Consider the following 55,101-nt stretch of genomic DNA (forward strand, 5'->3'; position numbering starts at 1 on the left):
ACGGTGTTCGAGAACGGGCGCATCGTGGAGAGCACCACGTTCGATGCCGTTCGCGAGCGGGCTGCTGCGGGGGTGAATCAGTTCATCACTTCGCGGGCGCCGCTCTGAGGGTTGGAGCCCAGGGGCATTCAGGGCATGTGCACAGGCCACCGGGTACTCCCCTCCGCGAATGTCCCCCGCCCTTCGGGCTCCTCCTTTATTTCGCTGCGGGGAGCACCCGATGCCCTGTGCACCACGAGCGCTGCCGTTGTGCTGGCCGATCAACAAGTGCTCTGAACGATCACGCCGATGGGGTGCCTTGCGCAGCGAAATAGAGGAGGAGGGGCGAAGCCCCGGGGGACATTCGCGGAGCAAGGTACCCCGTCGGCGTGATCGCGCCCCGAACCACAACCACGAACCACGGCCCCAAAGTCACTGCCACATGCCATCGCCATAATCCGCCGCGCAAACCCCGGATTCCATGACCAAACTCCTGATCCTCAGCGTGAGTGCCGGCAACGGCCACGTGCGTGCAGCACAGGCGCTTGCCGCCACCGCCCAGTCTCTCGCCCCGCCCTGCACGGCGGTCCACATCGACGCGATGGCCCATGTGGCCGCGGGGTTCCGCAAGGTCTACACCGACTGGTACATCCAGCTCGTGAATCGCGCGCCCGAGCTGTGGTCGTACCTGCATCAGCGCACCGACGTCACGCCGCACCACGCACCCTCGCAACGCCTGCGCCGCGGCATCGAGCGGCTGAGCACCGGCGCGCTGGTGCGCGAGATCCGCCGCGAGAAGCCCGACGCGGTGGTCTGTACCCACTTCCTGCCGGCCGAGCTGCTGATGCGCGAGCGCAACCGCGGCCGCATCGACTACCCCGTGTGGCTGCAGATCACCGACTACGACCTGCACAACATGTGGCTGGTGCCGGGGATGGCGGGCTACCTCGCGGCGACGGAAGAAGTGGCCTTCCGCCTGCGGGCGCGCGGTATTCCGGCCGAGCGCATCCACGTCACCGGCATTCCGGTGATGCCGGCTTTCTCCGAACCCGATGCGCCCTCGCTGGCGCGAGATGCCTGCGTGGCCCGGCTCGGCCTCGATCCTTCGCGGCCGGTGCTGCTGATGGCTTCGGGCGGCGCGGGCGTGGGCGATCTGCCGAGCATGGTCGAGCGCGTGCTCGGCCTCGGCGGCGAAGGCGACTTCCAGGTCATTGCCGTGGCGGGCCGCAACGTGGAGGCGCACGGCAAGCTCGAGGCGCTGGCCAGGCGCTATCCGGGGCGCGTGGTGGCCATCGGCTTCACCAACGAAATGCACAGGATGATGGCCGCGGCCGACCTGGTGGTGACCAAGCCCGGCGGCCTCACGGTGTCGGAGTGCCTCGCGCTGGGCAAGCCGATGCTGCTGATCTCGCCCATTCCGGGTCAGGAAGAACACAACGCCGGCTTCCTGATGGAAGAAGGCGCAGCCTGGCTGGCCTACGACGCCATCGGCCTCGACTACAAGGTGGCGCGCCTCATGGCCGATCCAGCCAAGCTCGCGAGCATGGCGACGCGCAGCCGCGCATTGGGCAAGCCGCAGGCGGCGCGATCGGTGCTGAGCCACGTGCTGGGAACGCCCGCATGAGCTCCGTCGTCGAAAAGACGAGCGTGGCCCGCACGCTCGGTTACCTGGCCTGGGTCATCGTCATGGCCTTCTTCTTCGCCAACGCCGAGATCCAGATCGAAGGCGGCGCCGGCTGGGCCACGTCGCTTCCCACATGGCGCATCGAGAACAGCATCTGGCTCGACCTCTTCTGGGGCGGCCGCGCGATGACGGGCTACCACGCCTGGGTCTTCACCTTCATGGCGCTGGTGTTCTTCTCGCCGTTGGCCTTCAGCGGACGCTGGACGTGGCGCGACGTGGGACTGGCGGCGGCGGGCCTGATCGTGTTCTGGGTCTGCGAGGACTTCACCTGGTTCCTCATCAACCCGGCCTTCGGCTGGGAGCGCTTCAACCCGGCGGATGCGTTCTGGCACAAGCACTGGCTGTGGGGCGCGCCCGTGGACTACTGGGGTGGCCTCGCGGTGGCGGCGATCATCCTGGCGACGCGGCACTGGCCGCGCAAGGGCGGGGGCGGCCGATGAGCAGCAGCAACAGCAGAAGAAGACGCAAGGAACGCGGGCAGGAGCCCGTCGCCGAAGCACCGCGCCCCGGCCACTGGGCCGATCCGCTGGACGCGCTGGGCGTGGAGAACCTGCACCGCATCACGCCCACGCTGTATCGCAGCGCGCAGCCGAAGCGCTCGAACCTTGCCGCGCTGCAGTCGCTGGGCATCCGCACGGTGGTGAGCCTGCGTTCGTTCAACGACGACCGGAAAGTGTTCGCAGGCAGCGGCATCCGGCTGGTGCGCGTGCCGATCAACACCTGGTCCATCGACGACGCCAAGGTGCTGCGCGCGCTGCAGGCCATCCGCGCGGCCGAGAAGCAGGGCCCGGTGCTCATCCACTGCATGCACGGAGCCGATCGCACCGGCGTGGTGGCGGCGGTCTACCGCATGGCACTACAGGACTGGGACAAGGACAGCGCCCGCCAGGAGATGCTGCGCGGCGGCTACGGCTACCACACGCTGTGGCGCAACATCCCGCGCTACATCGAGCGGCTCGACCCGGCCGCCATGCGCGACGCGCTGGCCCAGGCGCCTGCGATTCCGTTGGTGTCCTGAAGGCGCCAGCAGGCCGCGAAAGCCGCTCCTATACTGGCCGCCCCGTGGCCGAAGGCCATCCGCGAACCTGACCAGAAGGGCTCTTCCATGGCACTCCAAATCCGCTCCCTCATCCGCTCCAGCGGCGAACTCGAACTCTCGCTGCACGACGACCCCATCCCCGAGCCGCAGGCCCACGAAGTGGTGATCCGCGTCGAGGCATCGCCATTGAACCCGTCGGACCTGGGCCTGCTGTTCGGCGCTGCCGACATGAGCACCGCCAAGGCCTCCGGCACTGCCGATCGCCCCGTCGTCACCGCCACCGTGCCCGAGCGCGTGCTGCCCGCCATGAAGGCGCGGCTCGACGAATCGATGCCGGTGGGCAACGAAGGCGCGGGCGTAGTGGTGAAGGCCGGCTCCTCGCCGCAGGCGCAGGCACTGCTCGGCAAGACCGTGGCCGCCATCGGCGGCGCGATGTACTCGCAGTACCGCTGCCTCGCCGCCGCACAGTGCCTGGAACTGCCGGCAGGCACCACGCCGGCCGAAGGCGCCTCGTGCTTCGTCAACCCCCTCACCTCGCTGAGCATGGTCGAGACCATGCGCATGGAAGGCCACAAGGCGCTGGTGCACACGGCCGCAGCGTCCAACCTCGGCCAGATGCTCAACAAGATCTGCCAGAAGGACGGCATCGCCCTCGTCAACATCGTGCGCAAGCAGGACCAGGAAGACCTGCTGCGCGGCCTCGGCGCCAAGTACGTGTGCAATTCGAGCTCGCCCACCTTCATCGAGGACCTGACCCAGGCCCTCGCCGAGACCGGCGCCACCCTGGCCTTCGACGCCATCGGCGGCGGCAAGCTCGCCGGCCAGATCCTCGGCTGCATGGAAGCGGCCATCAACCGCACCGCCAAGGAATACAGCCGCTACGGCTCCAACACGCACAAGCAGGTCTACATCTACGGCGGCCTCGACCGCAGCCCGACCGAGGTGGTGCGCAACTTCGGCATGACCTGGGGCATGGGCGGCTGGCTGCTGTTCCCCTTCCTGCAGCGCCTTGGCGACGCCGGCACGCAGCGCCTGAAGGCCCGCGTGGTCGCCGAACTGAAGACCACGTTCGCGAGCCACTACACGCGCGAGGTGTCGCTGGTGGAGATGCTGCAGCTCGATGCGATTGGCGTGTATGGCAAGCAGGCGACGGGGGAGAAGTTCCTGCTGAATCCGAACAAGGGCGTCGCGGCCTGAAGAAAAAAGGGCGGCCCCGAGGGACCGCCCTTCCAAGGCCATCAGCTCTTCACGAGCATGGCCATCTCGTTCGCAGGTGCCACTGCGTAGTGGTCGAACTGCATCGTGTACTGCGCACGGCCCGAAGACAGCGCGCGCAGGTTGCCGATGTAGCCGAACATCTCCTTCAGCGGCACATGCGCCTCGACGACCGCGGCATTGCCGCGCATCGACTGGCCGCGAACCATGCCGCGCCGCCGGTTCAGGTCGCCGATGCAATCGCCCAGATAGTCGGGCGGCGTGATGACCTCCACGGCCATCACGGGCTCCAGCACCAGCGGTCCGGCTTTGGCCGCCGCCTCCCGGAAGGCCGCAGCGGCAGCCAGCTCGAAGGCCATCGCCGACGAGTCGCGCTCGTGATGACTGCCGTCCACCAGCGTGGCCATGAAGTCCACGCAGGGGAACCCGGCAACCACGCTCGATTGCGCGGCCCGGCGGATGCCGGCCTCGACCGCGGGGATGAACTCGCGCGGAATGGCGCCGCCCACCACCTGGCTCTCGAACACGATGCCCGCGCCTCGCGCCAGCGGCGCAATACGCAGCTTCAGTTCAGCGAACTGACCGGGGCCGCCGGTCTGTTTCCTGTGCACATGGTGCACCTCCATTTCTCTCGATACCGTTTCGCGGTAGGCAACCTGCGGACGCCCCACCGACACTTCGACGCCGTGCTTCGCGCGCAGCTTCTCGATGGAGACATCGAGCTGCAACTCGCCCATGCCCGACAGGATCGTCTGGCCCGATTCGGCGTCCTGCCGCAGCTGCAGGCTCGGATCTTCCCGCAGCATGACCTGCAGCGCCTTCGACAGCGACTGCTGGTCGGCCTGCGCCTTGGGCTCGATCGCGACATGGATCACGGGCTCGGGGACGCTGATTTCCTCCAGGTGCACCGGATGATCCCGGTCGCACAGCGTGTGACCGGTCAGCGTGTCCTTCAGCCCGACGATGGCGGCAATGTCGCCGGCCACGAGCTCGTCGCGTTCGATGCGGTCGTCCGCATGCACTTCATACAGCCGCGCCGCGCGTTCCATGCGGCCCGTCGCGGCATTCAGCACCGTGTCGCCACGCCTGAGCCTGCCGCTGTAGACCCGCACGAACACCATCGAACCGTGGTCGTCGCTGGCGATCTTGAACGCGAGCGCCGAGAACGGCGCCTGTGGATCGCTGGCCGAGACCACTTCGCCCGGCTTCGGCAGCCAGTCGACGACGGCATCGAGCAGCGGCTCGACGCCGCGATTGCGGAACGCCGAACCGGCAAGCACGGGCACGAACGCACTGGACAGCACAGCCTTGCGGATGCAAGCGCGCAGCACCTCGGCCGACGGCTCTTCGCCGTTCAGGTAGGCGCTCATGGCTGCTTCGTCCTGTTCGACAGCGAGCTCCACGAGCCGCTCCCGATGGTGCCTGGCCGCCGCGAGGAAGTCAGTAGGCACGTCGGCCACACGGTATGGTCGGCTCGCATCGTCCTTGTCCCAGACGAGTGCACGCATGCCGACGAGGTCGATCACGCCACGGAAGTCGCCTTCCGCGCCGAGGGGCAGTTGCACGGGCACCGCCTTCACGCCCAGCCGTTCTTCCATCATTGCGACGACGCGCAGGAAGTCGGCGCCGAGGCGATCGAGCTTGTTGACGAAGGCGATGCGCGGCACGCGATACCTGTCCGCGAGGCGCCAGTTCGTCTCGGTCTGCGGCTCCACGCCGGCCACGCCGTCGAACACGACGACCGCACCGTCGAGCACGCGCAGCGAACGATTCACCTCGATGTTGAAGTCGATGTGGCCGGGCGTGTCGATCAGGTTGATCTGCGCCGCGTTCCAGTGGACCGTGATGGCCGCGCTGCTGATGGTGATGCCGCGTCTCTGCTCCTGCGGATCGAAGTCCATGCGCGCGGTGCCACGGCTCACGTCGCCGATGCGATGGCTTTCGCCCGCGTAGTACAGGATGCGCTCGGTGGTCGTGGTCTTGCCCGCGTCGACGTGGGCAATGATGCCGATGTTGCGGAGATTTCTGGGTTTCGGGTTCATGACGAATCTTTCTTTTTCATTGGATCGAAGCACGCGTTGCGGCGCTGCGCTTCGAAAGCCTGGTTGGCACGCGCCAGCCCCAGGCAAGAAAAATTCGCCTGAAGGGCTAGCGACGAACGGTGTCGTGCGGGTCAGCGATGCGGCGGCCGGAGCCCGGGCGCACGGGGTCCACGCTCCGGCGGAGGCGAATCGTGGCGATCAGCTTGTCGTAGGTACGCATGGCGGTCTGAGGATGAGGACGCAGAAAAAACAAAACCCCGGAGGGACGAACCTGCCGGGGTCTTCAACACCGGAAGGCGCACCGCCTTCCGAACGCGATCGAGGGCGATGTCAGTTGGCGATGAACGCCTCGATGGCTTGAGTGAATTTCATGGTGGGCGGGATTGTGGGGATCTCTGTTAACAAAGGCAAGCACCACGGTGTGCGGTGTTGGCCGGAAGTCACGGTAGCGAATATGCGGCCTGCATCGAGCCTTGCAAGCCCTAGACGACCAGCCTGTACCCCACCGCCGTCTCCGTCAGCAGATGCTTCGGCTGCGCCGGATCGGCCTCCAGCTTCTGCCGCAGATGCCCCATGTAGATCCGCAGGTAGTGGCTCTGGTCGGTGTACGACGGGCCCCAGACCTCGCGCAGCAGCTGGCGCTGCGTCAGCACGCGGCCCGCGTTGGCGACGAGCACCGACAGCAGGCGGTATTCGGTCGGCGTGAGGTGCACCTCGGCGCCGGCGCGGCGCACCAGGCGTGCGGAACGGTCGAGTTCGATCTCGCCGAAGCGGAACAGCGCCTCGGGTGCCGCTTCCTCCGTGCTGCTGGCGGCGCGCGGGCGCCGCAGGTTGGCGCGCACGCGGGCCAGGAGCTCGCCGGTGCCGAAGGGCTTGGTGAGGTAGTCGTCGGCTCCGGCGTCGAGGGCGGCGATCTTGTCGGCCTCGTCGGTGCGTGCCGAGAGCACGATGATCGGCACCGCAGACCAGCCGCGCACGTCGCGGATCAGCGAAACGCCGTCGCCGTCGGGCAGGCCCAGGTCGAGCACGAGCAGGTCGGGCTGGCGGGTGCCGGCCGCGGCGAGCCCGTCGCGCAGGGTGCCGGCCTCATGAACCACCCAGCCCTCGGCCTCGAGCGCGCCGCGAACGAACCGGCGGATCTGCGGCTCGTCTTCGATCACGATGGCGGTGGGAGAAGGCATGGGGTCAGATTTGGGCTTCGGCAGGCTCCGGCGGCTCGCGGCGCGGGAGGGTGACCGTGAATTCTGCACCGCCATCGCGCGCATTCTCGGCAGTGATCTCGCCGCCGTGTGCGCTCACCACGGCCTTGCAGATCGCCAGGCCCAGGCCAACACCCGGCGTCGCCGACTCGGCCTCGCCGCGCGTGAACTTGTCGAAGAGCTTCTGCTCGTGGCCCAGCAGTGCGGCCGGCAGGCCGGGGCCGTGGTCGCGCACGGTCAGCACCAGCGCGCCGGGCTCCGCGCGCGCGCCGACCACGATGGGCGGCGCGCCGTACTTGGTGGCGTTCTCCAGCAGGTTGACCAGCACGCGCTCGATGAGCACGGCGTCGAACTCGACCAGCGGCAGGTCGGGGTCGAGCGCGGTCTGCACCACGGTGCCGCCGAGCGAGGTGCGCGCCGCGCGAATGGCCGAGCCCACCACCTCCTCCACCGACTGCCAGTCACGCCGCAGGTTCACCGCGCCGCCTGCGATGCCGCTTTCGAGCCGTGCCATGTCGAGCAGGTTGCTCACCAGCGCATGCAGCTCGTGCGCCTGCGCGACGATGGCGCGCGCGGCCTCGGCATGTTCCTCGGGCGGCAATGTCTGCAGCGACTCGGCCAGTGCGATGAGCGCGGTGAGCGGCGTGCGCACGTCGTGCGAGATGGCGCCCAACAGCGCGTTGCGCAGGCGCTCCGATTCCATCTCGACCACGGCCTGCTGCGCCACCTCGACATAGTGCACGCGCTCCAGCGCGATGGCGATCTGCCGCGCCAGCGTGTCGAGCTGCTGCGCCTGTTCGGGAATGAGCAGCCAGCGCGGCTGTGCGGGCGAGAGCGCGAGCACGCCGCGCACGCGCATCGGCGCGCGCAGCGGCACGTAGTGCCAGGGCTGCGCGGCGAGCGTGGCGGTGGCCAGGCCGGCGCTCTGGCCATGGCGGAAGGCCCAGTCGGCCACCTGCGGGTCGAAGCCTTCGGGTGCATCGGCGGGCATGACGAGCTGGTCGGCCGCGTCGGTCACGAGCACCAGCGCATCGCCGCCGAAGTGACCCCGCACGGCGGCGGTGCCGAGCGAGACCACCTGCGAGGCCTCCAGCGCGGCCGACAGCTCGCGGGTGAGTTCGAACAGCGATCGCGCGCGCCGCTCGCGGCTGGTCGACACGCCCGCCGCGAAGCGCAGCCCGGCCGTGAGCTGCCCCACCAGCAGGCCGACGCCGAGCATGATCGCGAAGGTCAGCACGTACTGCACGTCGCTCACCGCGAACGACAGGCGCGGCGGCACGAAGAAATAGTCGAAGGCCGCGACGTTGAGCAGGGCCGCCAGCGCCGAGGGCCCGCGCCCGAAGCGCATCGCCACGCCCACCACGCCGAGCAGGAACAGCATGACGATGTTCGACAGCTCCAGCACGCTGGCCAGCGGCGTGCACAGCAGCGTGAGCGCGATGCTGGTGGCCGCTGCCCACGCGTAGCCGGGCCAATGGATGGGGGCCTTCTCATGGTCGTCGCTGTCGACGAGCGCGCCCTGCAGCGAGGTGCGCGGCAGGCGGCGTGCACTGTCGGCGGGCGCGACTTCCATGATGTCGAGCGCCGGCGCGCGTAGCGCCAATGCGCGCGCGAGCGGCACCGCCCTCGCGGGCCACCAGCGCCGCCAGCCTGTCTCGGGCTGCGAGCGCCCCAGCACCAGCGTCGCGCAGTTCAGGCGCCTCGCCTGTTCGGCCAGCTGCTCGGCGACGTCGGACCCGGTGAGCACGGCCGTGGCCGCGCCCAGTTCTTCGGCGAGCTTGAGCACCGCGAGGATGCGGTCGCGCTCGGCGGCGGCCAGCCGCTGCAGCCGCGGCGTCTCGACGTAGACCGCATGCCAGCGCACGTTGAGCTGACCTGCGAGCCGCGCCGCCGTACGCACGGTCTGCGCCGCACCTTCATGCGGGCCGACGCAGGCGAGGATCGCGCCCGATGTGTTCCAGGCCTGCAGGTCGCGCCCGCTTCCGACCGCGCCCGATTGCTCCACGCGCCAGCCGCGCACGTCGTCTTCCACGTGTTCGGCGGTGCGCCGCAGCGCGATCTCGCGCAGCGCGATGAGGTTGCCCTTGCGGAAGAAATTCTGCGCCGCACGCTCGGCCTGCTGCGGCAGGTAGACCTTGCCGGCCGCCAGCCGCGCGGTGAGCTCGTCGGGCGTGACGTCGACCAGCACGACCTCGTCGGCCTCGTCGAGCACGGTGTCGGGCACGGTCTCGTGCACGCGCACGCCGGTGATGGCGCCGACCGTGCCGTTGAGGCTTTCGAGATGCTGCACGTTGAGCGCCGACCAAACCTCGATGCCGGCGGCCAGCAGCTCCTGCACGTCCTGCCAGCGCTTGGCGTGGCGCGAGCCCGGGGCGTTGGTGTGGGCGAGCTCGTCGACCAGCAGCACGGCCGGCTTGCGCGCGAGCGCGGTGTCGAGGTCGAACTCGGCCAGCGTGCGGCCGCGGTACGCGATCTCGCGCAGCGGCAGCGCGTCGAGCCCCGCGAGCAGCGCGGCGGTCTCGCTGCGGCCATGGGTCTCGACCACGCCGATCAGCACGTCGCGCCCGGCGGCGCGCTCGCGCTGCGCAGCACTGAGCATCGCCCATGTCTTGCCGACGCCCGCGCTGGCGCCGAAGTAGATGCGCAGCTTGCCGCGCTGGGCGCGCGCCTCGTCGCTGCGCAACTGCGCGAGCAGCGCGTCGGGGTCGGGGCGGAGCACTTCGTTCATCGGCGGCAAAGGTTAGCGCATCGGGCCGTCCTTGCGGCGGCCTGCATGGCGCCGCGCGGTGCGCGACAGCGCCCACCACGCGAAGCCCAGCGGAACGAAGAGCGCTGCCATGGCCAGCAGCGCCATCAGCAGGTCAGTGACCATGGCGCAGGCCGCAGCGTGCGAGGTGCTCGCGCCAGCTCACGAGCCGGCCGATCTCGCCCGAGGGCACGCATTCGACCAGCCGGTGCAGCACGTCGGCGTAGCGGGCAAGAGGCAGGCGGATCATCAGGCGCACGCAGGGCGCGTCGCTCTCCTGCGAGCTGCAGGCATGCAGCAGCGGCTCGCAGCGCACCACGCCGGCCTCGGGGCAGCCGGCGATGCTGCGGCGCACGCGCAGGGCGTCGGCGCAGCAGACCGTGACGTCGAGCACGTGGAACGGGCTGTCGTTGCCCTTGCCGGTGTTCATGGAAGCGCGCGTTCTCGGCACGCCGGGGTGTTCTCGATAGGCGGCATAGGCCATGGCTTTTTTCTCCTCAACGCGGTGTCGAAGGACTGAATGAACCGGAGGCCGCGTCCAGCGCGATGTTCAGCGCCAGCACATTGACGCGCGATTCGCCCAGGAAGCCCAGCAGCGGCTTCTGCGTGTTCCTGTCGATCAGCGACTGCACCTGCGACAGCGGCATGCCGCGCACGCGCGCCACGCGCGCCGCCTGGTACTGCGCGGCGGCGGGGCTGATGTCGGGGTCGAGCCCGCTGGCCGAAGCCGTGACCAGGTCGACCGGCACCGGCGCCGTGTTGTCCGGATCGGCCGCGCGCAGCGCTTCCACGCGCGCCTTCACCGCATCGGTGAGCGCCGGGTTGAGCGGACCCTGGTTCGAGCCGCCCGAGGCGCTCGCGTTGTAGGGCTGCGGCGCGGTGGCCGAGGGCCGGCCCCAGAAGTGCTTCGGATCGCTGAAGTTCTGGCCGATGAGCTTCGAGCCCACCGTGGTGCCGTCGATCACGATCAGGCTGCCGGCCGCCTGCGCGGGAAACGCAGCCTTCGCGACGCCGGTGACGGCCATCGGGTAGATCAGGCCGGTGAGCGCGCTCAGCAGCACGAAGAGCACGAGCGCGGGGCGGACGATGCCGCCTTCGCTGCCATTGCCTTGGACATTGACGGTGTTGTTGTTTTTCATGACTGAATACTCCTCAGACGAGATGCACGGCGACCAGCAGCCAGTCGATCAGCTTGATGCCGATGAAGGGCACCAGCAGGCCGCCCAGGCCGTAGATGGCGAGGTTGCGGCGCAGCAGCGCGGCCGCGCCCACGGGCCGGTAGCGCACGCCCTTGAGCGCCAGCGGGATCAGGAACACGATCACCAGCGCATTGAAGATCACCGCGCTCAGGATCGCCGACGACGGGCTCGCCAGCCGCATCACGTTGAGCGCGCCCAGCTGCGGGTAGGTCGAGATGAAGATCGCCGGGATGATGGCGAAGTACTTCGCCACGTCGTTCGCGATCGAGAAAGTGGTGAGCGAGCCGCGCGTCATCAGGAGCGCCTTGCCGGTCTCCACCACCTCCAGCAGCTTGGTCGGGTTGGAGTCGAGGTCGACCATGTTGCCGGCCTCCTTGGCGGCCTGCGTGCCGCTGCCCATGGCCACGGCCACGTCGGCCTGCGCGAGCGCGGGGGCGTCGTTGGTGCCGTCGCCGGTCATCGCCACCAGGCGGCCTTCGGACTGGTACTGGCGGATCAGCGCGAGCTTGTCCTCGGGCGTGGCTTCGGCCAGGAAGTCGTCCACGCCGGCCTCGGCGGCGATGGCTGCCGCGGTGAGCTTGTTGTCGCCGGTGATCATCACCGTCTTGATGCCCATGCGGCGCAGCTCGGCGAAGCGCTCCTTGATGTCGGTCTTGACGATGTCCTTGAGCTCGACGATGCCCAGCACGCGGTTGCCCTCGGCCACGGCCAGCGGCGTGCTGCCGCGGCGCGCCGCTTCCTCGGAGGCGCGCAGCACCTCTGGCGCCGCCGTGCCGCCAATGGCCTCGACGTGTCGGCGCACCGCGTCGACCGCGCCCTTGCGCAGCAGCACGAGGTCGGTGTCCAGGCTGTTGGGGGCGGCTGGCAGATCGGCGCCGCTCATGCGTGTCTGCGCGGTGAAGGCGACGAAGCGGGCGCCCTCCACCGGCGTCAGCTCCAGGCCTTCGCGGCGCGCGAGCTCGACGATGCTGCGGCCCTCGGGCGTCTCGTCGGCCAGCGAAGAGATCATCGCGGCGCGTGCGAGGCGCGCCTTGGTCACGCCCGGCGCGGGCAGGAAGGCGCTGGCCTGGCGGTTGCCGTGCGTGATGGTGCCGGTCTTGTCGAGCAGCAGCACGTCGACGTCGCCGGCGGCCTCGACCGCGCGGCCCGAGGTGGCGATCACGTTGGCCTGCATCATGCGGCTCATGCCGGCCACGCCCACGGCCGACAGCAGGCCGCCGATGGTGGTCGGAATCAGGCACACCAGCAGCGCGACCAGCGCGGTGAGCGACACCACCGTGCCCGCACCCGCGGCCTCCACGCTGAAGATGGAGAACGGCAGCAGCGTGACCGTGACCACCAGGAACACGATGGTCAGCGCCACCAGCAGGATGGTCAGCGCGATCTCATTGGGCGTCTTTTGGCGCTTGGCGGCCTCGACCATGCCGATCATGCGGTCGAGGAACGATTCGCCCGGGTTCACCGAGATGCGCACCACCAGCCAGTCGGACAGCACGCGGGTGCCGCCGGTCACGGCCGAGAAGTCGCCGCCCGACTCGCGCACCACGGGTGCCGATTCACCGGTGATGGCGCTCTCGTCGACCGAGGCCACGCCTTCGATGACTTCGCCGTCGAGCGGGATCACGTCGCCGGTTTCCACGAGCACCACGTCGCCCTTGCGCAGGTTCGGTGCCTGCTCGGGAAGCCACTGGGCGCCGTGGTGCGGCTCCTGCAGCTTCTTGGCCCAGGTGTCCTTGCGCAGGCCGCGCAGCGAAGCGGCCTGCGCCTTGCTGCGGCCTTCGGCCAGCGCCTCGGCGAAGTTGGCGAAGAGCACCGTGAACCACAGCCAGACGGTCACGGCCAGCACGAAGGCGGGCTTCATGCCGGTGTCGCCCGGGAAGCTCAGCGCATGCACCCAGAGCACCGTCGTGAGGATGCTCCCGATGTAGACGATGAACATCACCGGGTTGCGCCACTGGGTGCGCGGGTTGAGCTTGGCGAAGGCGGCCCACAGCGCGGGCCTGACCAGCGCCGCATCGAAGAGCGAGAGAGAGGTTTTTGTATTGGCGGTCATGGTGCGCTCCTTCTCATTTCCAGAGCACGAGGTGCTCGACGATCGGGCCCAGGGCCAGCGCCGGCACGTAGTTGAGCAGGCCGACCAGCAGCACCGTGCCGATCAGCAACGAGACGAAGAGCGGGCCGTGCGTGGGCAGCGTTCCGCTGGTCACGGGCAGGCGCTTCTTGGCGGCCAGCGCGCCGGCCACGGCCAGCACCGGCACGATCATCGCGAAGCGGCCGAGCCACATCGCGAGCGCGAGCAGGCCGTTGTAGAAGGTCGTGTTGGCCGACAGGCCAGCGAAGGCGCTGCCGTTGTTGTTGGCGGCCGAGGTCAGCGCGTACAGGATCTCCGAGAAGCCGTGCGCGCCGGGGTTGGCAATGCCGGCCTTGCCCGCACCCGCGATCACCGCCACCGCGGTGCCGGCCAGCACCAGGATCGGCGTCACCAGGATGGCGATGGAGATCAGCTTCATCTCGCGCACCTCGATCTTCTTGCCGAGGTACTCCGGCGTGCGGCCGATCATCAGGCCGGCGATGAACACCGCGAGCATCGCGAAGATCAGCATGCCGTACAGGCCCGAGCCCACGCCGCCGAACACCACCTCGCCGAGCTGCATCAGCACCAGCGGCACCATGCCGCCGATCGGGGTGAGCGAGTCGTGCATGCCGTTGACCGCACCGCACGAGGCGGCCGTGGTGATGGCGGCGAAGAGCGAGGAGGCGTCGATGCCGAAGCGCACCTCCTTGCCCTCCATGTTGCCGCCGGCCTGAAGCACGCCGTGGATCTGGTCGACGCCCAGCGGAGTCAGCAGCGGGTTGCCGGCCTGCTCGGCGGGCGTGATGACGATGACCGCGACGACGAACATCACCGTCATCGCCGCGAGCACCGCCCAGCCCTGGCGCATGTCGCCCACCACGTGGCCGAAGGTGAAGCACAGCGCGGCCGGGATCAGGAAGATCGCGATCATCTGCAGCAGGTTCACCAGTGCCGTCGGGTTCTCGTACGGATGCGCCGAGTTGGCGTTGAAGAAGCCGCCGCCGTTGGTGCCCACCATCTTGATGGCTTCCTGCGAGGCGACCGGGCCCATGGCGAGCGTCTGCGTCTTGGTGGTGGCGTCTTCCATCACCGGCTGGCCCTTCTCGTCCTTCAGCGGCTGGCCGTCGGCGCCGTTCTTCGGCTGCTGGAAGGCGGTGGTCTCCAGCGTGTTCGCTTCCTTGTAGGCGTCGAAGTTCTGGATCACGCCCTGGCCCGCGAAGACCACGGCCAGCACGAACGAGATCGGCACCAGCACCCACAGCGTGACGCGCGTGATGTCGGCCCAGAAGTTGCCCACCAGCCCCTTGCCGTCGCCGCGCCGGGCGAAGCCCCGCACCAGCGCGAAGGCCACCGCGATGCCGGTGGCGGCGGAGAAGAAGTTCTGCACCGTGAGACCCAGCATCTGCGTGAGATAGCTCATGGTCGACTCACCCGCATAGCCCTGCCAGTTGGTGTTGGAGACGAAGCTCACCGCGGTGTTGAAGGCCGAGTCGGGCGACACGGCCGCCATGCCCGCGGGGTTGAGCGGCAGCCAGGCCTGCAGGCGCTGCAGTGCATAGACGAAGATCGCGCCGATGGCATTGAAGGCCAGCAGCGCGAAGGCATAGCGCAGCCAGTGCATCGACTGCTCGGGCCTGGTTCCCGAGAGCCTGTAGAGCGGCGCCTCGACGCGCTGCATCCAGCGCGGCACGCGCTCGTTGCACAGCGCGGCAAGGAACTTGCCCACCGGCCATGCGAGCAGGCCCAGCAGCACCAGGAAAAGGGCCAGCAGGCCCCAGGTGGAGGAGGTCATTTCAGAATTCCTCCGCGCAGATCAGCGCGAACACCAGGTACGCGAAGAGAACCACGGCGATCAACGCGCCGAAGCCATAGAGAACTTCGAGGCTGATCACGACGCGGCTCCATCGGCGGCGGCGTTCGGCGCCTTCTTGTTCGACGGGTTCTTCGGCGCATCGAGCCTGTCCAGCCCGACCACCATGGCCCCCACCACGGCCCACAGCGCCAGCAAGGCGCCCACCCAGACGATGTCCATGCATCACTCCTGCATACGAGAAAAGATGGGAGTCAGTCTCGGCAGACGGGCGTCAAAACGGGGGAAAGAGTAAGGGGGTGGGCGTAAAGAAAGCGTAAAAACGCGAATGCCCTGCGCAAATAGCCCCTGCCTGCGAGGGCCATTGCCCAGCCCCATCGACAGTCGATCTCCGCCGTCAAATAATCAAAGCACTTTGCTTGATTAATAATGAACCTGCGATGAACAAGCAATCCAAAGGCCTGCCCCCGGATGCCGCCAGGCCCGCCTGGATGCCGCACCAGCCGGCAGACCGCATCCTCTCGACGCTCAAGACGCGTGGAGCGCTCGGCATTCCCGACATCGCCAAGGTGCTCAACGTCACGGTGGAGGCCGTGCGCCAGCAGATGGCCAAGCTGGAGGCCGAGGGGCTGGTCGATTCGGAAAGCCGCTCCAGCGGCCGGGGCCGGCCCACGCAGATCTGGCGGCTCACCGGGGAGGGCCACAAGCGCTTTCCCGACACGCACGCCGAGATGACGGTGCAGATGATCAGCGCCGTCATCAGCGTGTTCGGGCAGAAGGGCATGGACCAGCTCATCGGGGCGCGCGAGGCGACGATGCGTGCCAACTACACCGAGGCCATGCGCGGCGCGCGCAGCCTGAAGACACGGCTGGAGCGGCTGGCCGAGATCCGCAGCCGCGAGGGCTACATGGCCGAGTTCCGGTCCGATGAGGAAGGCGATGGCTTTCTCTTCATCGAGAACCACTGCCCCATCTGCACCGCCGCGCAGGCCTGCACCGGCTTCTGCCGCAGCGAGCTGCAGCTGTTCGACGAAGTGCTGGGCCCCGACGTGAACGTGAGCCGCGTCGAGCACATGCTCGCGGGCGCGCGGCGCTGCGCCTACCGGATCGAACCCAAGGCCAGGGCGAACGCCTGAGCCCCTTTTTTCTTTTTTCAACCACCACGAGGAAATCACGATGGAACACAAGCTACCACCCCTGCCCTACGCGCTCGACGCACTGGCCCCTGAGTACTCGCAGGAAACCCTCGAGTACCACTATGGCAAGCACCACAACGCCTACGTGGTGAACCTCAACAACCTGCAGAAGGGCACCGAGTTCGAATCGCTGACGCTCGAAGAGATCGTCAAGAAGTCCAGCGGCGGCATCTACAACAACGCCGCGCAGATCTGGAACCACACCTTCTTCTGGAACTGCATGAAGCCCCAAGGCGGCGGCGCTCCCACCGGCGCGCTGGCCAAGGCCATCGAAGCGAAGTGGGGCAGCTACGACGCCTTCAAGGAAGCCTTCGTGAAGTCGGCCGTGGGCAACTTCGGCTCGGGCTGGACCTGGCTGGTGAAGAAGCCTGATGGCACCGTGGACATCGTGAACACGGGCGCAGCCGGCACGCCGCTGACGACTGCAGACACCGCGCTGCTGACCGTGGACGTCTGGGAGCACGCCTACTACATCGACTACCGCAACCTGCGCCCGAAGTTCGTCGAGACCTTCCTGGCCAAGCTGGTCAACTGGGACTTCGCCGCCAAGAACTTCGGCTGATCGATCTCTCGATCAGTCGTTGATCAGGTTCAGGATGTTCCCGTCCGGGTCCTTGAACCACGCGACCTTCATGTCGCCCATGACGTGGAGGTCGCCCACCAGCTTCGCATGAGGCATGTCGTAGTGCTCGAAGCGCACGCCCCGCGACTTCAGCGCATCCACGATGCGCTCGATGTCGCCGCCGACCGACCATGTCACGGCCGTCGCCTGGTTGGTGCCCGCGAACTGCGAACGGTACACGTTGATGCGCGTATTGCCGCTGCGATAGACGATGACTTCGTCGCCTTCCGCATCGACCTGCGACAGGCCCAGCGTGTCCTCGTAGAAACGGCGGGCCGTGGCGAGGTCTTTCACCGCCAGGTTGGCCACCGCGTTGATGTTTCCGAGCATGCGAGTCTCCTGTAGGGCCCGGCGGACCATCGAGCGGCGCCAGGCGAGCCAAAAATACTCAACCATCCGGTGCAGTATTCAGTGCTCGCCGAGACCCTGTCAAGTCAGGTTCCCGACAAAAGGTTTCAGCGCTTCGAGGCCACGTTGCGCGCCAGCAGGCACAGGAGTTCGTACATCAGCGTGGCGCCCAGCAGCGCGGTGTTGCCCGACGGGTCGTAGGGCGGCGACACCTCGACCACGTCTGCGCCGACGAAATCCAGGCCGTCGAGGCCGCGCAGCAGGCCCAGCGTTTCGCGCGTGGTCATGCCACCGATCTCGGGCGTGCCGGTGCCCGGCGCGAATACCGGGTCCAGGCCATCGACATCCAGCGACAGGTAGGTGGGGCCGTTGCCGACGATGCGCCGAGCCTCCTGCACGATCGCCTCGACGCCCCTGGCCTCGAACTCCTCGATGAAGACCACGCGCATGCCACTGTCCAGCGAATAGCGCCAGCCTTCGTCGGAGTTCTGCGCGCCGCGGATGCCGATCTGGATAGTGCGCTTCGGGTCGAGCAGCCCGGCCTCGACCGCGCGGCGAAACGGCGAGCCATGGCTGAACTTGGAGCCGAGGAAGTCGTCCCAGGTGTCGGTGTGCGCGTCGATGTGCACCATGCCCAGCGGCTGGCGAGGCGCCATCGCCTGGAACACGGGAAAGGTGATCGAGTGGTCGCCGCCCGCGGCCAGCACCGTCTTGCCGGCGGCGAACAGCGGCTCGAAGAAGCGGCGGATGTCCTCGTGCGAACGCTCCAGGTGGTACACGTCGGTGAAAGGCACGTCGCCCACGTCGGCCACGCGGCACGCCTCGAAGGGGTTGAAGCCGCTCACGTGGTGGATGGCGCGCGTCATCGACGACATGTTTCGAATCTCGCGCGGGCCGTAGCGTGCGCCGGGGCGCGCCGTCACGCCGCCGTCGAACGGCACGCCGGCCAGGGCGATGTCGAAGTCTTCGAGGCGCTGTGCGAAGGGCACGCGCATGAAGGTCGGGATGCCGCTGTAGCGCGGCAGCGTCTGCATGGCGGTGTCTGTGTGCATGGAGAAAGCAGCTTCAGAACGTGGCGGGGGTATTGGTCCACAGCACCCGGGTCTGGGTCTTGCCGGGATTGCGGTAGCTGTGCGGCACGTCGCTCGAAAAATAGAACGAGTCGCCGGCCGACAGCAGGTAGACCTCGTCGCGCAGGCGCAGCTCGAACTCGCCCTCGATCACGTAGCCCATTTCCTCGCCGGCGTGTGCGATCTGCTCCAGGCTCTCGGCCTTGGGCTCGAGCACGTGGATGTCCGCCTGCAGCAGCTGGCCGCGAATCGGCACGATCACCCTCTCGAGCTTCACGCCGCGCTTCTTGCCCCGCAGGCCGGTGAACTCGATCACCGGGCGTTCGGACGCCCGGGTCACCGGCGACGTGGGCGGCGCGAAGGAAGCCGTGAGCTCGGCGACGTTGGTGTCCAGCGCGCGCGCCAGGCGGTGCAGGTTGGCCAGCGACGGCATGACCTGGCCACGCTCCACGCGCGACAGCAGGCTTTCGGAGCAGCCGGCCGCGTCCGCGAGCGCCTTCAGCGTCAGGCTCCGCACCATGCGCGCATGCTTGAGCCGCGGCCCCAGCGCCGACAGCGCGAGGTCCGCGTCCGCACCAGCCGCCGGGGGAGAAGAGGCCACGGGCAGGGGGGTCGTCTTCTTGGAAGTGCGCATGTCGAATCGTCGGTGAGCCGGCGGCGGGCCGGGGAAGGTCAGGCAGTTGCCAGCACGGTGAAATGCACTTCGACCGGGCGGTTGTCGTTGATCGGGACAATATCCTGCGGACAGGCCGACATGACCACCACGCAGTCCATCTCGGCGCGCAGATCCACATGGTCGCCGGCCTTGGATACGGGCGGCAGCCAGTCTACGCCGCCCGATGGGCCCACCGGAATGTTCATCCACAGATTGAGCGGCTGCGGCACCTCGCGTGCGCGCAGGCCGATGGCCTTGAGCGCCATGCGCATGTTGTCGGCGCAGTTGTCGTGGTACTCGGTCACGCCGAGGTTCTGGTAGCGGTAGGCGTCGCAGGCGGCCATGAGCGTGTCGTGCACGCCGGGCGAGGTGTCTGCCAGCAGCGTCATGATGGGTCGGCGGCGGTTGGTGGCCAGCGGATCGCCGGCCTTGGGAATGATGCGGTCGATGACGGCGCGCGCGTGCTCCATCGACATGAATTCGCTCAGGTCGTCGGCCTTGAACGCCCAGAAGTCGCACACCTGGCTGCCGTGCGTGTTGATGACGCGGATCACCTGGCCCTTGGCGAGCCGCACGGCACGGCCGTTGCGCGCGGGGACCTCGTAGCGCCTGCCGAGCTCGGGCGTGCCGTCGGCCGACACGGGCTCGCGCAGCGTGTTGTTGGCACCGACGGGTTCGCCGTTGTCGGCGACGTGGGTGTGCGCATGGGAATGGGAGATGGCTTGGTCGTCCATGGTCTGGCTAGTCCTTTGAAGGTTCGTTGGGGATGGAGGAAGCGAGCGGCCCGGCCAGCCGCGCGAGGCACCAGGCCAGGGCACGCGTGCAGGCTGCGAGATCGTCGATGCGGGTGTCTTCGTCGGGGTGGTGGCTCACGCCGGCGCGGCTGGGCGCGAACAGCATCGCGGTGGGACAGAAGCCGGCCAGCGGCATGGCATCGTGGAAGGCGCCCGAGAGCATCTCGCGATGGCTCAGCTGCAGGGCGGCACAGGCCTCGCGTGCGAGGCTTGCGAGCGCGGCGTCGAAGCGCACCGTGGGTTTGTCCTGCAGCACCTCGACCTGGCCTCCGGCCGGCAGCGCCGCATGGATGAGCTGGCGCACCGCATCGAGCGCGGCAGACTCGGGATGGCGGGCATCGACGGTGAAGACGACGCGATCGGCGATCGTGTTGATCGACCCAGGGCTGCACTCCCATCGCCCGATGGTCAGGCGCAGCCGGTCGTCGCCGTACTGCGCCGCGTGGTCGAGCAACGCATGGGCCATGCGCACGGCCTTGGCCTGGGCATCGTCGCGCGAGGCCGGCGGCGTGGTGCCCGCGTGCGCACTGCGCCCAGGCACGGTGATGCGGAACCACCGCACACCCTGGATCGCCGTCACGCAGCCGACCTGCAGGCCCTCGGCCTCCAGCACCGGCCCCTGCTCGATGTGTGCTTCGACGAAACAGTGCACCGGGCGCGCCAGCGGGGTGTCGTCCATCCAGGCCCAGCCTTGGCGCTGCGCCTCGCCGCGCAGGTCGTCCACGGCGGCATCGCGCGCTGCCTCGAAGCACAGGCCTTCGCCGTCGCGCACGCCGAGGAACGCATCCAGACACTGCGGCGCGGTGAAGGCCACCGAGCCCATCAGCCCGGGTGCGAAGCGCGAGCCTTCCTCGTTGGTCCACATCGCCACTTCGATCGGCCGGCGTGTCTGCAGGCCGAGACGGTCGAGCGCGTCGAACACCTCCAGGCCCGCCGCGACGCCGAAGGCGCCGTCGAGCCAGCCGCCCAGGGGCTGGGTGTCGATGTGGCTGCCGGTCACGACCGGCGACAGCTTCGATTCCTGTCCATCGCGCCGCACGAACACGTTGGCGGCGGCATCGATGCCGATGCGGTAGCCGGGCCGCTGCGCGAACGGCTGCACCAGCCATCGCCGCGCGGCCAGTTCGTGCGCGCTCAGCGCCTGCCGAGCCACACCGCCGCTGGTGCCCGTACCGACGGCGCCATGCGCCGCCAGTCCGCGCAGTCGCGCCTCGAGGCGCGCGGCGTCGACCGCGTGCGCCACCTCGTGGGCCACGGTCGCATCCCCCACTTCGTCGAGCAGGTTCATGCGGCCGCTCCTGCCGCGGCATTGCCCAGGCTGCGGCGAATCCACGGCTGCAGGAACGCCCGGATGCGCGGGTGTTCCGGCTGGTGGATCACCTCGCGCGGCGTGCCGATCGTCACGATGCGGCTCTTCTCCATGAACACGATCCGGTCCGACACCTCGGCCGCGAAGCTCATCTCGTGCGTGACCATGATCATGGTCATGCCGCCGCGCGAGAGCGACTTGATCACCTCCAGCACCTCGTCGACGAGCTCCGGGTCGAGCGCGGAGGTCGGCTCGTCGAGCAGCATCACCTCGGGGCCGACCGCGAGCGCCCGGGCGATGCCCACGCGCTGCTGCTGCCCGCCGCTGAGCTGGGGCGGACGCGCGTCGGCCTTGGCCGACATGCCCACGCGCTCCAGCGCCTCCCCGGCAACGCTGCGGGCCTGGTCTTCGCGCAGCCCCTTGGCCAGGGTGAGCGGCGCCATCACGTTGGCCAGCACCGTCATGTGCGGCCACAGGTTGAACTGCTGGAACACCATGGCGACCGGCGAGCGCACCTCGGCGATCACGCGCTCGCTCTCGCGGACCAGTGCGCCGGCTGCGTTGCGGCGATAGCCGAGCAGAGCGCCGCGGATGCGGACCTCGCCCTCGTCGTAGGCCTCGAGAAAAGTTCATGCAGCGCAGCAGCGTGGTCTTGCCCGAGCCCGAGGGGCCGATCAACGACACGACTTCGCCCTTGCGGATGTCCAGGTCGATGCCGGACAGCACGCACTGCGTGCCGAACGATTTGCCGACGCCGCGCATGGAGACGATGGGAACGGTCACGGAAGCATTCATGGGCGGGGTGTTTCTCGAAGGGCCGACCACGCGCGCAGCGTGCCGGCCGCGCGGTTGACGAGCAGCGACAGGCCCCAGTAGCTCAGCGCCAGCAGCAGGTAGGGCTCGACGTAGACGAACTGCTCCGACACGACCTTGCCGGCGGTCATCGTCAGTTCGGGATAGGTGATGACCGAGGCCAGCGCGGACTCCTTCATCAGCAGGATGGTCTGGCTCGCGATCAGGGGCAGGCTGGCGCGCAGCGCCTGCGGGCATTCGATGGTGGCGAAGATCTGGCGGGAGGACAGGCCCATGCACCGGGCCGCCTCGATCTGGCCGCGCGGAATGCTCTGCCAGCAGGCGCGAAAGATCTCCGCGAAGTACGCGCCGCCGTACACGGCGAGCGTGAGGCCCGCGGCGGCGAACGGATCGAGCGAGAGGCCCGCGCTCGGCAGGCCGAAGTACACGATGAAAAGGTGGATCAGGAACGGCACGCCGCGCCACACCCCGGTGTAGGCGACATAGAGCCAGCGCGCCGCGCGCCAGCCGGTTTCGCGCAGCGCGTGAAAACCGAAGCCCACGACCAGCCCGCCCGCCAGTCCCACCAGCGTGAGCAGCACGGTACGCAGCGCGGCCGAGCCGAACTCGGGCAGCAACTGGCCCAGGAGCGCGGCGTCGATCATGGCCGCTCCATCCGGGTGCGCAGCCAGTGGCCGAGCCACAGCACCGCACCGGTCATCAGCAGGTAGCACAGGCCCACGCAGACGTACACCTCCAGCGGCCTGAAATTGGCCGCCACGATCTGCCGGCCGCTGCGCCCGAGGTCGGCCACCGCGATCACCGAGACGATGGCCGAGCTCTTCACCACGTCGATGGCTTCGGACACCACGGCTGGCCACACGGCCCGCGCAAGCTGCGGCAGCTGCACGTGGCGGAAGATGCGCGCGGGCGGCATGCCGAACGAGGCGGCCGCCTCGATCTGCCCCGCCGGCACCGCCACCAGCCCGGCGCGCAGGATCTCGCACTGGAACGCGGCGGAGTTCAGGCCCAGCGCGACGATGGCCACCAGCAGCGGCGGCAGATCGACGCCGTAGGCACTGGGCAGGTAGAAGAGCATGAGCAGCTGCACCAGCAGCGGCGTGCCGCGAAAGAAGCTCAGGTAGGTGCGCACCGCGGCGGGCAGCACGCCCCGGCCGCCGCGCCGCAGCGACAGGCCCAGCAGCACCGCACCCCAGGCAAAGCCCAGCAGGATGGCCGCCACCGCCACGCTCAGCGTGGTGGCGAGGCCCTGCAGCAGTACCGGCAGGTAGGCGGCCAGGCGCTCGAAAAGGGTTGCCGCGTTCATCGGACGGTGCGTGGTGCTCAGGAAGCGTCGTTTCTTGCGGGCCCGCTCACATCTGGGGCGCCGGCACCGCGTCGGTGGGCACGTCCATCGTGAAGCCGAACCACTTCATCTGCAGCTCCTTGAGCTTGCCGCTCTTCTGGGCGCGCGCGATGCCGTCGCTGAAGAACTTGACCAGCGGCGCGCTGTCCGCATCCTTGCGGCCGACCCAGCCGAAGTAGGTCTTGGGGCCGATGGGCGCCGGCATCACCGCGTAGATGTCGCCGCGCGTCTTGACCAGCGTCGCCAGATTGGAGAGCGACTGCGCCACCGCCGCGAGCCGGCCAGCGGCCAGGTCGGCATAGGCTTCGTCGAAGCTCACGTATTCGCGGATGGTGACCGCCGGCTTGCCTTCGGCCTGCAGCTTCTTCGCGTAGTCTTGCAGCGCTTTCAGCTGGGCCGAGCCCGCCTGCGAGCCGACCGTCTTGCCGGCGATGCCTGCGGGGTCGGCGAGCGCGCTGTCCTCCTTGCGCTTGACCAGCGCCGTCGTGGCGTCGGCGATGGGCACGGTGAAGGCGAACTTGTCGGCGCGCTCCTTCGTGAGCGTCACCGAGGTCACGACGAAGTCGAAGCGCTTGGTCGCCAGGCCCGGCAGGATGCCCTGGAACGGCACGTCGAGCTGCTTGACCCGGACCTCGGGCAGGTCCGCCAGGATCAGGCGCATGAGGTCGGGGCCGTAGCCCACGATTTTGCCGTCCTGCAGGAACTCGAAGGGCGCGAACTGCGCCTCGGTGCCGACGACGATTTCCTTCTTGCTCTTCACCGTTTCCAGCATGTCGGCGCTGTGCGCGGCACCAAGCAGAAACAGGGAAAGAACGCCAGCGATTGCGCGATGTAACAGCATGACCAGGCCCTCGGGTGTGGATTGAAACAGGTGTTAACGGGATCAGCAAGCTACTTGCATTTATGCAAGTTACTTGCACAACGCGCACACAAGTTTCATGCCAGCCGAAACCGGGCTGGCGGCACAGTCGTGGTGCGAACGGCAGCACAAAAGGAAGAATGGGCCTCTTCCGGCGCGCACCGGGCGCACTGCAGGCGTGCCAAACCGTCGCGAGCTGCCACATCTGGAGAAGACGGCCATCGCGAACCGCGAAATCCCGGCCTGGCCGGTTGCGGCACACTGCACCGCTGGTGCAGTGAGGCGAAGCGAAGCCTTCAGGCTGCAACCCGATCAGCGATCAGTCCAGAGACAAAGAGAACCCATGATCCGAAAACTCATCCGCCCGCTGGCCATTGCGCTGGCAATCCCCATGGCGTTCGCCGGCATTGCGGCGCACGCACAGTCCACCGCCTATCCCGCCAAGCCCATCCGCATGGTCGTGCCCTTCCCGCCCGGTGGCGGCACCGACATCCTCGCGCGCCTGGTGGCCCAGAAGCTCACCGAGGCCAAACACTGGACCGTGGTGCCCGACAACCGCGCGGGCGCAGGCGGCACCATCGGCATCGCCGAGGCCGCGCGCGCGACGCCCACCGGCTACGACATCGTGATGGGCCAGAAGGACAACATGGTCGTCGCGCCCTGGCTCTACAAGAACCTGAGCTACAACCCGGTGAAGGACTTCACTGCCGTGGCCCACGTGGCCTACACGCCGGTGGTGATCGTCACGCAGGCCAACTCCAAGTTCAAGACGCTCGACGACGTGGTGAAGGCCGCGCGCGCCGCGCCCGACACCGTCACCTACGGCTCGCCCGGCAACGGCACCACCATCCACCTGGCCGGCGAGATCTTCAACGGCGCCGCCAAGATCAAGATGCGCCACGTGCCCTACAAGGGCTCCAACGCAGCCATGATGGACGTGCTCGCGGGCAACGTCGACCTGATGGTGTCGTCGGTGCCTTCGGCCATGGCGCAGATCAAGGCCGGCAAGCTGCGCCCGCTGGCCGTCACCTCGGCCAAGCGAAGCACCTCGCTGCCCGAGACGCCCACCGTGGCCGAGCTCGGCTACAAGGACTTCGACGTGAGCACCTGGTACGGCCTCTTCGTGCCCGCCGGCACGCCGAAGGACGTGGTGGCCACGCTGAATGCCGAGGTCAACAAGCTGCTGGCCACGCCCGAGATGAAGGCGGCCATCATCGCCCAGGGCGCCGAGCCGCAGAGCATGACGCCCGAGCAGTTCGGCGCGCTGCTGAAGACCGACTACGAGAAGTGGAAGGGCATCGTGCAAGCCTCGGGCGCGACAATCGAATAAGCCTTCGCGTCGCAGAATGGTGTCTCCAGAACAGGCCGCAACGACGGCATGGAGACACCGATGGTTCCTTCGCTTCCATTGAAGACGGCTGCCCTCGCGGCGGCCGTCGTCCTCTTCCAGGGCTGCGCGCAAACACCACCTGCCGCGCAGAAGCCTTCAGACGCCACCGTCGCCGCGCACGTCGCCGCAGCCACCAAGGCCGCGGGCACCGACCTCGGGCCGCTGCTGTCGCTGTGCAAGCCCGCTCCGGCCACACGCCCGCCGCAGGAAGAGCTCGACAAGGGCCTGCCCCTGCTCATCAACAAGCCCGCACCGCCGCCGGCCAGGGCCTTCGACAACCTCTACTTCGTGGGCGCCGACTGGGTCAGCGCCTGGGCCATCAAGACCTCGGACGGCATCATCCTCATCGATGCGCTCAACAACCAGGTGGAGGCGGCCGCGCTCATCGAAGGCGGCATGCGAAAGCTGGGCCTCGACCCGGCGCAGATCAAGTACGTGATCGTCACGCACGGCCACGGCGACCACTACGGCGGCGCCCCCTACCTCGCGCAGAAATACCGCGCGCGCGTGGTGATGAGCGATGCCGACTGGACGATGACCGAGACCAAGCTGGAATTCGCCACGCCGATCTGGGGCGCGCCGCCCAAGCGCGACATCTCGGTGAAGGACAGTGACCGCGTCACGCTGGGCGACACCACCGTCACCCTCTACCTCACGCCGGGCCACACCATGGGCACGCTGTCGCCGGTGTTCGACGTGAGCGAGAACGGCAGGAAGCACCGCGCCATGCTCTGGGGCGGCACGGGCTTCAACTTCGGCAAGGACGTGCCGCGGCTGGACAACTACATCGCGTCCACGAAGCGCATGGATTCGATCGTGAAGGCGCAGAACATCGACGTGATGCTGTCGAACCACTCGAACGTCGACAGCTCGCAGGCCAAGATGGCCGCGCTGCGCCAGCAGCCCGCGGGCGCAGCGAACCCGTTCGTGATGGGCACGCCGACGGTGGAGCGTGCGCTGGGCGTGATGGGGGAATGCGCGCAGGCGCAGCGGGACAGGTTTGCGATGCAGTGAAGCGGGGCCTGCTCCTTCCCCCTCTGGGGGAAGGTCGGGATGGGGGCAGTCGGCGCTTGAAAAGGCCGCTGGCGGCGCATGGGCCGCGTGCCCCCACCCCTGCCCTCCCCCAGCGGGGGAGGGAGAAATACCGGACTCAGTCCGGTACGAACTTGCGATTGAAGACGTCCACGTCCCCTACGTCCTCGAACGTCACCACCTGCCCCATCTTCCCGTCCTTCATGCGGCAGGCCGAGAACAGGCTGTAGCGCCCCTTGAAGCCGAACTCGTTCATCACGATCAGCGCGTAGGGATGGGGCACGAACACCTGGTGTTCGAACACGATGCGGTGCACGTTGCGCGGCGAGGGAAAGAGCTTGTACTCGCCGGTGTCGATGGCCTGGGCCGTTGCCATGGGGTCGCTCGCCTTCCGCTCAATCGGGGTCGCGCACGTCGGCCACCGGCTTCGCGCCGAAGTCCGCGCGCGCCAGGTACTTGAGCACCTTGGCAGCAGCGCTGGCGGGGCTGTCGAGCATGCCTTCGTTCTTCATCTTCTCGAAGCGCGTGCGGTCCGGAAACTTCTCGGCCGACGCACCGCGCAGTTGAACCTGCATGTCGGTGTCGATCACGCCCGGCGCCAGCGAGACGATGCGCGCGCCGTTCGGCGCATTGGCCTCTTCCAGCGCCACGGCGCGCGAGAAGTGGTCCATGCCGGCCTTGGCCGCGCAGTAGGGCGCCTGGCTGCCCATGGCGTTGCGGCCCAGGCCCGAGGAGATGTTCAGCACCTTGCGCACACCGTGCCATTCGCGCGTGGCGCCCAGGAACGCCGCCGTCAGCAGCATCGGCGCTTCCAGGCCGATGCGCAGCGCCTGCGACAGCTCGGACCCCACCGCGCGCGACAGCGGCGCCGGGTTGCCGACCGTGCCGGCGTTGTTGATGAGCGTGACGCTGTCGAAGCGCTGCGCGTCGACAGTCTTGAGCCAGGCAGAGAGGCGCTCGGCGGCGGCAACGGGGTCGGACAGGTCCTGCTCCCATTGCGTGATCTCGGCGCCGGCGGCCTTGGCCGCTTCGGCCAGCGCGGGCGACTGCTTGCGCGAAATGCCGATCACCGTATGGCCGGCCTGCAGCAACTGCTCGGCCATGGCCTGGCCCAGGCCGCGCGAGGCGCCGGTGATGAGGGTGAGGTGGGAGGTGGACATCTGGAAAAGTCTTTGTTGATGGAACGAAGGCCGGAAGGTTAAAGCGAATCGCTTGTCCCTACTTGAACTGCTTCCTCAGGAAGTTGCGATGCCGCGCAATGTGCTGCATCTGTGCCGGCGCGATGGTGCCGCCCAGGTCGACCTCGTCCGCGCCGTTGAGCACCGCGTTGGCATTGGCCATCGCGCGCGCCACCACCTCTTCCTCGCTCACGCCCAGTTGCGCCGCGAGATCGAGCGCCACGCGGCGCATCGCGCGCTGCGAGAGCATCCACATCGCGCCGAAGCGATCCCACGCGAGAGCGGCTTCCTCGGCCTTCTCGCGGTCGGCGAGGATCTCGCTGAGCGGCTTGGCGAGCACGGCGTCCAGCGCCTCGATCTTCTCGGTGAGCGCCTCGTTGCGCGCGAGCGCTTCCTCGAGCGTGGGGCCGGTGTCTTCCGCCTTCGCTCTCGCCTTCGCAGGAACTTCGGGCTGCGGCGGGATGAAGGCGGCCTCCGCGTTCGCGGGCACCACCAGGAGCTGGTCCTTGAGAGTCATGTTCTTTCCTTTTCCGCCATAGCGTTCTTCTTGTTGTTCGACATCGCGGTCGCGCGCAGGCCCGGCAGGTCGAGCACGCGCAGCCCGCCGTATTCCACGCGGATCAGCCCCTGCGCCGACAGGCCGTTGAGCGCCTCGTTCACGCGCTGGCGCGAGAGGCCGACGAGGTAGGCCAGCTCCTGCTGCGTGATCCGCAGCACTTCGCCCACGCCGGGGTACAGCACCGGGTTGAAGAGCGACACCAGGTTGCGCGCCACGCGCGCGTCGGGGTTGTTGAGCCGGTCGATCTCGAGCGCCGCGATGAACTGGCCCAGCCGTTCGTTGAGCTGGTTCATCACGAAGCGGTTGAAGCCGATGGAGTGGTCGAGCAGCCAGTGGAAGCTCTCGATCGGCAGGCCGGCGATCAGGCTGCGCCGCAGCGCCTGGATGTTGTAGCGGTAGGGCTCGCGCTTCATCACCGTGCCTTCGCCGAACCAGCCGCCGGGCGGCACGCCGGTATAGGTGACGGAGCCGCCATCGGCGTTGTCGTTGCTCATCTTCAAGAGGCCCTCGACCACGCCGAACCAGTAGGTGGGCGAGCGCCCGACGCGGCACACCAGGTCGCCGGGCTCGGCCTCGCCGACCACCAGCGCGGCCTCGGCGCGACGGCGCTCGGCAGGAGTGAGCTTCGACAGCCACGGAATGCCTTCGAGCTCCGCGGCATCGGCGGGACGCACCCGGTCCCTGATGGTCGAACCGCCGAGCGCGCCGTTGTGGTTGGAATTGCCGTGAGGCATCGGGAAACTCCGGGGAGTAGTGTCCCTAGGATTGTCGTTGGAACGACAACCGGGCGTCAAAGTGAGTCCTACGATCCGCCCACTGTGCAAACAACCGCCCCCACCTTTCCCCGTCTGCTGCTCGCGCACGCCGAGGCCCGGCCCGAAGCCCCCGCCATGCGCGAGAAGGACCTCGGCATCTGGCAAACCTGGAGCTGGAGCGCCGTGGCGCAGGAAGTTCGCGAGATCGCCTGCGGCCTCGCGAGCCTGGGCTTCAGGCCTTTCGACAACCTCGCGATCGTCGGCGCCAACCGGCCGCACCTGTACATGTCGGCGGTCGCGGCGCAGAGCCTGCGCGGCGTGCCCGTGCCGCTGTACCAGGACGCGGTGGCCGGCGAGATGGTCTTCATGCTGCAGGACGCCGGCATCGAATTCGTGATCGTCGAGGACCAGGAGCAGGTCGACAAGCTGCTCGAGTGCCGCGAACTGCAGCAGGGCGGGCAGCCGGGCATCCGCTACATCATCTACGACGACCCCAAGGGCCTGCGCCACTACGACCAGCCCGGGCTCATGAGCTACGAGCAACTGCGCGCACTGGGCCGCGAGTTCGACAAGTCCAACGTGGGCCACTACGACCGCGCGGTGGCCAGCGGCGAAGCTACCGACGTCGGCGTGATCCTCTACACCTCCGGCACCACCGGCCGCCCCAAGGGCGTGTGCCAGACGCATGCGAGCTTCATCGCGGCGGGACGCGGGGGCGTGGAGACCGACAGGCTCGGCCCCGGCGACAACATCATGAGCTACCTGCCGATGGCGTGGGTGGGCGACCACCTGTTCTCGGTGGCGCAGTGGCTGGTGGGCGGCTTCACGCTCAACTGCCCCGAGTCGAGCGAGACGGTGATGAACGACATGCGCGAGATCGGCCCGAGCTACTACTTCGGCCCGCCGCGCACCTTCGAGGGGCTGCTCACCGCCGTGTCGATCCGCATGGAGGACGCGGCCGCGCCCAAGCGCTGGCTGTATGCGAAGTTCATGGCGCTGGCGCAGCGCGTGGGCGCCGACATCCTCAACGGCGCGCCGGTGAGCCTGCGCGATCGCCTGATGTACCGCCTGGGCGACCTGCTGATCTACGGCCCGCTGCGCAACGTGCTGGGCATGAGCCGCATCCGCGTGGCCTACACGGCGGGCGCGGCCATCGGCCCCGACCTGTTCCGCTTCTATCGCTCCATCGGCGTGAACCTGAAGCAGTTCTACGGCCAGACCGAGACCTGCGCCTACGTGTGCCTGCAGCAGGACGGCAAGGTCAAGCTGCAGACCGTGGGCACGGCCGCGCCAGGCATCGAACTCAAGATCGCCGACGACGGCGAGGTGCTGGTGCGCGGCGTGTCGGTGCTCAAGGAGTACTACAAGCGCCCCGACGCCACCGCCGAGGTGCTGGACGCGAACGGCTACTTCCACACCGGCGACGCCGGCGTGCTCGACAGCGAGGGCCACCTGCGCATCATCGATCGCGCCAAGGACGTGGGCCGGCTCGTGGGCGGCGCGATCTTCGCGCCCAACTACATCGAGAACAAGCTCAAGTTCTTCCCGCAGATCAAGGAGGCCGTGTGCTTCGGCAACGGCCGCAGCGAGGTCTGCGCCGCCATCAACATCGACTACGAAGCGGTGGGCAACTGGGCCGAGCGCCGCGGCCTGGCATACGGCGGCTACGTCGATCTGGCCGGCAAGCCCGACGTGCTCGCGCTGGTGGCCGAGTGCATCGCCAAGGTGAACGCCGACCTGGCGGCCGAGGACGGCATGGGCGAGACGCAGATCGCGCGCTTCCTGGTGCTGCACAAGGAGCTCGACCCCGACGACGACGAGCTGACCCGCACGCGCAAGGTGCGCCGCGGCTTCATCGCCCACAAGTACGCGGTGCTGGTCGACGCGCTCTACGGTGGCAGGAAAGAGCAGTTCATCGAGACCCAGGTCAAGTTCGAGGACGGCCGCACGGGCTCGGTGAGCGCCACGCTGAAGATCGTCGACGCGAAGCGCTTTCCGTTGATCAAGGTGGCCGCATGAACGCGCACAACCTCACCGAGGCATCCATGCTTGCAACAACGACACGAGGCGGCCGCAAGGATGGCGACGTCATCCTCGACGTGCAGAACATCTCCCTGAGCTTCGGCGGCGTGAAGGCGCTCACCGACATCAGCTTCAACGTGCGCGAGCACGAGGTGCGGGCCATCATCGGGCCGAACGGCGCGGGCAAGAGCTCGATGCTGAACTGCATCAACGGCGTCTACTGGCCGCAGCAGGGCTCCATCACCTTCCGCGGCAAGACCTTCAAGCACATGAACTCGCGCCAGGTGGCCGAGATGGGCGTGGCGCGCACCTTCCAGAACCTGGCCCTCTTCAAGGGCATGAGCGTGCTCGACAACATCATGACGGGGCGCAACCTCAAGATGAAGAGCGGCCTGTTCGCGCAGGCGCTGCGCTGGGGCCCGGCCGAGCGCGAGGAGCTCGCGCACCGCGAGTTCGTCGAGCACATCATCGACTTCCTCGAGATCCAGGCGCACCGCAAGACCCCCGTGGGCCGCCTGCCCTACGGCCTGCAGAAGCGCGTCGACCTGGGCCGCGCGCTCGCGATGGAGCCGCAGGTGCTGCTGCTGGACGAGCCCATGGCGGGCATGAACGTCGAAGAGAAGCAGGACATGAGCCGCTTCATCCTCGACGTGAACGACGAGTTCGGCGCCACCATCGTGCTGATCGAGCACGACATGGGCGTGGTGATGGACATCTCCGACCGGGTGGTGGTGCTGGACTACGGCAAGAAGATCGGGGACGGCACGCCGGATGAAGTCCGGAACAACGAAGACGTGATCCGGGCATACCTCGGCGTGGAGCATTGAGCATGGGCTTTTTCCTCGAAACCCTCTTCGGCGGTCTCATGGTCGGCATGCTCTATTCGCTGATCGCCATCGGCTTCGTGCTGATCTACAAGGCCTCCGGCGTCTTCAACTTCGCGCAGGGCGCGATGGTGCTGTTCGCGGCGCTGGCGATGGCGCGGTTCGCCGAGTGGTTCCCGCAGTGGTTCGGCTTCCAGAGCCAGATCCTCGCGAACATCCTGGCCTTCGTCGCGGCCATGGCGGTGATGATCGTCGTGGCCTGGCTCATCGAGCGGCTCGCGCTCAGCAAGCTGGTGAACCAGGAAGGCATCACGCTGCTGATGGCCACGCTGGGCATCGCCTACTTCCTCGACGGCATGGGCCAGACGATCTTCGGCAACGACATCTACAAGATCGACGTGGGCATGCCCAAGGAGCCGCTGATGGTGCTGGAGAACACCTTCCAGGGCGGGCTGCTGCTGAGCCAGGAAGACCTGATCGCCGCGCTGGTGGCGGCGGGCCTGGTGGTGGTGCTCGCCGTGTTCTTCCAGAAGACGTCCACCGGCCGGGCCCTGCGCGCGGTGGCCGACGACCACCAGGCCGCGCAGTCCATCGGTATTCCGTTGAAGCGCATCTGGGTGATCGTGTGGTCGGTGGCCGGCTTCTCGGCGCTGGTGGCCGGGATCATCTGGGGATCAAAGCTGGGCGTGCAGTTCTCGCTGTCGCTGGTGGCGCTGAAGGCGCTGCCGGTGGTGATCCTGGGCGGGCTCACTTCCATTCCGGGCGCCATCATCGGCGGCCTGCTGATCGGTGTCGGCGAGAAGCTCTCCGAGATCTATCTCGGTCCGATGTTCGGCGGCGGCATCGAGATCTGGTTCGCCTATGTGCTGGCGCTGGTGTTCCTGCTGGTGCGTCCGCAGGGCCTGTTCGGCGAAAAGATCATTGATCGGGTCTGAGATGTTCTACAGAGAAAACGGCCAATTCAAGTCGAGCTACCGCGCCGACCAGCAGATCTTCCCGATCGCGCAGGACCGCCTCGCGATCCTCGTTCTGCTGCTCGTGGCCTTCGTGGTGGTGCCGCTGGGCGTGTCGGACTACTGGATGCGCGCCATCCTCACGCCCTTCCTCATCCTGTCGCTCGCTGCCCTGGGGCTGAACATCCTGGTGGGCTACTGCGGGCAGATCTCGCTGGGCACGGGCGCCTTCATGGCGGTGGGCGCCTACGCGGCCTACAACTTCCAGGTGCGCATCGAGGGCATGCCTCTCATCGCATCGCTGCTGCTGGGCGGCCTGTGCGCCACGGTGATCGGCGTGCTCTTCGGCATTCCGAGCCTGCGCATCAAGGGGCTGTACCTCGCGGTGGCCACGCTGGCGGCGCAGTTCTTCACCGACTGGGCCTTCCTGCGCATCCAGTGGTTCACCAACAATTCTTCTTCCGGCTCGGTGAGCGTGGCGGGGCTCAACGTGTTCGGCGTGCCCATCGAATCGCCGGTGCAGAAGTACCTGTTCTGCCTGATCTTCGTTTCGGTGTTCGCGCTGCTGGCAAAGAACCTCGTGCGCAGCGCCATCGGCCGCGAGTGGATGGCGATGCGCGACATGGACGTGGCGGCCGCGGTGATCGGCATCCGCCCGGTGTACGCCAAGCTCACGGCCTTCGCGGTGAGCAGCTTCATCGTCGGCGTGGCCGGCGCGCTGTGGGGCTTCGTGCACCTGGGCGCGTGGGAGCCGGCTGCGTTCAGCATCGACCGCTCGTTCCAACTGCTGTTCATGGTGATCATCGGCGGGCTCGGCTCGATCATGGGCAGCTTCTTCGGCGCCGCATTCATCGTGCTGCTGCCGCTCTTTCTGAACCAGCTGCCCGCGTGGCTGGGCTTCTCGATCTCCACCGCGCTGGCCTCGCACCTGGAGACCATGATCTTCGGCGCGCTGATCGTGTTCTTCCTGATCGTCGAGCCGCACGGCCTCGCGCGGCTGTGGTCCACGGCCAAGGAGAAGCTGCGGCTGTGGCCCTTCCCGCATTGAGGTGATGAGTTCCGTTCGTAGAAAACCCGGCACCGAGGTGCCCACAAAGGAGACAGGCATGAAACTGAAATCGCTCGCTCTGACCGCCGCCCTGGTGGCCAGCACCCTCGGCGCCATGCTCGCGCCATCGCTCGCGCAGGCGCAGGCGAAGGAACAGTTCTTCCCGCTGCTGGTGTATCGCACGGGCCCCTACGCACCCAACGGCACGCCCTGGGCCAACGGCAAGCAGGACTACATCAAGCTGGTCAACGCCAACGGCGGCATCAACGGCGTGAAGATCGCGTACGAGGAGTGCGAGACCGGCTACGCCACCGACAAGGGCGTCGAGTGCTACGAGCGCCTGAAAGGCCGCCCGGGCGTGGCGCTCTTCGATCCGCAGGCCACCGGTATCACCTTCGCGCTGACCGACAAGGTGCCCACCGACAAGATCCCGCTGATCACGCTGGGCTACGGCCTGGCCGCCTCGCAGGACGGCGGCGTCTTCAAGTGGAACTTCCCGCTGATGGGCTCCTACTGGACCGCGGCCGACATCCTGATCCAGCACATCGGGAAGAAGGAAGGCGGCATGGACAAGCTCAAGGGCAAGAAGATCGCCCTCGTGTATCACGACTCGCCCTTCGGCAAGGAACCGATCCCGCTGCTGCAGGAGCGCGCCAAGCAGAACGGCTTCGAGCTCTCGCTGATCCCGGTGACCGCGCCCGGCGTGGAGCAGAAATCGGCCTGGCTGCAGGTGCGCCAGCAGCGGCCCGACTTCGTGCTGCTGTGGGGCTGGGGCGTGATGAATTCCACCGCCCTGAAGGAGGCCGTTGCCACCGGCTACCCGCGCGAGAAGATGTACGGCGTGTGGTGGGCCGGCGCCGAGCCCGACGTGAAGGACGTGGGTGCGAACGCCAAGGGCTACCACGCGCTGGCGCTGAACACCTCGGGCACCGAGCCCAAGGTGATCCAGGACATCCTCAAGCAGGTGCACGACAAGGGCCAGGGCACAGGTCCGAAGGACGAGGTGGGTTCGGTGCTCTACACGCGCGGCGTGATCATCCAGATGCTGACCATCGAGGCCGTCAAGCGCGCGCAGGAGCGCTTCGGCAAGGGCAAGGTCATGACCGGCGAGCAGGTGCGCTGGGGCATGGAGAACCTCGCGCTCGACCAGAAGAAGCTCGACGCGCTGGGCTTCTCGGGCGTGATGCGACCGGTGAGCACCTCGTGCCAGGACCACATGGGCTCCACCTGGGCGCGCGTGCACACCTGGGACGGCGCGAAGTGGGGCGACATGTCCGACTGGTACCAGGCCGACGAGCAGATCATCAAGCCGATGGTGAAGACGGCTGCCGACAAGTACGCGGGCGAGAAGAAGCTCACGCGCCGCGAAGCAGCGGATTGCCAGTCCTGATGCGCTGAGCAGGCGTTCCGTGGCGGCTCGCGAGAGCCGCCATTCGCAAGAGCGGCGGGTATCGCACGTCGCCGTTCTTTCGAATGCTTCGGACCACACCATGAGCGAATCCAACATCCTCCTCAACGTCAACGGCATCGAGGTCATCTACAACCACGTGATCCTGGTGCTCAAGGGCGTGTCGCTGACGGTGCCCGACGGCGGCATCGTGGCGCTGCTCGGCGGCAACGGCGCGGGCAAGACGACCACGCTGCGCGCGGTGAGCAACCTTCTCGCGGGCGAGCGCGGCGCGGTCACCAAGGGCACCATCGAGCTGCGCGGCGAGCGCATCGAAGCGCTGTCGCCGGCCGAGCTGGTCAAGCGCGGGCTGATCCAGGTGATGGAAGGCCGCCACTGCTTCGCGCACCTGACCATCGAGGAGAACCTGATGACCGGCGCCTACACGCGCACCGACGGCAAGGCCGCGGTGCAGCAGACGCTGGAGAAGGTGTACGCGTATTTCCCGCGACTGAAGACGCGCCGCACCTCGCAGGCGGCCTACACGTCGGGCGGCGAGCAGCAGATGTGCGCCATCGGCCGCGCGCTGATGGCCAACCCGACCATGGTGCTGCTGGACGAGCCCTCGATGGGCCTGGCGCCGCAGATCGTGGAGGAAGTGTTCGAGATCGTGAAGGACCTCAACGCCAAGGAGCGCGTGACCTTCCTGCTGGCCGAGCAGAACACCAACATGGCGCTGCGCTACGCCGACTACGGCTACATCCTGGAGAACGGCCGCATCGTGATGGACGGCGAGGCCAAGAGCCTGCGCGAGAACGAGGACGTGAAGGAGTTCTACCTGGGCGTCGGTGGCGCGGACCGGAAAAGCTTCCGCGACGTCAAGAGCTACAAGCGGCGCAAGAGGTGGCTGGCTTGACCGTTCCGACGTTTTCGCCGCGTTGCCATTCGGGGCGCGATCACGCCGACGGGGTACCTTGCTCCGCGAATGTCCCCCGCCCTTCGGGCTCCTCCTTTATTTCGCTGCGCAAGGCACCCCATCGACGTGATCGGTTCAGAGCTCTGGTTGATCGGCGATCACCCACAGCGTGCCCTGGTGCACAGGCTACCGGGTGCTCCCCGCAGCGAAATAAAGGAGGAGGCCGCAGGCCGGGGGACATTCGCGGAGGGGAGTACCCGGTGGCCTGTGCACGCACCCTGAACACATCAGCGTGGTTGAAGAACCGAATTGAAAGACAAAGGGTACGGACATGACCGACCACTACGACAAGCTCGAGATCCGGGACCCCGCCGAACGCGAGCGTGACCTGCTGGCCGCGCTGCCGAAGCAGATCGCTCAGGCGCAGACCGCGGCACCCGCCTTCGCGAAGATCCTCGATGGCGTGAAGCCCGCCGACGTCACCACGCGCGACGCGCTCGCGAAACTACCGGTCACGCGCAAATCGGAATTGCTCGAACTGCAGAAGGCGCGCCGTGCGGACGACCCCTTCGGCGGCTTCTCGTCGATCGTGCGCGGCCCGCGCATGCCGCGCGTGTTCGCGAGCCCCGGCACCATCTACGAGCCCGAGGGCGAGGCGCGCGACTACTGGCGCACCGCGCGCGCATTGCATGCGGCGGGCTTTCGCGGCGGCGAGCTCATCCACAACAGCTTCAGCTACCACATGACGCCCGCGGGCTCGATCATGGAAAGCGGCGCGCACGCCATGGGCTGCACCGTTTTCGCGGGCGGCACCGGCCAGACCGAGCAGCAGCTCGAGGCGATGGTCGACCTCAAGCCCGAGGGCTATGCGGGCACGCCGAGCTTCCTCAAGATCCTGCTGGAGAAGGCCGAGGAGAAGAACCTGAAGCTGCCCTCGCTGACCAAGGCTCTCGTCTCCGGCGAGGCCTTTCCGCCGAGCCTGCACGACTGGATCGCCGCGCGCGGCGTGAAGGGCACGCAGTGCTATGCGACCGCCGACCTGGGCCTCATCGCCTATGAAACCAGCGCACGCGAGGGGCTGGTGCTCGACGAGGGCGTGCTGGTGGAAATCGTGCGCCCCGGCACCGGCGATCCGGTGCCCGACGGCGAAGTCGGCGAGATCGTCGTCACCACCTTCAACCCCGACTACCCGCTGGTGCGCTTCGGCACCGGCGACCTCTCGGCCGTGCTGGCGGGCACCTGCCCCACGGGCCGCACCAACAGGCGCATCAAGGGCTGGATAGGCCGTGCAGACCAGACCACCAAGGTGCGCGGCATGTTCGTGCATCCCTCGCAAGTGGCCGAGATCGCACGGCGCTTTCCCGAAGTGCAGCGCGCGCGGCTGGTCGTATCCGGCGAGACGGGCGACGACAGGATGACGCTGCAGCTCGAATGCGCGGGCGCGGCTCCTGAAGGGCTGGAAGCGCGCGTGGGCGAGGCCATCCGCGAAGTGACCAAGCTGCGCGGCGAAGTCGTCGTGGTGGGCGCGGGCTCGCTGCCCAACGACGGCAAGGTGATCGAGGACGCGCGCAGCTACAAGTAGCGGCGATACAGCCCGCGCACGGTGGCGCGCGTGAGCACCACCGCGAGCACGGTGTAGACCAGCACGAGCGCCAGCGCGAAGCCGACGAGGCTGCCCGCGCTGTTGAAGCCGTGCAGCCAGACCGCCATCGCCAGCCACGCGAGTCCGGCCGCGATGCACAGCAGCTGCACCAGCACGAAGGCAAGCACCGACGCTCCCACCGCCCTGAACGGCCGCACCCGCGAGAAGACCGGCGCGGCGCCCAGCCATGCGCCCCAGAACGCGAGGCCGAAGGCCGCGAGCGGCGGCACCACCCAGGCGACCAGCAGCGCGGGACCGTCCAGGCCTTGCGTCATGGAACTCCATCGGCTCATGGCGGCGCCGCTCCACATCTGCAGCGACGCGAACACCGAGGCAGCCACGAGCGCCACCGCACGGCGCGTCGGCGGCCCGCCTGGCACCTCGTCGGCCTGCGCGTCCGCCGATCCGGCACGGGCGCCCCTGAGCGCGATCCAGGCCGAGAGCCAGATGCCCAGCACCAGCACGATCAGCTGGGCCACGGACTGCAGGAACACGAACACCGGCATCGCCGCGCGCATCGAGGTGAAGCCCAGCGATTCATGAAAGCGCCCGCCCGGCATGAAGAGAAGCTGAAGGTCGTATAGCAGCGGACTCAGCGCGTAGAAGTTCAGCAGCAGCACCACGACGTAGGCCGCGGCGTAGCGCATGCGCGGCTGCGGCAGCCCCGCCACGTTGCCGGCGCCATGCCTTTCCAGCGCATTGCGCCCGTGGCACCACGCGATCGCCGCCGACAGCACCCAGCCCATCGCGATGCTGCAGACCATCGGGATCCAGACGCCGGGCAGCGCATAGGCGCTGCGCAGCTGCCCGGACTCGGGCGAGTCGGGCCAGAGCCGGACGGCCATGTTGAGAAGCACCATCACGGCGTCGATGGCCACAGTGATGAGCGCGAGATCGCGCGGCAGGCGCAATGCCTGCGACTGGAGGGGAGTCGCCGTCATGGAGGAAATACTTTCGCCTTTCACGATGCAAGGTGCGGCCTGTGCGGCCGCGCCCTGCGGAAAAGGCGAGCGTATCGGATGGCGGCGTGCGCCCCCTGTAGGCTCAGTGCGCGAGTGCGGCTTCGCCCGACTCCTGCGGCTCGGGTCCGATGTAGATCGACTGCGGACGGATCAGCCGCCCCTTCTTCACCTGCTCGCGCGCATGCGCCACCCAGCCGCTCACGCGGCCGGCCGCGAACACGCAGGTGAAGCTCTCGCGGCCGAAGCCCAGGGCTTCCAGCAGCAGCGCGGTGTAGAACTCGACGTTGGTCTCCAGCGCGCGGCCCGGCTTCTTCTCGCGCAGGATGGCGAGCGCGGCCTGCTCCGCCGCCTCCGCCAGCGCGAAGCGCGCCGCGTTCACGCTGCCCTCCTCGCCGAGCCGCCCCAGCGCGCCCTTGAGCGCATCGGCGCGCGGATCGCGCACACGGTAGATGCGGTGGCCGAAGCCCATCAGGCGCTGGCCTTCGGCCACGGCCTGCTCCAGCCATGCCCGGGCATTGGCGGCGCTGCCGATGGCATCGAGCGCGTCGAGCACCGGCCCGGGCGCGCCGCCGTGCAGCGGCCCCTTCAGCGCGCTGATGCCCGCGAGCACGGCCGATGCGAGCCCTGCCCCGGTCGATGCGACCACGCGCGCCGCGAAGGTCGATGCATTGAGGCCGTGGTCGCACACCGTGACGAGATAGGTGTCGAGCGCGGCGCTCTGCGCGGGCGTGGGCGAGCGGCCATGCAGCATGCGCAGCATGTCTGCGGCATGCTGCAGTGCCTCGTCGGGCGCCAGTGCCGGCACGCCCAGGCGCCAGCGCATCACGGCGGCGGTATAGACGGCCGGCGCAGCCACGAGGCGCAGCGCGGTCGGCAGGTCGTCGCCATCGGGCAGGCGGGCCATCAGCGCGCGCACGGCCTCGATGGGCGGCATGCGGCACAGCAAGGCGTCGTCGTTCGGCTGCAGCAGCTCGAAGGCCTCGCGGCGCGCACGGCCGATGGCGCGGCGTAGTGCCGAGGCGGCAGGCAGCGTGTCGAAGAAGCCCTCGAAGAGCAGGTGCACCACGTCCTCATAGCGCCAGCGCTGCGCGATCTCGTCGAGTTCATGGCCGCGGATCACCAGCCGGCCGGCCGCGCCGTCCACCTCGGACAGCACGGTATGCGCAGCCACCACGCCTTCGAGGCTGCCATCGTCGTTGTTCATCGCTCTTTGCTCCTGGTTGTCACGATGGCATCGATTCTGGTCCGGTGGATATTGACGTCAATCTTGATCTATTCTGTCAACATGACCATCAAGAAGACGCAGCCGCTGTGGCTGCCCGCGGCCGACGCGCTCGAACTGATGCAGGTGCGTCCGCAGACGCTCTACGCGAGCGTGAGCCGCGGCCGCATCCGCGCCAGGCCCGATGCGGCCGACCCGCGCCGCAGCCTCTACCACCGCGACGATGTGCAGCGCATCGCGGCGCGTGCGAGAGGCCGGCGCAGCGTCGAGACAGTGGCGAGCGAGGCGATCCAGTGGGGCGAGCCGGTGCTGCCCTCGGCTGTATCGACAGTGGCCGAGGGCCGGCTGCTGTATCGCGGGCAGGACGCCTGCGAACTCGCAGCGCACGCCACGCTGGAGGATGTGGCGGGCCTGCTGTGGGAAAGCGCGCCGCCGCGCCTCCACGCCACCGCCTTGCCTTCCGATGCGGAGGGCTCGGATGCAAACCCGTTGCAGGCCGGACTACTAGCGCTTGCAACGCGCGCCGCCTCCGACCTGCCCTCGCGTGGCCGCTCGGCAGGCGTGCTGCAGGCTGAGGCAGCGGCGGCGATCGGCGCATTGGCCGATGCCATGCTGCGCGCCGCACCACCGCATACCGACACCCCCATGCACATGCGACTGGCCGCAGCATGGCGCCGTCCGCGCGCGGCCGACGACCTGCGCCGCGCGCTGGTGCTGCTGGCCGACCACGAACTCAACGCTTCGACCTTCGCGGCACGCGTGACCGCATCGACCGGCGCCTCGATGGCGGCCTGCCTGCTCACCGGCCTTTCGACACTCACAGGTCCGCTTCATGGCGGTGCTTCCGCCGCGGTGCAGGCGCTGATGCGCAATGCAGCCGCCATCGGCACCGAAGCCGCTGTACGCGAATGGCTTTCGCACGGGCGGCCGCTGGCTGCGTTCGGGCATCCGCTCTATCCGGCGGGCGATGCGCGCTGCGCGGCGCTGCTGGAGCACATCGCGCTGCCGGCCGAATTCGCGCAGCTGCGCGAGATCGGCGAGAGGCTGCTGGGCGAGGCGGTGAACATCGATTTCGCGCTCGCCGCCCTCGCCGCCGTGCACAAGCTGCCGGCCGGCGCGCCGCTCACGCTCTTCGCGCTTGCGCGCAGCGTGGGATGGACCGCGCACGTGCTCGAGCAGCAGGCCGCGGGCCAGCTGATCCGCCCCCGCGCGCGCTACACGGGCCCGCTGCCCGCCACGGCGGAAGCGGTGCCGATCAGTGCGCCACCGGCTCCCGCGCGTGCTCGAAGAGCTTCGTCATCTCGCGATTGAAGGCGGGAATGTCGTCGGGCTTTCGGCTGGTGACGAGCTTGCCGTCGACGACGACTTCCTTGTCGCTCCACTGCGCGCCCGCGTTCTTCAGGTCGGCCTGCAGCGAAGGCCACGAGGTCATCTTGCGGCTCTTGACGCCGCCGGCGTCGATCAGCGTCCAGGGGCCGTGGCAGATCGACGCGATGGGCTTGCCGGACTCGACGAAGGCGCGCACGAAGGCGACCGCCTTCTCGTCGATGCGCAGCGTGTCGGGGTTCACGACGCCGCCCGGCAGCAGCAGCGCGTCGAAGTCGTCGGGCCTGGCGCTCTTGAGCGGCACGTCGACCGCGAAGCTGTCGGCCGGATCGTGATGGTTCCAGCCGCGCACGCTGCCCTGGGCGGGCGAGACGATCCGCGTCCGCGCGCCGGCGTTGTCGAGCGCCTTGCGCGGCTCGGTCATCTCGACCTGCTCGAAGCCGTCGGCCACGAGGATGGCGACCTTCAATCCATCGAGCGACGAGGATGACGCCGTGGTGGTCGATGCAGTGGTCGATGGGGTGGTATTGGACATGGGTGAAATCTCCTTTTGAAGCTTCACCCTAGGTCTGCCCCGTGCAGGCCGCATCGTCCGTCGCCGGCTCCGCCTGTCGGACAGTTCGACGGCCGGCAAACTTCTCTTACGAAGAGTGGGCCTGCTCGCTACTTGCCGGGCCCCGCGCGCTTCACGCCGCCGCGGAACCCGTTCGGCAGGCCCGGGTTTGGAAGCCCCGCCGCACGCCCCTCCAAGGTGCGCAAGACGGCCTTCGGCTAAGGGCTATTCGCTATAGGTCAGGTCCTGGTCAGCCCTTAAGATCACGGCGTTTTTATTCCCCCCTTTCGGAGACGACATGAAGAAACTGTTCGCCCTCGCGGCGATTGCCGCCGCGGCCGTCGGTGCACACGCCCAGGACTTCCCCGCGGGCAAGACCGTGACCCTGGTGGTGCCATTCGCCGCCGGCGGCCCCACCGACCGTGTCGCCCGCGACCTGGCCGAAGCCATGCAGAAGACGCTGGGCACCACCATCGTGGTGGACAACACCGCCGGCGCGGGCAGTTCCATCGGCACCGCCAAGGTGGCGCGCGCCAATCCCGACGGCTACACGCTGCTGCTCAACCACATCGGCATGTCGACGATGCCGGCGCTCTATCGCAAGCTGCCCTTCAACGTCGAGACCGACTTCGAATACCTGGGCATGGTCAACGAAGTGCCGATGACGCTGATCGGCAAGCCCGGCCTGCCGGCCAACAACTACAAGGAACTGACGACCTGGATCTCGGCCAACAAGGGCAAGATCAACCTCGGCAACGCCGGCCTGGGCGCCGCCTCGCACCTGTGCGGCCTGCTGTTCCAGAGCGCGCTGAAGGTCGAGATGACGCCGGTTCCCTACAAGGGCACCGCACCTGCCATCGCCGACCTGCTGGGCGGCCAGATCGACCTGCTGTGCGACCAGACCACCAACACCACGTCGCAGATCGAGGCCAAGAAGGTCAAGGCCTACGCCGTGACCACGAGCAAGCGCCTGACCACGCCCGCGCTGAAGGACCTGCCCACGCTGGACGAGTCGGGCCTCAAGGGCTTCGAGGTGACGATCTGGCACGGCGTGTACGCGCCCAAGGGCACGCCGGCGCCGGTGCTGAAGAAGCTCAACGATGCCATCAAGGCCGCGATGAAGGACCCGGGCTTCATCCAGCGTGAAGAAGCGCTGGGCGCGGTGATCACCACCGACAAGCGCACCGAGCCGGCCGAACACAAGAAGTTCGTGTCGTCCGAAATCGCGAAGTGGGGCCCGATCATCAAGGCCGCAGGCGTGTACGCCGACTGATCGATTCACGACAGCACACGCAGCCGAAAGCAGCCGCAAGGCCGCCTGAGCCCCCCGGGGCCAGGCGGCTTTTTCGTTATGCTGCGCGGGATTTCTTCCTCCCCCATCCCGCCCTTTCTCCTTCTTCATCCTCCATGCGTCTTCGCAGCGCGGCCCTTCTGCTCTTCATGGCCCTGCTGGCACGCGAGGGCATGGCGCAGACACGAACGCTGCTCTGGGTGTGGGACCGGCCCCAGCTCTTTGCCTCGCTGCCCGAAGCCACGGGCGTGGCCTACCTGCATGCCACCGTGCGGCTGAGCGGCACCGAGAGCCGCACCAGCTGGCGCCAGTGGCCGCTGCGCGTCGCGCCGGGCGCGACGGTGGTGCCGGTGGTCCACGTCGCGCTCGACAACCTCTCGCCCTCGCCCCTGAACGAGGCGCAGCAGCAGGCGATCGCCGCCGCCGTCGAGCATGCCGCCACGCAGGGCAACCGCTCGGGATGGGTGCAGCTCGACTTCGAGGCGAGGCGCAGCCAGCGCGAGGCCTACGTCGCGCTGCTGCGCCGGCTGCAGCCGCTGCGCGAAGGCGGCACGCGGCTCTCGGCCACGGCGCTGGCGTCGTGGTGCATGGACGATCCGTGGCTGCCGGCCGGCCTGCTCGACGAGATCGTGCCGATGTACTTCCGCATGGGCGCGGAGTCCGCACGCATCCGCCAGCGGCTTGCCACGACAGGCAAGGCCGCCGTGCCGGCCTGCAGGGACGCGGCGGGCCTGATGCTCGGCGAGGACTGGCCCGCGCTGCGCGACGTGAAGCGGCGCTATGTGTTCCATGCGGGCTCGTGGAAGAACGAAGACTTCGAAAAACTTCAGATCGGAAACAGGGAAAACTACAAATGACTCTTTCGACAACGGGAGGCCGCAGGCTGCTCGCCGCTGCCGCACTGGCCGCGGCAACACTGCTCGGCAGCGCGGCCGCACATGCCAGCGGTGGCTACGACGCCGAGGACCTGTTCTTCGCCAGCACCCGGCCCGACCAGCCGGTGCGCGAGTTCGTCGAGCGGCCCGCGGGCTACTACACCGGCTATCTGGTGCCCTACCAGGTGCTCTGGTACTGGCGCCTTCGCGGCCAGAGCTTCTCGCTCGATGCGGTGCGCGCCTTCACCGACCTGCTGGAGAAGCTGCCGCGCGAAGACAACGGCATGGCCGAGACCGACGACGCATGGATCGAATGGCGCAAGGCGCGCGACGACGCCATGGCGAAGCTCGATCCAGCATCGCCGCGCGACAGGCCCAACATGCCGCCGCCGTCGCAGCGACCACCGAACTGGAACACCGGCACCCTGCAGGCGGACCCGAACTGCTTCTACGGCGACGCCTTCAGCAGCGCCGCGAAGACGCTGGCCCAGCGGATGACGCGCGCGGCCGGCGACAAGGCGGCAGCACCCTTCGTGCTGCACTGGCTCAAGACGCAGGACGCGGTGTTCGGCGCCTGCGACAAGGAGCCCGGCACCGCCCCCGAGCTGCCTGCGGGCGCCCCCGCATGGCTGCAGGCCGACCATGCCTACCAGCTGGCCGCACGGCAGTTCTATGCCGGTGAGTTCGACGACGCCGACGCAGCGTTCGCCGCCATCGCGGCCGACAAGGCCAGCCCCTGGCACGATCTCGCGGCCTACATGCGGCTGCGCGTGCTGGCGCGCCAGAACCCGGGCGATCCGCCTTCGGAGGGCTCGGAGAACAAGAAGGAAAGCGCCGAGGCGCTCAAGAAGCAGGCCGAGCTCGACAAGCAGGTCGACGCCATCGCCCCGCCGCTGCTGAAGAACCCGCGGCTGAAGGCGCTGCATCCTTCGGTGCACCGGCTGGCCGAGGCGCTGCGCATCCGCTACCTGCTGCCCGCCACGCGCATGCAGCGTCTGGCCGACGGCCTCAAGACCATCGGCCAGCCCGACGCGGCCGCCGCGAAGCTGCTGCTTCTGAACCACGAGTTCCGCGCCTGCGGCTTCTTCGGCGGCTGCAGCTACATCGGCCCGGCGCAGACCTCCGACCTGATGCAGTGGCTGAGCACCGTGCGCGGCTTCGACGGACCGGGCAGCGGCCTCGAACCCGACGGCAAGTGGCGCGAAACGCTGAGCTGGAGCCGCTACCAGCGCACGCACGACCTCGCCTGGCTGATGGCCGCCGCGAGCCTGGTACCGGTGGCCGCCGCCAACGACGACAAGCGCGAGGCCGAGCTGCAGGCCGCGCTCGCAGCCGTGCCGGAAGACCACCCGGCGCGCTTCGCCGCCACGCAGCTGCGCGCGCAGCGCATGTTCGCGCAGGGCCGCTACAAGGAAGTGCGCGAACTCGTGGCTTCCACGGCCGATTCGCCGCTGATCGCGCACAGCCTCTCGGGCCAGAACCTCGTGAAGGCCTTGCTGCTGCCGACCGCCGCGTCGGAAGAGGAATGGCGCCGCCTCGCGATCCGCCCCGTGGTCGCGCGCCGCGATCCCGAAGCGATGGAAGCGAAGCCGAGCGCGGTGCCGCTGGCCAGTGCCTTCGACGAGGACGTGGTGCGCTTCCTCAACACGCGCGCACCGCTGGCCATGTGGCTGCGCCTGGCCGCCGAGCCGGCCCTGGCGCCCGCGCTGCGCGACAGCCTGCTCGAGACCGCCTGGACCCGCGCCGTGGTGGCCGGGGACTACGCCGCGGCCCGCCGCGCGGCGCAGATGCGCGTCGCCTCGCCGCCGCAGGCGGGCGCGGCCAAGGGCGCCGACACGATCGCAGGCATCCGCCGCTCGGCGGCGCTGCCCGAGACCGACGGCGCCGCGTGGCGGCACCTGCTGCTGGAGCGCATGGCGAGCACCACCGAGGTGCTGCAGCCACCGCACTGGCCCGCCGCCGAAGGCATCCGGCCGACGCCGCTGAAGCTCGGCATCGGCGCCGGCTACTCCGAGCGGAACACGGTCGGCAGCTACGGCAAGTGGTGCCGTCCGCTGGGCGTGCCGACCTCCGGGCCGCAGGCGGCCACCGCCGCCGACTTCGAGATGCCCGCCTTCCTGCCGCAGGAAGAACGCAGCCGGCAGGCCGCGCTGGTCGAGAAGCTGCGCACCGTGCCGCAGGACTCGATCTACTTCACGCAGGAAAGCCTGGCGCTGATGCAGCGCGCCCGCACGGACCCGCTGGTGCCGCAGGCGCTGTCGGTCGCGGTGAAGATGGCGCGCTACACCTGCCAGGACAAGGCGGCGGGCGACTGGTCGCGCAAGGGGCTGCAGGCCCTGCGCACGAACTATCCGAACTCGCCGTGGACGGCCGCCACGCCGTACTGGTACGGCGGGCGCTGAGCGGCCGGGCAGACGGTCGGCGGGCTACTTCGGGCGTATCGCGTCGGCCGTTCCCTGGATGAAGGCCTTGATGCTCTCGATGTCGTCATTGGAGAGCTTGCCCGTGAAGTCGGGCATGCCGCGCGACATGGCCGGGCCCTTGAGCACGAACTTGTCGAGGTTCTCGATGTAAGCGGCGTCCATGTAGCCGAGGTTGGGGATGTTGCCGCCGCGGTCCACGCCCGGCACGCCGTGGCAGAAGACGCAGTTGCTCACGTAGAGCATGGTGCCGGCCTGGACCTTGGCGGGGTCGTACTTCACGCCCTGCACCAGCTTGTCCATGCGGTACTGCACGAAGTCGGGCATCTTCGCCGTGCCGCCCACCGCGAAGGTGTAGACGGTGCCGGGCCCCTGCCGCTCGGTGGCGCGCTGCGCGAGGCCGTAGACGCCGCCCCAGCCCACCGCGACCGACACGTACTGCTTGCCGTCGACCATGTAGGTCGAGGGCGCGGCCACCACGCCGGTGCCGGTGGGCGTCTCCCAGAGCTTCTCGCCGGTCTTCGCGTTGTAGGCCAGCAGGCGCCCGTCGGCCGTGCCCTGGAACACGAGGTTGCCGGCGGTAGTGAGGGTGCCGCCGTTCCAGGGCGATGCGTAGTCCACGCCCCAGGCTTCCTTCTGCGCCACCGGGTCCCAGGCCACGAGTCGGCCGAAGGGCTTGCTCTTGGGCGGCTCGGCGTTGGCGAACTTGCCCAGGTTCCAGCCCAGGCCCGAATGCGGGCGGCCCGGCACGTTCTCGTCGAACTTCCAGTCCTTGTCGTCCATCAGGTTGATCGGCACGTGCTGCGCGGGCAGGTAGGCGAAGCCGGTCTTCGGGTTGAACGACATCGGGTGCCAGTTGTGCGCGCCGAAGGGGCCGGGGATGCTGTCGCCGGGCTTGGTGGCGTCGCGCGCGGCGGCGATCTCGACGGGCCGGCCGTTCCTGTCGTAGCCGGTGGCCCAGTTGACCTCGACGAAGTTCTTCGCCGAGATGAACTTTCCATTGGTTCGGTCGATGACGAAGAAGAAGCCGTTCTTCGGCGCATGCAGCAGCACCTTGCGCTGCTTGCCGCCGATCTTCACGTTCGCCAGGATCATCGACTGCGTGGAGGTGTAGTCCCAGTTGTCGCCGGGCGTCTCCTGGTAGTGCCACACGTACTTGCCGGTGTCGGGGTCGAGCGCCACCACCGAGCCCAGGTAGAGGTTGTCGCCGCCCTTGGGGCTGCGCGCCTTGTGCGACCAGGGCGAGCCGTTGCCGGTGCCCACGTACATCAGGTTGAGCTCGGGGTCGAAGGCGAAGCTGTCCCAGGCGGTGCCGCCGCCGCCGGCCTCCCAGTACTTGCCGCTCGGGTCCCAGGTCTTGGCGGCACGCGCCATCGATTCGTCCTCGAAGGGCTTGCTCGGGTCGCCCGGCACCACGAACCAGCGCCACTTCTGGTCGCCCGTCTTCGCGTCGTAGGCGGTGACGAAGCCGCGCACGCCGTACTCGGCACCGCCGTTGCCGATGATGACCTTGCCCTTGAACACGCGCGGCGCGCCGGTGATGGTGTAGCTGCCCTTCTGGCCCTCGATGGTGTTCTTCTCCCAGACCTTCTGGCCGGTGGCGGCATCGAGCGCGATGAGGCGCCCGTCGTAGGCCGCCACGTAGACCTTGCCCTCGTAGATCGCGACGCCGCGGTTCACCACGTCGCAGCAGCCCCTGAAGCCCTTGGACTTGTCGACCTGCGGATCGAAGGTCCAAAGCCGCTGGCCGGTGCGCGTGTCGACGGCGTGCACCACGCTCCAGGAGGCGGTGATGTACATGATGCCGTCCACCACCAGCGGCGTCGCTTCCACGCCGCGCGTGGATTCGAGGTTGTACGACCAGACCAGCCCCAGGTCCTTCACGTTGCCGGCGTTCACCTGGTCGAGCTGGCTGAAGCGCGATTCCGAATAGTCCAGGCCCACGCTGGGCCAGTCGGGCGTCTTCTTCTGCGCGGCGTTGGCGCGGATGAATGCGCCATCCACCCGCTTGGTCGCGGCGGCGGCGCGGTCCTGTGCGTTGTTCTGGGCCGTGGCCGTGTTCGTCGCGCCCAGGCACAGCAAGGCGCCGGCGAGCACGAGCAGCCCGGAGTGTGTTTTTTTCATCGCAGGTCTCCTTTGTGCGCCAAGAATCGTCGGGACGGGCCGCGCGTTCATCTTGGGGATTTCCCCAGTCCGGCGCTGTTCCATTGCGGAACACATTCGACGGCGGAGTGAATCCTGAACCGGGAGGCAGCAAGCCCATGGCCCTCGACAGAAGCCCAGTTGGAAGAATCGGCACGCCCGACGCCCCGCGCCAGCTCTTCGCCAGCACGCCCGCTCAGCGCGTGGCGCTCGCGCGGCAGCAGTTCTTCGAGGAAGGCGTGCGCCCCTCGGGGCTGGTGGGCGAGGCGGTGATCCAGTCGTGGATGCGCTGCAGCCGCACCCACGCCGACCGCCAGCGCATCGTGCCCTTCGACCCGGTCACGCCGAGCCGCCTGCACGCCACGCTGGCGCGCAACCGCCAGCTGCTCGAAGCGGCGCGCCAGGAGCTGGGGCAGATGGAGCACGCACTCGCGGGCACCGACTGCCGCGTGATCCTCACCGACCGCGAGGGCGTGGTGGTGCACGTCACGCAGCAGCCGGCCGCGGCGCAACAGCCGGTGCTGCGCAAGACGGCGCGCGTGGGCGTGAACATCTCCGAGCGCATCGTCGGCACCACGGCGCCGGGCATCGTGGCAAGCACCGGGCAGGCCTGCACGGTCGACGGCGCGGAGCACTACTTCGACCTGCTGTGCCACATGCGGTGCGCGGCCGCGCCGATCCGCGATGTGACGGGGCAGCTCGCCGGCGTGCTCGATCTCACGGTGGAGGCGCGGCGCTTCGGCTTCGACGCGGCATCGATGGTGGCGCTGTACGCCACCACCATCGAGAACAGGCTGCTGCAGGCGCAGTCGCGCGACCACCTGATCCTGCGCTTCCAGGCCAGCCCGACGCTGCTGGGCACGCCGCTCGAAGCGCTGGCCGGCATCGCGCCCGACGGCACCATCGCCTGGCTCAACAACGCCGGCGCGCGGCTGCTGGGGCGGCTGCCCGAGGCGGCGGACGAGCGCGACGTGGAGTTTTTGCTGGGCCACGACCTCGCGAGCCTGCTGCGGCTCGGGCGGCGCGAAGCGGCGCAGCCGCTGCGGCTGGCCAGCGGCCTGGGCGTGTGGGTGCAGGCGCAGCTCAAGGGCGGTGCCGATGGCGCGGACTTCCGCCATGCGGTGGCGATGCCGGGCGAAGCGTTGCCGCTGGCCATCGAGACGCGCGAAGCGCGACAAATGCAGTTCGCGGCAGCCGAGGCCCGCCCGGACGCGGACAACGCGCAGGCCTCGCCCCAGGCCGAGACCACGCTGCGCGAGCACAGCCGCAAGCTGATCGAGGAGACGCTCGCCGCGCACGGCGGCAATGTGTCTCAGGCGGCGCGGCAGCTGCGCGTGTCGCGCGGCACGCTCTACCGGCGGCTGCGGGGCTGGCGCGACGAAGCTGCGGCCGCGGCCGGCGGAAGGGACTGAAGGCCGCTCAGCGCCTGGGCAGCGCGTAGGCGATCACATGGTCGCCGGTGCGCGTGCCGAGCGAACCGTGGCCGCCGGCCACCACCAGCAGGTACTGGCGCCCGTCGGCGCCGCGGTAGGTCATCGGCGTGGCCTGTCCGCCGGCCGGCAGGCGGCTGCGCCAGAGTTCCTTGCCGTCGTTCACATCGTAGCCGCGCACGAACTGGTCGAGCGTGCCCGAGAGAAAGGCCACGCCGCCGGCCGTCAGGATGGGGCCGCCGAGATTGGGCACGCCCATCGCGAAGGGCAGCGGCAACGGCGAGCTGTCGCGCACCGTGCCGTTCTTGTGCATCCAGGCGATCCTGCCGGTGCGCAGGTCGGCCGCGGCCACGTAGCCCCAGGGCGGCGCCTGGCACGGCAGGCCGAGCACCGAGGTGAAGGCGCTGAGCTTCACCGCGAAGGGCGCGCCGAAGTTCTCGCCGAGCGCGGGCAGGCTGTCGTTGGGGCGGTTCTTGCCCTGCACGTAGAGCGAGGTGTCGTCCGCGCGCGGCACGAGCCTGGAGACGAAGGCCAGCGACGCGGGCGTGGCGAAGACGATCTGCCGGCGCGGATCGACGGCCACGCCGCCCCAGTTGAAGACGCCGAAGTTGCCCGGATGGATCAGCGAGCCCTCGGTCGAGGGCGGCGTGAACCGGCCCTCGTAGCGCAGCCGGTGGAAGGCGATGCGGCAGGCCAGCTGGTCGAAGACGGTGGCGCCCCACATGTCCGACGGCTTGAGCGCCGGCGGATCGAAGGACAGGGCCGACGAGGGCTGCGTCGGCGCGGTCACGTCGCCCGCGGCGGCGCCCTGCGGCACGGCCCGCTCGTTCACCGGCAGGATGGGCTTGCCGTTGCGGCGGTCGAGCACGAAGAGCTCGCCCTGCTTGGTCGGCTGCACCAGCGCCGGCACGGTCTCGCTGCCCACGCGCAGGTCGACGAGGCTGGGCTGCGCGGGCACGTCGTAGTCCCACAGGTCGTGGTGCACGGTCTGGAAGCTCCAGCGCACGCGGCCGCTGGCCAGGTCGAGCGCCACCACCGCCGACGAATACTTCTTCGCGCCTTCGCTGCGCGCGCCGCCCCACTGGTCGGGCGGCTGGTTGCCCATGGGCACGTAGACCAGGCCCAGCGCCTCGTCCACGCTGGAGATCGACCAGCTGTTGGGCGAGTTGGCCGTGTAGGTGCGGTCGGCGGCGATGGGGGCGGTCTCCTCGGGGTTGCCGGAGTCCCAGTTCCACACGAGCGCGCCGGTGTTCGCGTCGAAGGCGCGGATCACGCCCGAGGTCTCCTTCGTAGAGACGTTGTCCAGCACCGTGCCGCCCACGATGAGCAGCGAGCGCGCCACCACCGGAGGCGAGGTCGAGTAGTAAGAGCCCGCCCGCACGTTCGGCATGTTCTTCCAGAGATCGATCTGGCCGCTGCCGCCGCCGAAAGCCGGGCAGGGCTTGCCGCTCGCGGGGTCGAGCGCGATGACGCGGCCGTCGGCGGTGGGCATGAAGAGCTTGGCGTCGCAGCCGGCCGATGGCGTGGCTGCCTGCGCGGGCGGTGCGGATGAGGCGGCGGCGCCCGGGTAATAGGAAAGCCCCCGGCAGGTCAGGTGCTGCAGCGCGAGCGACCCCGCGATCTGCGGCGTGTAGCGCCACACCTGCCGGCCGGTGGTGGCGTCGAGCGCGATCACCGACTGGTGCGGCGTGCACAGGAAGAGCCGCTCGCCGATCTTCAGCGGCGTGACCTCGAAGGTCGTCTCCTCGGGATCGCCGGGCTGGCCGCGCACGTCGCCGGTGCGGAAGTGCCAGGCCTCCTCGAGCTGCCCCACGTTCTGCGGCGTGATCTGGTCGAGCGCCGAGTAGCGCTGGCCGAAGCCGGTGCCGCCATAGGCCGTCCACTCGTCCGCCGGGGCCGCAGGGCCTGAAGGTGCGCTCGCCGTGGCGGCCGTCGCATCGGCCGGGGGCGCGATGCCTTCGATGCGGCGGGGTTCGCGCATCCAAGAGAACACCGCCGCCACCAGGAAGGCCGCGAGCACCACGCCGAGCACGGTGCGCGCGCTTCCCACACCCGCGGCATTGCGCAGGGCGAGCGGGCGCGTCACCCACGGCGTGAGCAGCAGCAGGCCGACCACGAAGAACACGTCGCCGCGCGCGGCCAGCGGCCACCAGTCGAGGCCGACCTCCCACAGTGCCCAGGCCAGCGTGAGGAGCACCACCGCCGCATAGACCAGCAGCCCGGCGCCGCCACCGCGCCGAAGCAGCAGCGCTGCCGCCACGAGCCCCAGGCCCGCGAGGAGGTAGTACCACGAGCCGCCGAGCGCGACGAGCCATGCGCCCGCGACCACGAGCGCAAGGCCCGCGAGGCCGACGAGCACGGCCAGCACGACGAGCAGCGCGGAAGATGCGGGAGCGCGGGCGGACGAAGGCTTCATGACTTGGACTCCGGAGGCGGAGTCCAGACGCTAGACCGCTGCGTGCGGGCCGCGCGTAGGCCGAAGGCTCAGGCGGCGGCGAGAACCTGCGCGGCGCGTGCCCGGCGCGCCTTCGCATCGGGCTGCAGCGGCCTTAAGTACTCGTGCAGCGCCAATGCCGCGGCGCCCACCGCGGCCGCGAGTTCCTCGTAGCGCGCGGTGCGCAGGTCCGGCGCGGGCATGCCGGCGCCGTCGGCGTGGCGCTTCACGCATTCGAAGGCGGTCTGCACGAAGCCGCGATGGTCGGTGCAGGCCTTGCCGCCCAGCACGATGGCGCGCGGATTGAAGGTGACCCACAGGTTCTGCAGCAGCACGCCGAAGAAGGCGGCGGCACGGCGCGTGTCGGCGCCCTCGCGTTCCAGCACGCGCGAACCGAAGAAGGCCTCGGCGCAGCCGCGGCGGCCGCAGGAGCACAGCGGGCCGTCGAGTTCGAGGATGGTGTGGCCGATCTCGCCGGCCATGCCCTGCCCACCGGTGAAGAGCCGGTCGTTCAGCACCACGCCGGCGCCCACGCCCACGTCGCAGTTGACGAAGATCAGCGGGTCTTCGCCCTCCTGGCCCACGCTGGTCGCGAACTCGTACTCGCCGAGCACGGCGGCATCGGCGTCGTTCTGCAGCTGCACGGTCACGCCGGGCAGGCCGACGGCGGCAAAGGCTTCCTCGAGCGCCGGCAGCAGGCTCACGTTGCGCCAGCCGAGGTTGGGCGCGAAGCGGACCACGCCGGTGCAGTCGTCCACCGCGCCCGGCACGCACACGCCGATGCTCGACAGGCGCAGCCCGAGCTGCTTCAGCCGCTCGTGCGCGGCCGCGGCCATGCGCGCGACCAGCGCGCACACGCCGGCCGGCGATCCGTCGGTCAGGGCGTGGCTCTGCGAATGCAGCACCTCGCCCTGCAGCGACATGCACACCAGGCGCACGGTTTCCACCGCGATCTCCACGCCCATGAGCGCGCGCACGCCCACGTTGATCTGCAGCGGCGTGGAAGGCCGGCCGAGGCCGTCGGCCACGGTCGTGCCGGCCTCGCTGAGCCAGCCCTCGTCGATCAGCTCGCGCACCAGCAGGCTCACGGTCGACTTGGTGAGGCCGCTCTCGCCGGCCAGCCTCGCGCGCGAGAGGCCCGGCTGCGCGCGCAGCAGCCGCAGCAGCACGCTGCGGTTCATGCGCTTCACGAGCTGCTGGTCGGCGGTGGTGGTCACGTCGGGTCTTCGTTCAGGCGAGTGCCGCAGCGGAGTCGGCGTGGTGGGCCTGCTCCTTGCCCTCGGGCCGCTTGCCGGCAATGATCATCCCGAGCACCTCGTCCTCGGTCACGTCGGCGGTACGGTAGGTGCCCACGAGCTTGCCGTTCTTCATCACCGCGAGGCGGTCGCTCAGCGAGAACACGTCGGGCATGTCGTGCGTGATGAGGAAGATGCCCACGCCGTCGGCCTTGAGCTGCTTCACCAGGCCGCCGACCATCGCGGTCTCTTCGGGGCCGAGCGCGGCGCAGGGCTCGTCCATGATGAGGATGCGCGCATTGAAGTACAGCGCGCGCGAGATCGCCACCACCTGCCGCTGCCCGCCCGAGAGCCGGCGCACCGGCACGCGGATGTTGGTGAAGTTCCTGTTGAGGCGCTGGAAGACCTTGCGCGCCTGCACTTCCATGAAGTGATCGTCGAGCGTGTTCCAGGCCGTCATCTTCTCGCGGCCGAGGAAGAGGTTGGCCACCGAGTCGAGGTTGTCGGCCAGCGCGAGCGTCTGGTAGATGGTCTCGATGCCCTGTGCCTGCGCTTCGGCCGGCGTGCGGATGTTGACCTTCTCGCCGGCGATCAGCGTGTCGCCCGAGTCGATGGGGTAAGCGCCCGCGAGCATCTTCATCAGCGTGGACTTGCCCGCGCCGTTGTGGCCCAGCAGCGCGACCACCTCGCCGGGGTAGAGGTTCACGCTCACGCCGTCCACGGCCTTCACGCCGCCGAAGGCCTTGCGGATCTCGCGCAGTTCCACCAGGGGTTTGGATGTGTCGATGTCTGCCATTTCAGTTCTCTCCAAACTTGCGGCGGTAGAGCACGTCGAACACCACCGCAACGATCAGCACCTGGCCGATGATGACCATGCGCTTGCCGATGGGCACGTCCAGCAGCAGCATGCCGCTGTCGAGCGACTGCATGATGAGCGCGCCCAGCACCGAGCCGAAGATCGAGCCGCTGCCGCCCGCCAGCGCCGTGCCGCCGATGACGGCTGCCGCAATCACGTACAGCTCCATGCCCGTGCCCAGCGAATTGGTGCCGGCGTTCAGGCGCGCGATCGACACGATGGCCGCGACGGTGACCAGCACCGCCAGCAGCGCGAACAGCATCAGCGTGACGCGCTTGACCGGAATGCCCACCAGCGCCGCCGCGTCGGGGTTGCCGCCCATCGCGAACACGTAGCGCCCGAAGCGCGTGCGGTGCACGATGAACGACAGCACGATGGCCACCACCGCCCAGATCAGCACCGGGATCGGAATGCCCTGTGGCTCGTTCTTGGACGAAATCTGGTAGCTGTTCATCACCCACGCGAAGCCGAACACCACCGCCACCGGCACGGCCGTGATGAGCACGTCGAGCCACAGCGCCTCGGTGGGCATGTCGTAGCGCTGGCGCGCGCGGCGCTTCTGCACCATGCGCGCGAACAGCACCACCGCCACGAACGCGGCGAGCACCCAGCTCGCGGTGACGCCGATGCCGCCGTCGTAGCCGCCGCCCA

The 55,101-nt window shown here is 68.8% G+C and carries 52 protein-coding genes and 1 pseudogene (2 of these 53 cut by a window edge); 21 read left to right on the forward strand and 32 right to left on the reverse strand.

All coding sequences use genetic code 11. The annotated features are described in order from the left end of the window. The 5 genes from ACHMXA_RS01380 to ACHMXA_RS01400 all read left to right on the forward strand — a co-directional run. A protein-coding gene (locus ACHMXA_RS01380) for a nicotinate phosphoribosyltransferase (protein ID WP_395317871.1) crosses the window boundary here: on the forward strand, positions 1-108 show its 3' end. 1,338 nt of this gene lie to the left of the window's left edge; the window shows 108 of its 1,446 coding nt (coding positions 1,339-1,446); its start codon lies beyond the left edge, outside the window; the stop codon is at positions 106-108. Positions 109-460: 352 nt separating this feature from the next. Then, entirely contained in the window at positions 461-1,603 is a 1,143-nt protein-coding gene (locus tag ACHMXA_RS01385) for a glycosyltransferase (RefSeq protein WP_395317873.1), read from the forward strand. Continuing rightward, the gene (locus ACHMXA_RS01390) at positions 1,600-2,103 is read left to right on the forward strand and encodes a hypothetical protein (RefSeq protein ID WP_395317875.1); all 504 of its coding nucleotides are present in this window, start codon (positions 1,600-1,602) and stop codon (positions 2,101-2,103) included. The genes ACHMXA_RS01385 and ACHMXA_RS01390 overlap by 4 nt, the downstream gene beginning before the upstream one ends. Beyond that, positions 2,100-2,681 carry a dual specificity protein phosphatase family protein gene (locus tag ACHMXA_RS01395; protein WP_395317877.1) on the forward strand — a complete coding sequence of 194 codons (582 nt, stop codon included), beginning with the start codon at positions 2,100-2,102 and terminating at the stop codon, positions 2,679-2,681. The genes ACHMXA_RS01390 and ACHMXA_RS01395 overlap by 4 nt, the downstream gene beginning before the upstream one ends. 87 nt (positions 2,682-2,768) lie before the next feature. Beyond that, positions 2,769-3,899 carry a zinc-binding dehydrogenase gene (locus ACHMXA_RS01400; protein WP_395317879.1) on the forward strand — a complete coding sequence of 377 codons (1,131 nt, stop codon included), beginning with the start codon at positions 2,769-2,771 and terminating at the stop codon, positions 3,897-3,899. A 41-nt stretch (positions 3,900-3,940) separates the two neighbouring features. Here ACHMXA_RS01400 and fusA read toward each other — a convergent pair whose 3' ends face one another. The 10 genes from fusA to ACHMXA_RS01450 all read right to left on the reverse strand — a co-directional run bounded on the left by fusA (position 3,941) and on the right by ACHMXA_RS01450 (position 15,209). After that, positions 3,941-5,959, reverse strand: coding sequence for an elongation factor G (gene fusA, locus ACHMXA_RS01405; protein WP_395317881.1), 2,019 nt, complete (start codon positions 5,957-5,959; stop codon positions 3,941-3,943). Positions 5,960-6,441: 482 nt separating this feature from the next. Beyond that, positions 6,442-7,140: a two-component system response regulator KdpE gene (gene kdpE / locus ACHMXA_RS01410; RefSeq protein ID WP_395317883.1), complete on the reverse strand. Its 699-nt coding sequence runs from the start codon at positions 7,138-7,140 to the stop codon at positions 6,442-6,444. Between the two features lie 4 nt (positions 7,141-7,144). Then, positions 7,145-9,886 carry a DUF4118 domain-containing protein gene (locus tag ACHMXA_RS01415; protein ID WP_395317885.1) on the reverse strand — a complete coding sequence of 914 codons (2,742 nt, stop codon included), beginning with the start codon at positions 9,884-9,886 and terminating at the stop codon, positions 7,145-7,147. Positions 9,887-9,898: 12 nt separating this feature from the next. Further along, complete coding sequence (locus ACHMXA_RS01420; RefSeq protein ID WP_395317887.1) at positions 9,899-10,030, reverse strand: hypothetical protein; 132 nt, start codon at positions 10,028-10,030, stop codon at positions 9,899-9,901. After that, positions 10,020-10,388, reverse strand: coding sequence for a hypothetical protein (locus ACHMXA_RS01425; protein WP_395317889.1), 369 nt, complete (start codon positions 10,386-10,388; stop codon positions 10,020-10,022). Before ACHMXA_RS01425 ends, ACHMXA_RS01420 begins: the two co-directional genes overlap by 11 nt. Positions 10,389-10,401: 13 nt before the next feature. Then, positions 10,402-11,043 carry a potassium-transporting ATPase subunit KdpC gene (kdpC, locus tag ACHMXA_RS01430; RefSeq protein ID WP_395317891.1) on the reverse strand — a complete coding sequence of 214 codons (642 nt, stop codon included), beginning with the start codon at positions 11,041-11,043 and terminating at the stop codon, positions 10,402-10,404. A gap of 13 nt (positions 11,044-11,056) precedes the next feature. Beyond that, on the reverse strand, positions 11,057-13,156 hold the full coding sequence (gene kdpB, locus ACHMXA_RS01435; protein ID WP_395317893.1) for a potassium-transporting ATPase subunit KdpB: 2,100 nt from the start codon (positions 13,154-13,156) through the stop codon (positions 11,057-11,059). 13 nt (positions 13,157-13,169) lie between these two features. Then, positions 13,170-14,969, reverse strand: coding sequence for a potassium-transporting ATPase subunit KdpA (kdpA, locus tag ACHMXA_RS01440; RefSeq protein WP_395317895.1), 1,800 nt, complete (start codon positions 14,967-14,969; stop codon positions 13,170-13,172). A gap of 1 nt (position 14,970) precedes the next feature. Continuing rightward, the gene (gene kdpF / locus ACHMXA_RS01445; RefSeq protein WP_019657711.1) at positions 14,971-15,069 is read right to left on the reverse strand and encodes a K(+)-transporting ATPase subunit F; all 99 of its coding nucleotides are present in this window, start codon (positions 15,067-15,069) and stop codon (positions 14,971-14,973) included. After that, on the reverse strand, positions 15,066-15,209 hold the full coding sequence (locus tag ACHMXA_RS01450; protein ID WP_395317898.1) for a hypothetical protein: 144 nt from the start codon (positions 15,207-15,209) through the stop codon (positions 15,066-15,068). The genes kdpF and ACHMXA_RS01450 overlap by 4 nt, the downstream gene beginning before the upstream one ends. A 218-nt stretch (positions 15,210-15,427) precedes the next feature. On the opposite strand from ACHMXA_RS01450, the gene ACHMXA_RS01455 reads away from it, so the two are divergent. Both ACHMXA_RS01455 and ACHMXA_RS01460 read left to right on the forward strand, forming a co-directional pair. Further along, the gene (locus tag ACHMXA_RS01455) at positions 15,428-16,123 is read left to right on the forward strand and encodes a helix-turn-helix transcriptional regulator (RefSeq protein WP_395317900.1); all 696 of its coding nucleotides are present in this window, start codon (positions 15,428-15,430) and stop codon (positions 16,121-16,123) included. Between the two features lie 40 nt (positions 16,124-16,163). Next, a complete protein-coding gene (locus ACHMXA_RS01460) occupies positions 16,164-16,745 on the forward strand; it encodes a superoxide dismutase (RefSeq protein WP_395317902.1) in 582 nt (193 codons plus the stop codon). A 12-nt stretch (positions 16,746-16,757) separates the two neighbouring features. On the opposite strand, the gene ACHMXA_RS01465 is transcribed toward ACHMXA_RS01460, so the two are convergent. The 10 genes and pseudogenes from ACHMXA_RS01465 to ACHMXA_RS01510 form a co-directional block, all read right to left on the reverse strand. Continuing rightward, on the reverse strand, positions 16,758-17,135 hold the full coding sequence (locus ACHMXA_RS01465) for a VOC family protein (protein WP_395317904.1): 378 nt from the start codon (positions 17,133-17,135) through the stop codon (positions 16,758-16,760). A 125-nt stretch (positions 17,136-17,260) separates the two neighbouring features. After that, positions 17,261-18,205, reverse strand: coding sequence for an agmatinase (gene speB, locus ACHMXA_RS01470; protein ID WP_395317906.1), 945 nt, complete (start codon positions 18,203-18,205; stop codon positions 17,261-17,263). A 13-nt stretch (positions 18,206-18,218) separates the two neighbouring features. Further along, positions 18,219-18,743, reverse strand: coding sequence for a helix-turn-helix domain-containing protein (locus ACHMXA_RS01475; RefSeq protein ID WP_395321195.1), 525 nt, complete (start codon positions 18,741-18,743; stop codon positions 18,219-18,221). Between the two features lie 152 nt (positions 18,744-18,895). Then, positions 18,896-19,612, reverse strand: coding sequence for a DUF1989 domain-containing protein (locus ACHMXA_RS01480; protein WP_395317908.1), 717 nt, complete (start codon positions 19,610-19,612; stop codon positions 18,896-18,898). A 7-nt stretch (positions 19,613-19,619) separates the two neighbouring features. Continuing rightward, entirely contained in the window at positions 19,620-20,960 is a 1,341-nt protein-coding gene (locus ACHMXA_RS01485) for a M20 family metallo-hydrolase (RefSeq protein ID WP_395321197.1), read from the reverse strand. Next, entirely contained in the window at positions 20,957-21,574 is a 618-nt protein-coding gene (locus ACHMXA_RS01490; protein WP_395321199.1) for an amino acid ABC transporter ATP-binding protein, read from the reverse strand. Before ACHMXA_RS01490 ends, ACHMXA_RS01485 begins: the two co-directional genes overlap by 4 nt. Before the next feature lie 79 nt (positions 21,575-21,653). Next, positions 21,654-21,776, reverse strand: a pseudogene (locus tag ACHMXA_RS01495) (amino acid ABC transporter ATP-binding protein); the annotation flags it as partial. Further along, on the reverse strand, positions 21,773-22,438 hold the full coding sequence (locus ACHMXA_RS01500) for an amino acid ABC transporter permease (protein WP_395317910.1): 666 nt from the start codon (positions 22,436-22,438) through the stop codon (positions 21,773-21,775). The gene ACHMXA_RS01500 and the pseudogene ACHMXA_RS01495, both read right to left, overlap by 4 nt. Then, on the reverse strand, positions 22,435-23,100 hold the full coding sequence (locus tag ACHMXA_RS01505) for an amino acid ABC transporter permease (RefSeq protein WP_395317912.1): 666 nt from the start codon (positions 23,098-23,100) through the stop codon (positions 22,435-22,437). Before ACHMXA_RS01505 ends, ACHMXA_RS01500 begins: the two co-directional genes overlap by 4 nt. A gap of 46 nt (positions 23,101-23,146) precedes the next feature. Next, positions 23,147-23,980: a transporter substrate-binding domain-containing protein gene (locus ACHMXA_RS01510; RefSeq protein WP_395317914.1), complete on the reverse strand. Its 834-nt coding sequence runs from the start codon at positions 23,978-23,980 to the stop codon at positions 23,147-23,149. 361 nt (positions 23,981-24,341) lie between these two features. Between ACHMXA_RS01510 and ACHMXA_RS01515 the strand changes: the two genes are divergently transcribed. Further along, positions 24,342-25,328, forward strand: a complete 987-nt coding sequence (locus ACHMXA_RS01515) for a Bug family tripartite tricarboxylate transporter substrate binding protein (protein WP_395317916.1) — start codon at positions 24,342-24,344, stop codon at positions 25,326-25,328. A gap of 60 nt (positions 25,329-25,388) precedes the next feature. Then, positions 25,389-26,402, forward strand: coding sequence for an MBL fold metallo-hydrolase (locus ACHMXA_RS01520; RefSeq protein WP_176665104.1), 1,014 nt, complete (start codon positions 25,389-25,391; stop codon positions 26,400-26,402). Between the two features lie 136 nt (positions 26,403-26,538). Here the strand turns inward: ACHMXA_RS01520 and ACHMXA_RS01525 are convergent, their stop codons facing one another. Genes ACHMXA_RS01525 through ACHMXA_RS01540 form a run of 4 tightly spaced genes read right to left on the reverse strand, consistent with a single transcriptional unit; the run spans position 26,539 to position 28,891 of the window. Next, entirely contained in the window at positions 26,539-26,796 is a 258-nt protein-coding gene (locus tag ACHMXA_RS01525) for a hypothetical protein (RefSeq protein ID WP_176665105.1), read from the reverse strand. Positions 26,797-26,815: 19 nt separating this feature from the next. Next, complete coding sequence (locus ACHMXA_RS01530) at positions 26,816-27,580, reverse strand: SDR family NAD(P)-dependent oxidoreductase (protein WP_395317919.1); 765 nt, start codon at positions 27,578-27,580, stop codon at positions 26,816-26,818. A gap of 58 nt (positions 27,581-27,638) precedes the next feature. Beyond that, positions 27,639-28,115 carry a hypothetical protein gene (locus tag ACHMXA_RS01535; RefSeq protein ID WP_395317921.1) on the reverse strand — a complete coding sequence of 159 codons (477 nt, stop codon included), beginning with the start codon at positions 28,113-28,115 and terminating at the stop codon, positions 27,639-27,641. After that, positions 28,112-28,891, reverse strand: coding sequence for a Crp/Fnr family transcriptional regulator (locus tag ACHMXA_RS01540; protein WP_395317923.1), 780 nt, complete (start codon positions 28,889-28,891; stop codon positions 28,112-28,114). The genes ACHMXA_RS01535 and ACHMXA_RS01540 overlap by 4 nt, the downstream gene beginning before the upstream one ends. Positions 28,892-28,975: 84 nt before the next feature. Here ACHMXA_RS01540 and ACHMXA_RS01545 point away from each other — a divergent pair, with 84 nt between their 5' ends. From ACHMXA_RS01545 to ACHMXA_RS01575, 7 genes are all read left to right on the forward strand, one after another. Continuing rightward, positions 28,976-30,931: an AMP-dependent synthetase/ligase gene (locus ACHMXA_RS01545; RefSeq protein ID WP_395317925.1), complete on the forward strand. Its 1,956-nt coding sequence runs from the start codon at positions 28,976-28,978 to the stop codon at positions 30,929-30,931. After that, the gene (locus ACHMXA_RS01550; protein ID WP_395317926.1) at positions 30,928-31,761 is read left to right on the forward strand and encodes an ABC transporter ATP-binding protein; all 834 of its coding nucleotides are present in this window, start codon (positions 30,928-30,930) and stop codon (positions 31,759-31,761) included. The genes ACHMXA_RS01545 and ACHMXA_RS01550 overlap by 4 nt, the downstream gene beginning before the upstream one ends. A gap of 2 nt (positions 31,762-31,763) precedes the next feature. Further along, positions 31,764-32,693: a branched-chain amino acid ABC transporter permease gene (locus ACHMXA_RS01555; RefSeq protein ID WP_176665111.1), complete on the forward strand. Its 930-nt coding sequence runs from the start codon at positions 31,764-31,766 to the stop codon at positions 32,691-32,693. A 1-nt stretch (position 32,694) separates the two neighbouring features. Beyond that, on the forward strand, positions 32,695-33,759 hold the full coding sequence (locus ACHMXA_RS01560; protein WP_176665112.1) for a branched-chain amino acid ABC transporter permease: 1,065 nt from the start codon (positions 32,695-32,697) through the stop codon (positions 33,757-33,759). Positions 33,760-33,817: 58 nt separating this feature from the next. Further along, a complete protein-coding gene (locus ACHMXA_RS01565) occupies positions 33,818-35,149 on the forward strand; it encodes an ABC transporter substrate-binding protein (RefSeq protein WP_176665113.1) in 1,332 nt (443 codons plus the stop codon). Positions 35,150-35,249: 100 nt separating this feature from the next. Then, positions 35,250-36,062: an ABC transporter ATP-binding protein gene (locus ACHMXA_RS01570; RefSeq protein ID WP_026346745.1), complete on the forward strand. Its 813-nt coding sequence runs from the start codon at positions 35,250-35,252 to the stop codon at positions 36,060-36,062. A gap of 331 nt (positions 36,063-36,393) precedes the next feature. Further along, positions 36,394-37,644, forward strand: a complete 1,251-nt coding sequence (locus tag ACHMXA_RS01575) for a phenylacetate--CoA ligase family protein (RefSeq protein ID WP_395317930.1) — start codon at positions 36,394-36,396, stop codon at positions 37,642-37,644. Here the strand turns inward: ACHMXA_RS01575 and ACHMXA_RS01580 are convergent. Both ACHMXA_RS01580 and ACHMXA_RS01585 read right to left on the reverse strand, forming a co-directional pair. Continuing rightward, positions 37,635-38,645: a hypothetical protein gene (locus tag ACHMXA_RS01580; protein ID WP_395317932.1), complete on the reverse strand. Its 1,011-nt coding sequence runs from the start codon at positions 38,643-38,645 to the stop codon at positions 37,635-37,637. The two genes, ACHMXA_RS01575 and ACHMXA_RS01580, sit on opposite strands and share 10 nt — an antisense overlap. A 103-nt stretch (positions 38,646-38,748) precedes the next feature. Next, positions 38,749-39,870: a citrate synthase/methylcitrate synthase gene (locus tag ACHMXA_RS01585; protein ID WP_395317934.1), complete on the reverse strand. Its 1,122-nt coding sequence runs from the start codon at positions 39,868-39,870 to the stop codon at positions 38,749-38,751. A gap of 81 nt (positions 39,871-39,951) precedes the next feature. On the opposite strand from ACHMXA_RS01585, the gene ACHMXA_RS01590 reads away from it, so the two are divergent. Beyond that, on the forward strand, positions 39,952-41,199 hold the full coding sequence (locus ACHMXA_RS01590; protein WP_395317936.1) for a citrate synthase: 1,248 nt from the start codon (positions 39,952-39,954) through the stop codon (positions 41,197-41,199). Here the strand turns inward: ACHMXA_RS01590 and ACHMXA_RS01595 are convergent. Continuing rightward, entirely contained in the window at positions 41,144-41,749 is a 606-nt protein-coding gene (locus tag ACHMXA_RS01595) for a type 1 glutamine amidotransferase domain-containing protein (protein WP_395317938.1), read from the reverse strand. The genes ACHMXA_RS01590 and ACHMXA_RS01595 overlap by 56 nt on opposite strands. A gap of 316 nt (positions 41,750-42,065) precedes the next feature. Between ACHMXA_RS01595 and ACHMXA_RS01600 the strand changes: the two genes are divergently transcribed. The 3 genes from ACHMXA_RS01600 (at position 42,066) to ACHMXA_RS01610 (ending at position 46,335) form a co-directional block, all read left to right on the forward strand. Next, positions 42,066-43,040, forward strand: coding sequence for a tripartite tricarboxylate transporter substrate-binding protein (locus ACHMXA_RS01600; RefSeq protein ID WP_126183797.1), 975 nt, complete (start codon positions 42,066-42,068; stop codon positions 43,038-43,040). 134 nt (positions 43,041-43,174) lie between these two features. Then, complete coding sequence (locus ACHMXA_RS01605; protein ID WP_395317940.1) at positions 43,175-43,915, forward strand: hypothetical protein; 741 nt, start codon at positions 43,175-43,177, stop codon at positions 43,913-43,915. Beyond that, positions 43,912-46,335: a hypothetical protein gene (locus ACHMXA_RS01610; protein WP_395317942.1), complete on the forward strand. Its 2,424-nt coding sequence runs from the start codon at positions 43,912-43,914 to the stop codon at positions 46,333-46,335. The genes ACHMXA_RS01605 and ACHMXA_RS01610 overlap by 4 nt, the downstream gene beginning before the upstream one ends. Positions 46,336-46,359: 24 nt before the next feature. Here ACHMXA_RS01610 and ACHMXA_RS01615 read toward each other — a convergent pair whose 3' ends face one another. Beyond that, the gene (locus ACHMXA_RS01615) at positions 46,360-48,477 is read right to left on the reverse strand and encodes a PQQ-dependent dehydrogenase, methanol/ethanol family (protein ID WP_395317944.1); all 2,118 of its coding nucleotides are present in this window, start codon (positions 48,475-48,477) and stop codon (positions 46,360-46,362) included. 137 nt (positions 48,478-48,614) lie between these two features. Between ACHMXA_RS01615 and ACHMXA_RS01620 the strand changes: the two genes are divergently transcribed. Further along, a complete protein-coding gene (locus tag ACHMXA_RS01620; protein WP_395317946.1) occupies positions 48,615-49,907 on the forward strand; it encodes a helix-turn-helix domain-containing protein in 1,293 nt (430 codons plus the stop codon). Positions 49,908-49,914: 7 nt separating this feature from the next. Here ACHMXA_RS01620 and ACHMXA_RS01625 read toward each other — a convergent pair whose 3' ends face one another. From ACHMXA_RS01625 to ACHMXA_RS01640, 4 genes are all read right to left on the reverse strand, one after another. Then, positions 49,915-52,341 (reverse strand): membrane-bound PQQ-dependent dehydrogenase, glucose/quinate/shikimate family, encoded by a 2,427-nt coding sequence (locus ACHMXA_RS01625; protein ID WP_395317948.1) that lies wholly within the window; start codon positions 52,339-52,341, stop codon positions 49,915-49,917. A gap of 68 nt (positions 52,342-52,409) precedes the next feature. Then, positions 52,410-53,576, reverse strand: coding sequence for an ROK family protein (locus ACHMXA_RS01630; protein WP_395317950.1), 1,167 nt, complete (start codon positions 53,574-53,576; stop codon positions 52,410-52,412). A gap of 13 nt (positions 53,577-53,589) precedes the next feature. After that, complete coding sequence (locus tag ACHMXA_RS01635) at positions 53,590-54,390, reverse strand: ATP-binding cassette domain-containing protein (protein WP_395317952.1); 801 nt, start codon at positions 54,388-54,390, stop codon at positions 53,590-53,592. 1 nt (position 54,391) lies between these two features. After that, positions 54,392-55,101, reverse strand: partial view of a sugar ABC transporter permease gene (locus ACHMXA_RS01640; RefSeq protein WP_126021227.1) — the 3' portion only. Its footprint extends 490 nt past the window's final position; only the last 710 of its 1,200 coding nucleotides appear in the window; its start codon lies beyond the right edge, outside the window; its stop codon occupies positions 54,392-54,394.

This window comes from Variovorax sp. UC74_104 (assembly GCF_044055375.1).
Classification (GTDB): Bacteria; Pseudomonadota; Gammaproteobacteria; order Burkholderiales; family Burkholderiaceae_C; genus Variovorax.

Excerpts from the sequence above, each read along its gene's own strand:
- ACHMXA_RS01390 (WP_395317875.1), top strand. The coding sequence starts at position 1,600 with ATGAGCTCCGTCGTCGAAAAGACGAGCGTGGCCCGCACGCTCGGTTAC.
- ACHMXA_RS01450 (WP_395317898.1), bottom strand. The coding sequence starts at position 15,209 with ATGGACATCGTCTGGGTGGGCGCCTTGCTGGCGCTGTGGGCCGTGGTG.
- ACHMXA_RS01615 (WP_395317944.1), bottom strand. The coding sequence starts at position 48,477 with ATGAAAAAAACACACTCCGGGCTGCTCGTGCTCGCCGGCGCCTTGCTG.
- fusA (WP_395317881.1), bottom strand. The coding sequence starts at position 5,959 with ATGAACCCGAAACCCAGAAATCTCCGCAACATCGGCATCATTGCCCAC.
- ACHMXA_RS01425 (WP_395317889.1), bottom strand. The coding sequence starts at position 10,388 with ATGGCCTATGCCGCCTATCGAGAACACCCCGGCGTGCCGAGAACGCGC.
- ACHMXA_RS01515 (WP_395317916.1), top strand. The coding sequence starts at position 24,342 with ATGATCCGAAAACTCATCCGCCCGCTGGCCATTGCGCTGGCAATCCCC.
- ACHMXA_RS01455 (WP_395317900.1), top strand. The coding sequence starts at position 15,428 with ATGAACAAGCAATCCAAAGGCCTGCCCCCGGATGCCGCCAGGCCCGCC.
- ACHMXA_RS01550 (WP_395317926.1), top strand. The coding sequence starts at position 30,928 with ATGAACGCGCACAACCTCACCGAGGCATCCATGCTTGCAACAACGACA.
- kdpE (WP_395317883.1), bottom strand. The coding sequence starts at position 7,140 with ATGCCTTCTCCCACCGCCATCGTGATCGAAGACGAGCCGCAGATCCGC.
- ACHMXA_RS01385 (WP_395317873.1), top strand. The coding sequence starts at position 461 with ATGACCAAACTCCTGATCCTCAGCGTGAGTGCCGGCAACGGCCACGTG.
- ACHMXA_RS01540 (WP_395317923.1), bottom strand. The coding sequence starts at position 28,891 with ATGCCTCACGGCAATTCCAACCACAACGGCGCGCTCGGCGGTTCGACC.
- ACHMXA_RS01575 (WP_395317930.1), top strand. The coding sequence starts at position 36,394 with ATGACCGACCACTACGACAAGCTCGAGATCCGGGACCCCGCCGAACGC.
- ACHMXA_RS01480 (WP_395317908.1), bottom strand. The coding sequence starts at position 19,612 with ATGGACGACCAAGCCATCTCCCATTCCCATGCGCACACCCACGTCGCC.
- speB (WP_395317906.1), bottom strand. The coding sequence starts at position 18,205 with ATGCACACAGACACCGCCATGCAGACGCTGCCGCGCTACAGCGGCATC.
- ACHMXA_RS01500 (WP_395317910.1), bottom strand. The coding sequence starts at position 22,438 with ATGATCGACGCCGCGCTCCTGGGCCAGTTGCTGCCCGAGTTCGGCTCG.
- kdpB (WP_395317893.1), bottom strand. The coding sequence starts at position 13,156 with ATGACCGCCAATACAAAAACCTCTCTCTCGCTCTTCGATGCGGCGCTG.
- ACHMXA_RS01520 (WP_176665104.1), top strand. The coding sequence starts at position 25,389 with ATGGTTCCTTCGCTTCCATTGAAGACGGCTGCCCTCGCGGCGGCCGTC.
- ACHMXA_RS01530 (WP_395317919.1), bottom strand. The coding sequence starts at position 27,580 with ATGTCCACCTCCCACCTCACCCTCATCACCGGCGCCTCGCGCGGCCTG.
- ACHMXA_RS01565 (WP_176665113.1), top strand. The coding sequence starts at position 33,818 with ATGAAACTGAAATCGCTCGCTCTGACCGCCGCCCTGGTGGCCAGCACC.
- ACHMXA_RS01560 (WP_176665112.1), top strand. The coding sequence starts at position 32,695 with ATGTTCTACAGAGAAAACGGCCAATTCAAGTCGAGCTACCGCGCCGAC.
- kdpA (WP_395317895.1), bottom strand. The coding sequence starts at position 14,969 with ATGACCTCCTCCACCTGGGGCCTGCTGGCCCTTTTCCTGGTGCTGCTG.
- ACHMXA_RS01620 (WP_395317946.1), top strand. The coding sequence starts at position 48,615 with ATGGCCCTCGACAGAAGCCCAGTTGGAAGAATCGGCACGCCCGACGCC.
- ACHMXA_RS01395 (WP_395317877.1), top strand. The coding sequence starts at position 2,100 with ATGAGCAGCAGCAACAGCAGAAGAAGACGCAAGGAACGCGGGCAGGAG.
- ACHMXA_RS01570 (WP_026346745.1), top strand. The coding sequence starts at position 35,250 with ATGAGCGAATCCAACATCCTCCTCAACGTCAACGGCATCGAGGTCATC.
- ACHMXA_RS01555 (WP_176665111.1), top strand. The coding sequence starts at position 31,764 with ATGGGCTTTTTCCTCGAAACCCTCTTCGGCGGTCTCATGGTCGGCATG.
- ACHMXA_RS01580 (WP_395317932.1), bottom strand. The coding sequence starts at position 38,645 with ATGACGGCGACTCCCCTCCAGTCGCAGGCATTGCGCCTGCCGCGCGAT.
- ACHMXA_RS01415 (WP_395317885.1), bottom strand. The coding sequence starts at position 9,886 with ATGAACGAAGTGCTCCGCCCCGACCCCGACGCGCTGCTCGCGCAGTTG.
- ACHMXA_RS01465 (WP_395317904.1), bottom strand. The coding sequence starts at position 17,135 with ATGCTCGGAAACATCAACGCGGTGGCCAACCTGGCGGTGAAAGACCTC.
- ACHMXA_RS01590 (WP_395317936.1), top strand. The coding sequence starts at position 39,952 with ATGACCATCAAGAAGACGCAGCCGCTGTGGCTGCCCGCGGCCGACGCG.
- ACHMXA_RS01595 (WP_395317938.1), bottom strand. The coding sequence starts at position 41,749 with ATGTCCAATACCACCCCATCGACCACTGCATCGACCACCACGGCGTCA.
- ACHMXA_RS01625 (WP_395317948.1), bottom strand. The coding sequence starts at position 52,341 with ATGAAGCCTTCGTCCGCCCGCGCTCCCGCATCTTCCGCGCTGCTCGTC.
- ACHMXA_RS01585 (WP_395317934.1), bottom strand. The coding sequence starts at position 39,870 with ATGAACAACGACGATGGCAGCCTCGAAGGCGTGGTGGCTGCGCATACC.
- ACHMXA_RS01600 (WP_126183797.1), top strand. The coding sequence starts at position 42,066 with ATGAAGAAACTGTTCGCCCTCGCGGCGATTGCCGCCGCGGCCGTCGGT.
- ACHMXA_RS01610 (WP_395317942.1), top strand. The coding sequence starts at position 43,912 with ATGACTCTTTCGACAACGGGAGGCCGCAGGCTGCTCGCCGCTGCCGCA.
- ACHMXA_RS01400 (WP_395317879.1), top strand. The coding sequence starts at position 2,769 with ATGGCACTCCAAATCCGCTCCCTCATCCGCTCCAGCGGCGAACTCGAA.
- ACHMXA_RS01485 (WP_395321197.1), bottom strand. The coding sequence starts at position 20,960 with ATGAACCTGCTCGACGAAGTGGGGGATGCGACCGTGGCCCACGAGGTG.
- ACHMXA_RS01605 (WP_395317940.1), top strand. The coding sequence starts at position 43,175 with ATGCGTCTTCGCAGCGCGGCCCTTCTGCTCTTCATGGCCCTGCTGGCA.
- ACHMXA_RS01510 (WP_395317914.1), bottom strand. The coding sequence starts at position 23,980 with ATGCTGTTACATCGCGCAATCGCTGGCGTTCTTTCCCTGTTTCTGCTT.
- ACHMXA_RS01475 (WP_395321195.1), bottom strand. The coding sequence starts at position 18,743 with ATGGTGCGGAGCCTGACGCTGAAGGCGCTCGCGGACGCGGCCGGCTGC.
- ACHMXA_RS01635 (WP_395317952.1), bottom strand. The coding sequence starts at position 54,390 with ATGGCAGACATCGACACATCCAAACCCCTGGTGGAACTGCGCGAGATC.
- ACHMXA_RS01505 (WP_395317912.1), bottom strand. The coding sequence starts at position 23,100 with ATGAACGCGGCAACCCTTTTCGAGCGCCTGGCCGCCTACCTGCCGGTA.
- ACHMXA_RS01420 (WP_395317887.1), bottom strand. The coding sequence starts at position 10,030 with ATGGTCACTGACCTGCTGATGGCGCTGCTGGCCATGGCAGCGCTCTTC.
- kdpC (WP_395317891.1), bottom strand. The coding sequence starts at position 11,043 with ATGAAAAACAACAACACCGTCAATGTCCAAGGCAATGGCAGCGAAGGC.
- ACHMXA_RS01460 (WP_395317902.1), top strand. The coding sequence starts at position 16,164 with ATGGAACACAAGCTACCACCCCTGCCCTACGCGCTCGACGCACTGGCC.
- ACHMXA_RS01525 (WP_176665105.1), bottom strand. The coding sequence starts at position 26,796 with ATGGCAACGGCCCAGGCCATCGACACCGGCGAGTACAAGCTCTTTCCC.
- ACHMXA_RS01535 (WP_395317921.1), bottom strand. The coding sequence starts at position 28,115 with ATGACTCTCAAGGACCAGCTCCTGGTGGTGCCCGCGAACGCGGAGGCC.